This window comes from Glycomyces endophyticus, from assembly GCF_039531525.1.
GTDB lineage: Bacteria > Actinomycetota > Actinomycetes > Mycobacteriales > Micromonosporaceae > Glycomyces > Glycomyces endophyticus.
This window is the reverse complement of sequence record NZ_BAAAQF010000004.1, coordinates 57,672-115,342: the sequence shown is the minus strand read 5'-3', so window position 1 is coordinate 115,342 and position 57,671 is coordinate 57,672. Positions and strand designations below refer to the sequence as shown.

Annotated in this window: 48 protein-coding genes (1 of these 48 only partly in view); 32 read left to right on the top strand and 16 right to left on the bottom strand. The window is 71.8% G+C overall.

The genetic code is table 11. From position 1 onward, the window contains the following. Window positions 1-1,749, top strand: partial view of a leucine--tRNA ligase gene (leuS, locus tag ABD419_RS03730; RefSeq protein ID WP_344481898.1) — the 3' portion only. Its footprint begins 1,065 nt before the window's first position; only the last 1,749 of its 2,814 coding nucleotides appear in the window; the start codon falls outside the window, past its left edge; it ends in the stop codon at window positions 1,747-1,749. A gap of 208 nt (window positions 1,750-1,957) precedes the next feature. Next, entirely contained in the window at window positions 1,958-3,361 is a 1,404-nt protein-coding gene (locus ABD419_RS03725; protein ID WP_344481895.1) for an endo-1,4-beta-xylanase, read from the top strand. 96 nt (window positions 3,362-3,457) lie between these two features. On the opposite strand, the gene ABD419_RS03720 is transcribed toward ABD419_RS03725, so the two are convergent. Continuing rightward, entirely contained in the window at window positions 3,458-3,928 is a 471-nt protein-coding gene (locus ABD419_RS03720; protein WP_344481893.1) for a Dps family protein, read from the bottom strand. Between the two features lie 220 nt (window positions 3,929-4,148). Between ABD419_RS03720 and ABD419_RS03715 the strand changes: the two genes are divergently transcribed. The 5 genes from ABD419_RS03715 (at window position 4,149) to ABD419_RS03695 (ending at window position 9,815) form a co-directional block, all read left to right on the top strand. Then, window positions 4,149-6,446 (top strand): TIM-barrel domain-containing protein, encoded by a 2,298-nt coding sequence (locus ABD419_RS03715; protein ID WP_344481890.1) that lies wholly within the window; start codon window positions 4,149-4,151, stop codon window positions 6,444-6,446. Beyond that, a complete protein-coding gene (gene xylB, locus ABD419_RS03710) occupies window positions 6,447-7,838 on the top strand; it encodes a xylulokinase (protein ID WP_344481887.1) in 1,392 nt (463 codons plus the stop codon). It begins immediately after the preceding gene. 16 nt (window positions 7,839-7,854) lie between these two features. Then, a complete protein-coding gene (gene xylA, locus ABD419_RS03705) occupies window positions 7,855-9,027 on the top strand; it encodes a xylose isomerase (protein WP_344481884.1) in 1,173 nt (390 codons plus the stop codon). 171 nt (window positions 9,028-9,198) lie between these two features. After that, window positions 9,199-9,405 (top strand): type II toxin-antitoxin system VapB family antitoxin, encoded by a 207-nt coding sequence (locus ABD419_RS03700; protein WP_344481881.1) that lies wholly within the window; start codon window positions 9,199-9,201, stop codon window positions 9,403-9,405. Then, on the top strand, window positions 9,396-9,815 hold the full coding sequence (locus ABD419_RS03695) for a PIN domain nuclease (RefSeq protein WP_344481879.1): 420 nt from the start codon (window positions 9,396-9,398) through the stop codon (window positions 9,813-9,815). Before ABD419_RS03700 ends, ABD419_RS03695 begins: the two co-directional genes overlap by 10 nt. 188 nt (window positions 9,816-10,003) lie before the next feature. Here the strand turns inward: ABD419_RS03695 and ABD419_RS03690 are convergent, their stop codons facing one another. Together ABD419_RS03690 and ABD419_RS03685 are read right to left on the bottom strand one after the other, a co-directional pair. Next, window positions 10,004-10,552 carry a GNAT family N-acetyltransferase gene (locus tag ABD419_RS03690; protein WP_344481877.1) on the bottom strand — a complete coding sequence of 183 codons (549 nt, stop codon included), beginning with the start codon at window positions 10,550-10,552 and terminating at the stop codon, window positions 10,004-10,006. A gap of 89 nt (window positions 10,553-10,641) precedes the next feature. Then, window positions 10,642-11,130 carry an Imm1 family immunity protein gene (locus tag ABD419_RS03685; protein WP_344481875.1) on the bottom strand — a complete coding sequence of 163 codons (489 nt, stop codon included), beginning with the start codon at window positions 11,128-11,130 and terminating at the stop codon, window positions 10,642-10,644. A gap of 291 nt (window positions 11,131-11,421) precedes the next feature. On the opposite strand from ABD419_RS03685, the gene ABD419_RS03680 reads away from it, so the two are divergent. Beyond that, window positions 11,422-14,280 (top strand): AfsR/SARP family transcriptional regulator, encoded by a 2,859-nt coding sequence (locus tag ABD419_RS03680; RefSeq protein WP_344481874.1) that lies wholly within the window; start codon window positions 11,422-11,424, stop codon window positions 14,278-14,280. Here the strand turns inward: ABD419_RS03680 and ABD419_RS03675 are convergent. The 5 genes from ABD419_RS03675 to ABD419_RS03655 form a co-directional block, all read right to left on the bottom strand. Then, window positions 14,270-15,058: an ABC transporter permease gene (locus tag ABD419_RS03675; RefSeq protein ID WP_344481871.1), complete on the bottom strand. Its 789-nt coding sequence runs from the start codon at window positions 15,056-15,058 to the stop codon at window positions 14,270-14,272. The genes ABD419_RS03680 and ABD419_RS03675 overlap by 11 nt on opposite strands. Next, complete coding sequence (locus tag ABD419_RS03670) at window positions 15,055-16,020, bottom strand: ATP-binding cassette domain-containing protein (protein WP_344481868.1); 966 nt, start codon at window positions 16,018-16,020, stop codon at window positions 15,055-15,057. Before ABD419_RS03670 ends, ABD419_RS03675 begins: the two co-directional genes overlap by 4 nt. 147 nt (window positions 16,021-16,167) lie before the next feature. Next, entirely contained in the window at window positions 16,168-17,100 is a 933-nt protein-coding gene (locus tag ABD419_RS03665; RefSeq protein WP_344481865.1) for a carbohydrate ABC transporter permease, read from the bottom strand. Continuing rightward, complete coding sequence (locus tag ABD419_RS03660; protein ID WP_344481861.1) at window positions 17,097-18,080, bottom strand: ABC transporter permease; 984 nt, start codon at window positions 18,078-18,080, stop codon at window positions 17,097-17,099. Before ABD419_RS03660 ends, ABD419_RS03665 begins: the two co-directional genes overlap by 4 nt. Before the next feature lie 105 nt (window positions 18,081-18,185). Beyond that, the gene (locus ABD419_RS03655; protein ID WP_344481858.1) at window positions 18,186-19,874 is read right to left on the bottom strand and encodes a type 2 periplasmic-binding domain-containing protein; all 1,689 of its coding nucleotides are present in this window, start codon (window positions 19,872-19,874) and stop codon (window positions 18,186-18,188) included. Window positions 19,875-20,160: 286 nt separating this feature from the next. Here ABD419_RS03655 and ABD419_RS03650 point away from each other — a divergent pair, with 286 nt between their 5' ends. From ABD419_RS03650 to ABD419_RS03640, 3 genes are all read left to right on the top strand, one after another. After that, complete coding sequence (locus ABD419_RS03650) at window positions 20,161-21,408, top strand: ROK family transcriptional regulator (protein ID WP_344481855.1); 1,248 nt, start codon at window positions 20,161-20,163, stop codon at window positions 21,406-21,408. Between the two features lie 285 nt (window positions 21,409-21,693). Then, entirely contained in the window at window positions 21,694-24,513 is a 2,820-nt protein-coding gene (locus ABD419_RS03645) for a glycoside hydrolase family 3 C-terminal domain-containing protein (protein ID WP_344481852.1), read from the top strand. Next, window positions 24,513-25,502, top strand: coding sequence for a LacI family DNA-binding transcriptional regulator (locus ABD419_RS03640; RefSeq protein ID WP_344481850.1), 990 nt, complete (start codon window positions 24,513-24,515; stop codon window positions 25,500-25,502). Before ABD419_RS03645 ends, ABD419_RS03640 begins: the two co-directional genes overlap by 1 nt. Window positions 25,503-25,596: 94 nt before the next feature. Here ABD419_RS03640 and ABD419_RS03635 read toward each other — a convergent pair whose 3' ends face one another. Further along, entirely contained in the window at window positions 25,597-26,304 is a 708-nt protein-coding gene (locus tag ABD419_RS03635) for a M23 family metallopeptidase (protein WP_344481847.1), read from the bottom strand. A gap of 374 nt (window positions 26,305-26,678) precedes the next feature. Between ABD419_RS03635 and ABD419_RS03630 the strand changes: the two genes are divergently transcribed. After that, window positions 26,679-28,298, top strand: coding sequence for an ABC-F family ATP-binding cassette domain-containing protein (locus ABD419_RS03630; RefSeq protein ID WP_344481844.1), 1,620 nt, complete (start codon window positions 26,679-26,681; stop codon window positions 28,296-28,298). A gap of 4 nt (window positions 28,299-28,302) precedes the next feature. On the opposite strand, the gene ABD419_RS03625 is transcribed toward ABD419_RS03630, so the two are convergent. Next, window positions 28,303-29,523: a hypothetical protein gene (locus ABD419_RS03625; RefSeq protein ID WP_344481842.1), complete on the bottom strand. Its 1,221-nt coding sequence runs from the start codon at window positions 29,521-29,523 to the stop codon at window positions 28,303-28,305. 104 nt (window positions 29,524-29,627) lie between these two features. On the opposite strand from ABD419_RS03625, the gene ABD419_RS03620 reads away from it, so the two are divergent. The 8 genes from ABD419_RS03620 (at window position 29,628) to ABD419_RS03585 (ending at window position 39,821) form a co-directional block, all read left to right on the top strand. Beyond that, window positions 29,628-29,888 (top strand): helix-turn-helix domain-containing protein, encoded by a 261-nt coding sequence (locus ABD419_RS03620; protein ID WP_344481839.1) that lies wholly within the window; start codon window positions 29,628-29,630, stop codon window positions 29,886-29,888. Between the two features lie 102 nt (window positions 29,889-29,990). Further along, window positions 29,991-31,919, top strand: coding sequence for an ABC transporter ATP-binding protein (locus ABD419_RS03615; RefSeq protein WP_425555944.1), 1,929 nt, complete (start codon window positions 29,991-29,993; stop codon window positions 31,917-31,919). 267 nt (window positions 31,920-32,186) lie between these two features. Further along, a complete protein-coding gene (locus ABD419_RS03610) occupies window positions 32,187-32,390 on the top strand; it encodes a cold-shock protein (RefSeq protein WP_344481836.1) in 204 nt (67 codons plus the stop codon). Between the two features lie 134 nt (window positions 32,391-32,524). Beyond that, window positions 32,525-33,550: a GNAT family N-acetyltransferase gene (locus ABD419_RS03605; protein WP_344481833.1), complete on the top strand. Its 1,026-nt coding sequence runs from the start codon at window positions 32,525-32,527 to the stop codon at window positions 33,548-33,550. Window positions 33,551-33,625: 75 nt separating this feature from the next. Then, complete coding sequence (locus tag ABD419_RS03600; RefSeq protein ID WP_344481830.1) at window positions 33,626-34,651, top strand: GNAT family N-acetyltransferase; 1,026 nt, start codon at window positions 33,626-33,628, stop codon at window positions 34,649-34,651. A gap of 70 nt (window positions 34,652-34,721) precedes the next feature. Then, window positions 34,722-35,756 carry a GNAT family N-acetyltransferase gene (locus ABD419_RS03595; RefSeq protein ID WP_344481827.1) on the top strand — a complete coding sequence of 345 codons (1,035 nt, stop codon included), beginning with the start codon at window positions 34,722-34,724 and terminating at the stop codon, window positions 35,754-35,756. A 209-nt stretch (window positions 35,757-35,965) separates the two neighbouring features. Further along, window positions 35,966-37,882: a DEAD/DEAH box helicase gene (locus tag ABD419_RS03590; protein WP_344481824.1), complete on the top strand. Its 1,917-nt coding sequence runs from the start codon at window positions 35,966-35,968 to the stop codon at window positions 37,880-37,882. A 139-nt stretch (window positions 37,883-38,021) separates the two neighbouring features. After that, window positions 38,022-39,821 carry an Hsp70 family protein gene (locus ABD419_RS03585; protein WP_344481822.1) on the top strand — a complete coding sequence of 600 codons (1,800 nt, stop codon included), beginning with the start codon at window positions 38,022-38,024 and terminating at the stop codon, window positions 39,819-39,821. Window positions 39,822-39,859: 38 nt separating this feature from the next. Here ABD419_RS03585 and ABD419_RS03580 read toward each other — a convergent pair whose 3' ends face one another. From ABD419_RS03580 to ABD419_RS03565, 4 genes are all read right to left on the bottom strand, one after another. After that, window positions 39,860-40,303 carry a DoxX family protein gene (locus ABD419_RS03580; protein ID WP_344481820.1) on the bottom strand — a complete coding sequence of 148 codons (444 nt, stop codon included), beginning with the start codon at window positions 40,301-40,303 and terminating at the stop codon, window positions 39,860-39,862. 231 nt (window positions 40,304-40,534) lie between these two features. Beyond that, entirely contained in the window at window positions 40,535-42,376 is a 1,842-nt protein-coding gene (locus ABD419_RS03575; protein WP_344481817.1) for a M48 family metalloprotease, read from the bottom strand. A 107-nt stretch (window positions 42,377-42,483) separates the two neighbouring features. Beyond that, window positions 42,484-43,956 (bottom strand): hypothetical protein, encoded by a 1,473-nt coding sequence (locus ABD419_RS03570; protein ID WP_344481815.1) that lies wholly within the window; start codon window positions 43,954-43,956, stop codon window positions 42,484-42,486. A 24-nt stretch (window positions 43,957-43,980) separates the two neighbouring features. Next, entirely contained in the window at window positions 43,981-44,553 is a 573-nt protein-coding gene (locus ABD419_RS03565; protein WP_344481813.1) for a TetR/AcrR family transcriptional regulator, read from the bottom strand. A gap of 91 nt (window positions 44,554-44,644) precedes the next feature. On the opposite strand from ABD419_RS03565, the gene ABD419_RS03560 reads away from it, so the two are divergent. The 8 genes from ABD419_RS03560 (at window position 44,645) to ABD419_RS03525 (ending at window position 52,675) form a co-directional block, all read left to right on the top strand. Then, a complete protein-coding gene (locus ABD419_RS03560) occupies window positions 44,645-44,848 on the top strand; it encodes a DUF3046 domain-containing protein (protein ID WP_344481811.1) in 204 nt (67 codons plus the stop codon). Window positions 44,849-44,968: 120 nt separating this feature from the next. Further along, the gene (gene recA / locus ABD419_RS03555) at window positions 44,969-46,027 is read left to right on the top strand and encodes a recombinase RecA (protein ID WP_091054299.1); all 1,059 of its coding nucleotides are present in this window, start codon (window positions 44,969-44,971) and stop codon (window positions 46,025-46,027) included. Next, entirely contained in the window at window positions 45,996-46,538 is a 543-nt protein-coding gene (locus ABD419_RS03550; protein WP_344481806.1) for a regulatory protein RecX, read from the top strand. The genes recA and ABD419_RS03550 overlap by 32 nt, the downstream gene beginning before the upstream one ends. Before the next feature lie 138 nt (window positions 46,539-46,676). Further along, window positions 46,677-48,275, top strand: a complete 1,599-nt coding sequence (gene serA, locus ABD419_RS03545) for a phosphoglycerate dehydrogenase (RefSeq protein ID WP_344481804.1) — start codon at window positions 46,677-46,679, stop codon at window positions 48,273-48,275. A 178-nt stretch (window positions 48,276-48,453) separates the two neighbouring features. Further along, window positions 48,454-49,491 (top strand): 3-isopropylmalate dehydrogenase, encoded by a 1,038-nt coding sequence (locus tag ABD419_RS03540; protein WP_344481801.1) that lies wholly within the window; start codon window positions 48,454-48,456, stop codon window positions 49,489-49,491. Between the two features lie 175 nt (window positions 49,492-49,666). Continuing rightward, window positions 49,667-50,764: a branched-chain amino acid aminotransferase gene (locus tag ABD419_RS03535; RefSeq protein WP_344481798.1), complete on the top strand. Its 1,098-nt coding sequence runs from the start codon at window positions 49,667-49,669 to the stop codon at window positions 50,762-50,764. 130 nt (window positions 50,765-50,894) lie between these two features. Beyond that, the gene (locus ABD419_RS03530) at window positions 50,895-51,488 is read left to right on the top strand and encodes a hypothetical protein (RefSeq protein WP_344481796.1); all 594 of its coding nucleotides are present in this window, start codon (window positions 50,895-50,897) and stop codon (window positions 51,486-51,488) included. Beyond that, window positions 51,485-52,675: a PrsW family intramembrane metalloprotease gene (locus ABD419_RS03525; protein WP_344481793.1), complete on the top strand. Its 1,191-nt coding sequence runs from the start codon at window positions 51,485-51,487 to the stop codon at window positions 52,673-52,675. Before ABD419_RS03530 ends, ABD419_RS03525 begins: the two co-directional genes overlap by 4 nt. An 8-nt stretch (window positions 52,676-52,683) precedes the next feature. Here ABD419_RS03525 and ABD419_RS03520 read toward each other — a convergent pair whose 3' ends face one another. Both ABD419_RS03520 and ABD419_RS03515 read right to left on the bottom strand, forming a co-directional pair. Next, entirely contained in the window at window positions 52,684-53,391 is a 708-nt protein-coding gene (locus ABD419_RS03520) for a hypothetical protein (RefSeq protein WP_344481791.1), read from the bottom strand. Between the two features lie 122 nt (window positions 53,392-53,513). Continuing rightward, window positions 53,514-54,566 (bottom strand): polyprenyl synthetase family protein, encoded by a 1,053-nt coding sequence (locus ABD419_RS03515; RefSeq protein ID WP_344481789.1) that lies wholly within the window; start codon window positions 54,564-54,566, stop codon window positions 53,514-53,516. 95 nt (window positions 54,567-54,661) lie between these two features. On the opposite strand from ABD419_RS03515, the gene metF reads away from it, so the two are divergent. From metF to ABD419_RS03495, 4 genes are all read left to right on the top strand, one after another. Next, window positions 54,662-55,567, top strand: a complete 906-nt coding sequence (gene metF / locus ABD419_RS03510; RefSeq protein ID WP_344481786.1) for a methylenetetrahydrofolate reductase [NAD(P)H] — start codon at window positions 54,662-54,664, stop codon at window positions 55,565-55,567. Between the two features lie 121 nt (window positions 55,568-55,688). Continuing rightward, on the top strand, window positions 55,689-56,297 hold the full coding sequence (locus ABD419_RS03505; protein WP_344481784.1) for a hypothetical protein: 609 nt from the start codon (window positions 55,689-55,691) through the stop codon (window positions 56,295-56,297). A gap of 39 nt (window positions 56,298-56,336) precedes the next feature. Then, window positions 56,337-56,717 carry a tetratricopeptide repeat protein gene (locus tag ABD419_RS03500; protein WP_344481781.1) on the top strand — a complete coding sequence of 127 codons (381 nt, stop codon included), beginning with the start codon at window positions 56,337-56,339 and terminating at the stop codon, window positions 56,715-56,717. Between the two features lie 256 nt (window positions 56,718-56,973). After that, window positions 56,974-57,492, top strand: a complete 519-nt coding sequence (locus tag ABD419_RS03495; RefSeq protein WP_344481779.1) for an SAV_6107 family HEPN domain-containing protein — start codon at window positions 56,974-56,976, stop codon at window positions 57,490-57,492. The last annotated feature ends 179 nt before the right edge of the window (window positions 57,493-57,671 follow it).

Below are 57,671 nucleotides of genomic sequence, written 5' to 3'. Positions count from 1 at the left end.
GGGGCCGTCGCCGCCTACCGCGCCCAGGCCGCCGCCAAGACCGACGTCGAGCGCCAGGCCGACGCGAAGGAGAAGACCGGCGTCTTCACCGGCGGCCACGCCGTGAACCCGGTCAACGGCGCCACCGTGCCCGTCTTCATCGCCGACTACGTGCTGGCCGGGTACGGCACCGGCGCGATCATGGCCGTGCCCGCCCACGACGAGCGCGACTTCGACTTCGCGACCGCCTTCGACATCCCGATCGTCCAGGTCGTCGCCGGCGACGAGGAGTGGGACCGCACCAAGGCCTACACCGCCGACGGCACCGCCGTGAACTCCGACTTCCTGGACGGCCTGCGCGTCGCCGAGGCCAAGGACCGGATCATCGCCTGGCTGGCCGAGCACGGCCGCGGCGAGAAGGCCGTGACCTTCCGCCTGCGCGACTGGCTGTTCAGCCGCCAGCGCTACTGGGGCGAGCCCTTCCCGATCGTCTACGACGAGACCGGCCTGCCCGTGGCCCTGACCGAGGACCACCTGCCGGTCGAGCTGCCGCACCTGGACGACTTCTCGCCCAAGACCTTCGACCCCGAGGACGCCGACTCCGCCCCCGAGCCGCCCCTGGGCCGCGCCAAGGACTGGGTCGAGGTCGAGCTGGACCTGGGCGACGGCCCCAAGCAGTACCGCCGCGAGGTCAACACCATGCCCAACTGGGCCGGGTCCTCCTGGTACGAGCTGCGCTACACCGACCCCAAGGCCGCCGCGGTCCTGGCCGACCCCGCCAACGAGTCGTACTGGATGGGCCCGCAGGACGCCGAGGACGTCGGCGGCGTCGACCTGTACATCGGCGGCGTCGAGCACGCCGTCCTGCACCTGCTGTACGCCCGCTTCTGGCAGAAGGTCCTGTTCGACCTGGGCCACGTCTCCAGCCGCGAGCCGTTCCGCCGCCTGTTCAACCAGGGGTACATCCAGGCCTACGCCTACACCGACGACCGCGGCGTGTACGTCCCCGCCGAGGAGGTCGAGGAGCAGGCCGACGGCGTGTACACCTACAAGGGCGAGAAGGTGAACCGCGAGTACGGCAAGATGGGCAAGTCCCTGAAGAACGTCGTCACCCCGGACGAGGTCTGCGAGTCCTACGGCGCCGACACCTTCCGCGTCTACGAGATGTCGATGGGGCCCCTGGCCGAGTCCAAGCCCTGGGAGACCCGCGCCATCGTCGGCTCCCAGCGGTTCCTGCAGCGCCTGTGGCGCAACATCGTCGACGAGGAGACCGGCGAGACGACCGTCGCCGAGACCGCGCCGACCGAGGAGACGCTGCGCGAGATCCACAAGGCCGTCGCCGGGGTCCGCGAGGACTACGAGCACCTGCGCATGAACACCGCCGTCGCCAAGCTGATCACGCTGAACAACCACGTGACCGGCCTGAACCCGGTGCCGCGCGCCGCCGCCGAGGCCCTGGTCGCCATGGTCGCGCCGATCGCCCCCCACATCGCCGAGGAGCTGTGGGAGCGCCTGGGCCACACCGAGGGCATCGCCTACGTCGACTTCCCGGTCGCCGAGGAGCGGTACCTGGTCGAGGACACCGTGACCTACCCGGTCCAGATCAACGGCAAGGTCCGCGGCCGCGTCGAGGTCGCGGCCGGCGCCGCCGAGGACGTCGTCAAGGCCGCCGCGCTGGCCGAGGAGAAGGTCGCGGCGAACCTGGCCGGCAAGGACGTCAAGAAGGTCATCGTGGTGGCCGGCAAGATGGTCTCGATCGTCGCGAAGTAAAGCGGCGCAGACGAAGCGGAGGGCGCGGACCGCACGGTTCGCGCCCTCCGGCGTCGCACCTCACGGACCTGCCGCGCGATAGTATTGACCAACATCTATGTGAACGCTAAGCTGTGCTCACCTCGCTGGGAGCGCTCCGCCCCCGCGGGCCCACCCTTTCGTACAGCCTCGTTCCCTCACGGCGCGGCACCACCATGAGGAGCTATTCGTGCTGCTTAACCGCAAACGGCGCCGGGCGGTGATCGCGGGGGTCGTCACCGTCGCGACCGCCGCGCTCGGCCTCGGACTCTCGACCCAGTTCGCCAGCGCCCAGACCACCCTGCGCGGCGCTGCGGACGGGCTCAACAAGGACATCGGCGTCGCCGTCAGCTACAACCTGCTCCAGAACAACGCCCAGTACCGCAACCTCGTCGCGACCGAGTTCAACTCGCTCACCGCCGAGAACGCGATGAAGTGGGACGCGACCGAGCCCAGCGACGGGAACTACACCTTCACCCAGGCCGACGCGATCGTCGACTTCGCCGAGGACAACGGCCAGTCCGTCCACGGCCACACCTTCGTGTGGCACCAGCAGACCCCGTCGTGGGTGCAGAACCTCTCCGGCACGGCCCTGCAGACCGCGATGATCGAACACATCAACACCGTGGCCAACCGCTACGAGGGGCGCGTGGCCTCCTGGGACGTGGTCAACGAGGTCGTCAGCGACTCGAACGGCGCCATGCGCGACTCGTTCTGGCTCCGCGGCCTCGGCGAGGGGTACATCACCACCGCGTTCCAGACCGCCCGCGCGGCCGACCCGAACGCCGACCTCTACATCAACGACTACTCGATCGAGGGCGACAACGCCAAGTCCGACCGGATCTACACGATCGCGCAGGGGCTGGTCAACCAGGGCCTGCTCGACGGCGTCGGCTTCCAGGCGCACCTGATCCTCGGCCAGGTGCCGGGCGACATGGAGGCGAACCTCCAGCGCTTCGTCGACCTGGGCCTGAAGGTCCGCATCACCGAGCTCGACGTGCGCATCCAGACCCCGGCGGACGCCGGCGAGCTCCAGCAGCAGGCCAACGACTACCGGCGCGTGGCCGAGATCTGCGCCGAGCTGGCCGACTGCTCCGGCGTCACCGTGTGGGGCGTGCGCGACGGCGACTCGTGGGTGCCCGGGGTCTTCCCCGGCTACGGCGCCCCGCTGCTGTTCAACGACGACCTCTCCAAGAAGCCGGCCTACAACGCGGTGCTCGAGGCCCTCGGCGGCGGCGGCTCCGGCGAGCCGACCACCACCCCCGTCACCACCTCGCCGCCGCCCACCGGCTCCGGCTGCACCGCGACCCTCTCGGTCCAGAGCCCCTGGAACACCGGGGCGACGTACTCGGGGACGGTGCGGGCCAACCAGAACCTCACCGGCTGGACGGTGACGTGGACGTGGCCGGGCTCCGAGCGGATCTCGAACGCCTGGAGCCTCCAGGGGAACCTCACCGGGGCGACGGTGACCGGCTCGAACGCCTCCTATAACGGCACGGTCGCCTCCGGCCAGACCACGACCTTCGGCTTCAACATCACCAAGGCGAACGGGTCCACGGCCTCGGTGCCGACGGTGACCTGCACGCCCGCCTGATCCCGGATCGGGCCCCACGACTCCACTCCCTTCGCAGAAAGAGGCCGGGGCCCGGGCGCGTCAGCGCCCGGGCCCCGGCTGCGTCGCGGGCCGGCCTCAGCCGAGCTCGGCCTGGAACATCCAGCTCTGCTTCTCGAGCTCGGCGGTGATGCCGATGAGCAGGTCCTGGGAGACGGGGTCGGCCGACTCGGTGGTCTCGATGCGCTCGCGCATGTTCGCGATGACGGCCGTGTAGGCGTCGATCATCAGCGAGACGACCTCCGTGTCGGAGATGGTGCCGTCGTGGATCTTGGGGACCGACGAGGTCTCGGCGACGGTGCCCGCGCGCCCGTCGGCGCTGACGCCGATCGCTATCGCCCGCTCGGCCACGAGGTCGGCGGCGTTGCGCGCCGACAGCACGATCTCGTCGAGCTGGAGGTGGAGCGAGCGGAAGTTCTTGCCGTAGACGTTCCAGTGCGCCTGCTTGCCCACCAGGGACAGGTCGATCAGGTCCACGAGCGCGCCCTGGAGCGCCTTCGCGGTCGTGTCGCGGTTCTCGTCGGTGAGGCTGGAGCGGACGGTCGACATATCGGTGCACCTCGCAGAGTTCCGGCTGGGTCATTGGCGATCGTAGTCGTACCCGGCCCGTTCGGGGCCAAACTCGCCCGGTCGGGCCCCGGCCGGGGGAAGATGCGGAGGGTCACCTCCCCGGGTCGCAATTTGTTGGGCTAGTCGATAAACTAATGCGTACCGTGCCGCCCGCGGCCCGGCGCACGCCGTCCGCACCCTGAACGAGCAGGAGCAACGAATGCCTTACCGCCCGCCGCTGGTCGCCCGCGAGTTCTTCGTCGCCGACCCCCCGGAGCTGCCCCAGCGCGCCAACGGCGAGCAGGGCCTCTCGGCCGTCACGAGCGCCGAGGTCGTCACGACCGGTGCCGACTTCGCCCTGCTCAAGGCCCGGACGAGCGCCGGCGAGGAGCTGTACGTCGCCCTCGCGGTCGCCGGCGAGGGCGTCATCGGCGCCCGCCTCGCGGCCGACCCGGCCGCCCGCCCGGCCGCCGAGAAGATCATCGAGCTCGTCCACCCCGGCGACTTCGCCGGCGCGAAGGTCACCGTCGACGACGGCACCGTCGTCGTCGACGCCGGCGCCGTGCGCGCGGTCGCGACCCTCGACGCCTGGTCCCTGACGTACACCGACGCCGCCGGGAAGACCCTCGTCGCCCAGAACCCCGGCGAGGAGGACATCTCCGGGCGCCTGCGCACCCTCCCGTTCGGACGCTCCCTCGTCGACGGCGAGCCCGTCGCCTACCACGAGTCGTTCACCGCCGCCCCCGACGAGGCCTACGCCGGCTTCGGGGAGCGCTTCGCCCCGCTCAACGCCCGCGGCCAGCGCCCCCTGATGTGGAACTTCGACGCGTTCGGCTCCGAGTCGATCCGCGCGTACAAGAACGTGCCGATCTACGTCTCGGACCGCGGCTACGGGATCCTCGTCAACTCGGGCGCCCCCGTCGAGTTCGACATGGCCCAGCAGACCCACGCGGCCGTCGAGATCATCGTCCCCGACGAGGTCCTGGAGTACTTCGTCATCGCCGGCACCCCCGTCGAGGTCCTCGACCGCTTCGACGGCCTCACCTCCCGCCCCTCCCTGCCCCCCAAGTGGGCCTTCGGCACCTGGATCTCCTCGGGCTTCTTCGTGGACAACGAGGAGCGGGTCCTGGAGCGGGCCAAGAAGATCCGCGAGCGCGGCATCCCCTGCGACGTGCTCCACCTCGACACGTTCTGGCAGCACGAGCCGCACTGGTCGGACATGCGGTGGGACCGCGAGAACTTCCCGGACCCGGAGCGGATGCTCGCCGAGCTGGCCGAGCAGGGCTTCAAGGTCTGCCTGTGGATGAACTCCTACATCTCCCACAAGTCCCCGGTCTTCGCCGAGGGCGACGAGCGCGGCTACTTCCTGCGCGACGCCAAGGGCGAGACCTACGTCGCCGACGTCTGGCACGGCTCCCACGAGGCGTCGGGCATCGTCGACTTCACCAACCCGGACGCCGTCGAGTGGTGGAAGGAGCTGCTGCGCGGCCCCCTCCTGGCCGGCGCGGCCCTCTACAAGACCGACTTCGCCGAGGGCGTGCCCGCGGACGCCGTGGCGTTCAACGGCATGACCGGCACCGAGCTGCACAATGTCTACACCCTGCTCTACAACGACGCGGTCGTCGACGTGACCCGCGAGGTCAACGGGCACGAGCTGGTGTGGGCCCGCTCCTCGTTCCTCGGCGGGCAGCGCCACTCCGCCCAGTGGTCCGGCGACGTCCAGACCACCTGGGCCGGCCTCGGCGGCACCATCCGCGGCGGCCTCTCGCACGGCCTGTCGGGCGTCCCGTTCTGGTCCCACGACACCGGCGGCTTCAACGGCACGCCCACCGACGACCTGTACGTGCGCTGGGCCCAGTTCGGCGCGCTCTCCCCGCTGCTGCGCTACCACGGCACCACCACCCGCGAGCTGTGGGAGTTCTCCGAGGAGGCCGAGCGCCTGGCCGTGGAGTCCCTGAAGCTCCGCTACTCGCTGGCGCCGTACCTGTACACCGCCGCCGTCACGGCCTCGCGCACCGGCGAGCCGGTGCTGCGCGCCCTCAACGTCGACGACCCGGCCGACCCGGTCTCGTGGACCGCCGACCAGGAGTTCCGCCTCGGCGCCGACCTCCTCGTCGCGCCCGTCAACGACCCGTCCGGCGAGCGCCGCGTCTACCTGCCCCGGGGCCGGTGGATCGACTTCTGGACCAAGGAGGTCCACGAGGGCGGCCGCTTCATCGACACCAAGCACGACCTGGAGACCTTCCCGGTGTTCGTGCGCTACGGCGCGGTCATCCCGCGCGTCGCGCCCGGCGCGACGATCGGCGACGAGCCGTTCGCGGGCATCACCCTCGAGGTGTGGGGCGCCCCGGAGGAGGGGATCACGATCAGCGACGTCGACGGCGACACCACCGTCTCGCTCGAAAAAGTTTCTGAAACTTCGGTGACCCTGGTTTCGACCGGCCCGGCCGACATCGCTAATGTGAGCGTCATCGATGTTGCGGGGAAGCCCGCGAATGTGGAGCTGGAGCGTAAGTAGATGACCCTGGTGGCCGGAGTCGACTCATCGACGCAGTCGACGAAAGTGTTGTTGGTCGAAGCCGAGACCGGCGAGATCGTCGACTCCGGTCGCGCCTCCCACCCGGACGGCACCGAGTGCCCGCCCGAGGCGTGGTGGGAGGCCCTCCAGGAGGCCGGCGCCGGCCTCCTGGAGCGCGCCGACGCCGTGGCCGTCGCCGGGCAGCAGCACGGCATGGTCGCGCTCGACGCCGACGACCAGGTCGTCCGCCCCGCCCTGCTGTGGAACGACACCCGCTCGGCCCCCCAGGCCGAGCGCCTCACCGACGCGCACGGCGGCCCCGGCGCGTGGGCCGCCGACACCGGCCTCGTGCTCGCCGCCTCGTTCACCGCGACCAAGCTCGCCTGGCTCGCCGAGCACGAGCCCGAGCACGCGGCGAAAACCGTTTCGGTCATGCTCCCGCACGACTGGCTCACCATGCGGCTCCGCGGCGCGACCGCCGCCGAGGCCACGACCGACCGCTCCGACGCCTCCGGCACCGGCTACTGGTCCCCGCGCACCGGCGCCTACGTCCCCGAGCGCCTCGTCCAGGCCTTCGGCCGCGAACTCGCGCTCCCGCGGGTCGCGGCCCCGAACGAGACCGTCGGCCGCACCGCCTGGGGCGCCGCCGTGGCGCCCGGCACCGGCGACAACGCCGGCGCCGCGCTCGGCCTGGGCCTCGGGCCCGGCGACGTCGCCGTCTCGCTCGGCACCTCCGGCACCGTCTTCGGCGTCTCCGAGGTCCCCGCGAACGACCCCTCCGGGCTCGTGGCCGGGTTCGCCGACGCCACCGGCCGGTACCTGCCGCTGGTCTGCACCCTGAACGCGGCCCGCGTCCTCGACACGTTCCGTACGCTCCTCGGTGTGGACCACGCCGAGTTCGACGCGCTCGCCCTGTCCGCCGCGCCCGGCTCCGGGGGCCTCACCCTCCTGCCCTACCTCGACGGCGAGCGCACCCCCGCCCGCCCGAGCGCGACCGGGGTCCTCTCGGGGATCACCACCGGCGCGACCAGGGCCGACCTCGCCCGCGCCGCCGTCGAGGGGATGCTCTCGGCCCAGGCCGACGGCCTCGCCGCGATGGCCGCCCAGGGCCTGGAGGCCTCCCGGGTCCTCCTCATCGGCGGCGCCGCCGCCTCCGAAGCCGTCCGCCGGATCGCCCCCGCCGTGTTCGGCGTCGACGTGGAAATCCCTCCCGCGGCCGAGTACGTGGCCCTCGGCGCCGCCCGCCAGGCGGCGTGGGCCCTGTCCGGCCGCGAGCACCCGCCGCAGTGGCAGCACGGGGACACGGAGCGGCTCACCGGCACCGCCTCCGCCGTGACCCGGCAGTACGCGACCCTGAGGAACGAGACCGCCTCATGGGACAAGCACCAGTAGCAAAGGAACTGTGATCATGACCGACAAGTACGCACCGGTGCCCGAGGACAAGTTCTCCTTCGGCATCTGGACGGTCGGCTGGGCGGCTCAGGACGTGTTCGGCTCGGCCACCCGCGCCCCGATGGCCGCCGACCGCGCCGTGCGCGAACTCGCCGAGATCGGCGCCTACGGCGTCAACTTCCACGACAACGACGTCTTCGACTTCGACGCCTCCGAGGCCGACCGCGACGCGAAGATCGGCGCCTTCAAGAAGGCCCTCGACGAGACCGGGCTCAAGGTCACCACCGCGACCACGAACCTGTTCGGCCACCCGATCTTCAAGGACGGCGGCTTCACCCACAACGACCGCGACGTCCGCCGCTTCGCCATCAGCAAGGTCATGCGCAACATCGACCTCGCCGCCGAGCTCGGGGCCGAGATCTACGTGGCGTGGGGCGGGCGCGAAGGCGCCGAGTCCGGCGGCTCCAAGGACATCCAGTCCGCGATGGCCCGCATGAAGGAGGCCTTCGACACCCTCGGCGACTACGTCGTCGAGCAGGGCTACGACCTCCGCTTCGCCATCGAGCCCAAGCCGAACGAGCCCCGCGGCAACATCCTGCTGCCGACCCTCGGCCACGCCCTCGCGTTCATCAACGAACTCGAGCGCCCCGAGCTCACCGGCATCAACCCGGAGATCGGGCACGAGGAGATGGCCGGCCTCGACTACGCCGCCGGCATCCGCCAGGCCCTGTGGCACGGCAAGCTCTACCACATCGACCTCAACGGCCAGACCGGCCCGCGCTACGACCAGGACCTGCGCTTCGGCGCCGGGAACGTCGGCGGCGCCTTCTGGACCGTCGACGCCGTCGAGGAGGGCATCGCCAAGGGCCAGTACACCGGCCCCATCCACTTCGACTTCAAGCCCCCGCGCACCGAGGACGACAAGGGCGTGTGGGTCTCTGCCGCCGCCTGCATGCGCAACTACAAGATCCTCCAGGCCAAGGTCAAGGCGTTCCGCGCCGACCCCGAGGTCCAGGAGGCCCTCAAGGCCGCCCGCGTCGACCAGCTCGCCGTCCCCACCTTGAGCGAGGGCGAGACCTGGGCCGACCTCAAGGACGTCGAGGTCGACGTCGACGCCCTCGCCGCCAAGGGCATGGCCTTCGAGGCGCTCGACCAGCTCGCGCTGGAGCACCTCTACGGCGTGCGCTAGCGGGAGCAGTCCGCATCACGGGGCCCGGAGGCATACGCCTCCGGGCCCCGTTCATCGATATCGATCCTGCGCCCGCCGATATGTCGAGAAGTATTTCTCGCCGGTACCGACACGCCGGCGCGAAAGCTATGATCGAAGTCGGCCGACTCGTACGGTCAGGGGGTGACAACGATGACCCGGACAGTGATCAACCTCGACGACGACCTCGTGGCCAAGGCCAGCGAGATCTTCGGGACGACCACCAAGGTGGCGACCGTCAACGCCGCGCTCAAGGAAGCGGTGGACCGGCGCGGCCGGCAGGACTTCCTCGACTGGCTCGAGCAGGGCGGTCTGCCCGACCTCGGCGACGAGGAGATTCGGGCGAGCGCGTGGCAGTAGCCGGCTACCTGGTCGACAACAGCGTCTTCGCAAGGCAGCGGAAACCGGCGGTCGCCGCAAGGCTCGGCCCGCTCTCGCAGCAGGGGCAGCTCGCCCTGTGCGGGGTGGTCAAGGCGGAGATCCAGGTGAGCGTCAGAGGCGAGGAGGAGCTGGCCTTCCTGCAGTGGTCCTTCGACCGTTTCGAGCATCTCCCCATGCCCGACGACGTCTGGGATCGCGTCCTCGACGTGCAGCGGGAACTTGTGAAGCGGTCGCTCCACCGCAGTGTCAAGATCCCCGATCTGCTGGTGGCGGCCACCGCCGAGCGCCATCGTGTGCGAGTGCTCCATTACGACCGGGACTTCGACCACATCGCCGAGGTCACCGGTCAGGCGACCGAGTGGGTCGTCCCGGCGGGCGAAGCCGACTGAGCGAGGCACGGAACAGGGCCCGGAGCAGCAGCTCCGGGCCCTGTTCGCAACCCCACACCCATCAGTAGGATCTGCGCCTCGCGGCGCTGTCACCCTCAGGAGGATTCGATTTCCCCTTGGCCCGAACACTACGGACGGGCCCTCCGCGGTCCCGGTGAGAACCATGAGAGGTTCATTGGAACGGGCCGCTAGCGCCGGACCGGCAGGGTCGGGGCCGGCAGGTCGGGGGCGGCGCCCAGTTCGCGCTGCCAGATGCCCACGCCGTGCCAGGCGCCGTGCTTGAACCCGGCGTCGCGGATGCTCCCCAGGAGCGCGAACCCGAACCGCTCGTGCAGCGCCTCGCTGCCGGGGTTGGGCTGCGTGATCTGGGCCATCGCGGAGCGGAAGCCCTGCTCCTCGAGGCGCTTGAGCAGCTCGCCGTAGAGGAGCGAGCCGATGCCGAGGCCCTGGTGGGCGGGGGAGACGTAGACCGTGGACTCCGCGGTCCACGCGTACGCCTGCTTCGGGCGCCACGGCCCCGCGTACGCCACGCCCGCGACGGCGCCGCCGGCCTCCGCGACGAGGTACGGGTAGCGCTCCGCGCCGGCGTGGAGCTGCTCGGCCCACTCCTCGACCGAGTACGGCTCGGTCCGGAAGTTGCTGCTCGACTCGGCGATGTAGTGGTTCACGATCGCGCAGATCGCGGGCACGTCCTCGACCTGCGCGAACCGCACGGACACGGTGTCACTGCTGCTCATGGCCGAAGCCTATCCAGCGGCGCCGCCGGTGCCCCTGTTCGTTCCCGCAGTCCGGGCGCCCGCCACACGGGCGCTCGCCACACCCGCCGTCACCAGACGGTCGAGGGCCGCCACGCCACCATCGAGGGCCGCAGGCCGCCGGTCGCCCGGAAGTCCTCCACGGCCCGCGCCAGCGAGCTCAGGGCGATGTGCGCGTCGGGCGGGAAGACGCTCGCGGTGTCCATGTCGCGGTAGAGCCGGATCTGCGGCGCCCAGCCCGCGTCCGAGTACGACACCCACGCGCCCGGGCCGTAGTCCTCGCCGCCGGGACCGTAGTACGAGAGGGCCCCGACCTCGGTCTCGCGGTCGGCGATGATCTTCAGGCCGTGGTCGGGCCGCCCGCCGGGCTCGTAGCCGGGCCGGTCGCGCACCAGCGCCGTCGCCACCTGCACCAGGTCGGCGGCGACGATCGTCGCGACCGCGGCCGCGACCCCGTCCGGGTCGTACGCGAGGAGGATCTGCGTGCCGTGGTCCCTGGTCTGGAGCCTGAACTCGGCGCAGTGTCCGGCGACGTGCGCGCCCGCGGGGCCAGCGCTCATGGGAGGCGCTCCTTCCGGGACAGGAGAGGCAGGCGGGCGGGACTGTGAATCGTGTTGGTAGTCGACTCGGATCGCCATGGCGGACACCGGACCTCAGATTGTCGGAGTTTGTGAACGACAGTACGTGCGCCGTCAGGCGGTTTGTTCGATCAGTCGGGAAGTTGACAGAAAAGCACTGATATGCCGTGACAACCTGTCCATGCAAGAAATAGATTCCACTCAGGAGCGGCACCCCTCGCCCCGGACCGGACCGGCTCCCCGCCCCGCGCCCGCGCGCGGCAAGATAGACCCATGCGAGTCGACCTGCTGGGGCCCCTGCGGATCACCGGCGACGACGGGGACGAGATCCCCGTCCCGGCCGGCCGCCAGCGCGCCCTCCTGGCCCGACTCGCCCTCGAACCCGGCCGGCACGTCACCGCCGCCGCCCTCATCGAGTCCCTCTGGCCCGACGAGGCGCCCGCCAACGCCGCCGGCGCCCTCCACACCCAGCTCTCCCGCCTCCGCCGCGTCCTCGGCGACCGGGTCGTCCACGGCCCCGGCGGCTACCGGCTCACCCACGTCGACACCGATGTGGAGGAATTCGAAAGGATTGCGGCCCAAGCCGAAGCGGCCTCCAGAGAGGACTCGCCGAGTGCCGTCCGCGACCTCGCCGAGCAGGCCCTCGCCCTCTGGCGCGGCACCGCGCTCCCCGACCTCGAACCCGGCGCCGCGACCGTGCGCCTCGACGTGCGCCGCGAGGCCGTCGCGGCCCTCCACGTCGAGGCCCGGCTGCGCCTCGACGGCGCCGAGGCGGTCCTCGCCGACCTCGCCGCCCGCCACGCCGCCGACCCCCTCGGCGAGCCCGACGCCGCCCGCTACATGCGGGCCCTCGCCGCCTCCGGCCGCCGGGCCGAGGCGCTCGCGGTCTACGAGGCCGTCCGCGCCAAGCTCGCCGACGACCTCGGCGTCGACCCCTCGCCGGTCCTCGGCGAAGCCCACCTGGACGTGCTGCGCGGCGTCGAGCCCGTCGTGCCCGCCGCCCGCACCGACCACCTCCCGCAGCCCCTCAACCCCTGCATCGGGCGCGACGACGAGCTCGCCGAGCTGCCCGCGCTCCTCGAACGCCACCGGCTCGTGACCCTCACCGGCCCCGGCGGCACCGGCAAGACCCGCCTCGCCGTCGAGGCCGCGCACCGGCTCGCCGCCGCCGGGCAGGCCGTGCGCGTGGTCGAGCTCGCGCCCGTCGTCGACCCCGGGAAGCTCCCCGAGGTCGTCCTCGACGCCCTCGGCCACGGTGAGTCCGTCGCGGCCCGCCGCGGCGACGACCCCGCGACCCGCCTCGGCGAGGCCCTATGGGGTCGCGACCTCGTGCTCGTCGCCGACAACTGCGAGCACCTCGTGGAGGCCGCCGCCCGCCTCTTCGCCCGCCTCCTCGACCGCGTGCCCACGCTCCGGGTCATCGCCACCAGCCGCGAGGCCCTCGGCATCCCCGGCGAGACCGTCGTCGGCGTCGGCCCGCTCCCGCTGCCGGACCGCGACGCGCCCCTGGACGAGCTCCGCGCCCACGCCGCGGTCCGCCTGTTCGAGGAGCGCGCCCGCCAGAGCGATCCGGCCTTCGCCGTCCGCGCCGCCAACGCCGCCGCCGTCGTCGACGTCTGCACCGCCCTCGACGGCCTCCCGCTCGCGATCGAACTCGCCGCGGCCCGCCTGCGCGCCTTGAGCATCGACGACCTCGCCGCGCGCCTCGGCGACCGCTTCGCGCTCCTGGCGCGCGGCCCCCGCACCGCCGAGCCGCGCCAGCGGACCCTCCGCGCCGTCGTCGACTGGAGCTGGGACCTCCTCGACCCCCGCGAGCGCGCCGTCCTCGCGCGCATGTCGGTCTTCAACGGCACGGCCGACCTGGAGGCCGCGTGCGCGGTCTGCTCGGCCGACGCCGACGACATCGCGGGCCTGGTCGAGAAGTCCCTGGTGCAGCTCGTGCCCGGCGGCCGGTACCGGCTCCTGGAGACCGTCCGCGAGTACGCGGCGGCGCGCCTGGCCGAGGCGGGGGAGACCGCCGAGCGGTACGAGCGCCACGCCGAGCACTACGCCGACCTCGCCGCGGCCGCCGAGCCGCACCTGATGCGCGCCGAGCAGGTCGAGTGGCTCGAGCGCCTCGCGCTCGACCACGGCAACTTCACCGCCGCGATCCGGCGCATGATCGCCGCCGGGAACGCGCCCCTCGCGCACCGCGCGGTCTCGCCCCTGGCCTGGTACTGGTGGATGCGCGGCCACCGCATCGAGGGGCAGGAGCTCGCCGACGAGGTCCGCCTCATGCCCGGCGAGGTCTCGCCGGCGCAGCGGGCCGGCATCGTGCTGGCCGGCACCTGGGGCCTGTGGTCGGGCTGGCTCGACCCGGCCGAGGTCGACGCCCGCTTCGCGCGGGCGCAGGAGCTGTGCGAGGAGCACGACCTCTACGAGGGGGACCCGCTGCTGCACATGATCCCGATCCTCCGGGCGCTGCTCGCCGACGACGAGGCCGGGCTGCGGGCGCTGCTGGCGGCCCTCGACCCCGAGCGCGACGCGTGGATCCGCGGGATCGCGCTGCTGTTCACGTCCGAGTACTCCGAGCGGGCGCACGGCCCGGACGCCGCGCTCGCCGACCTCGCCGAGGCCAACCGGATCTTCGCGAAGCTGGGGGAGCGGTTCGGGCTCATCATCACGCTCCAGGGCCTGGCCGCGGCGCGCATGGCCGACGGCGACTACCCCGGGGCCCGCGCGCTGCTGGTGCGGGCGCTCGCCGCGGAGGCGGAGTTCGGGGCCGACCTCGCCGACTCGGTGATCGCGGAGTTCCTGTGGCGCCTGGACGCCAGGTACGGCGACGACCCGGCCGCGATCCTGGAGCGGATGCGGGAGGTCGCCGCGCGCGCCGAGCGGGTGGGGAACGCGGAGAACGTCGTCGCGGCCCGCACCTCGGCGTCGATCTGCCTGCGCCGCCTGGGACGGCAGGAGGAGGCCTTGCAGGAGCTGCTGCTCGGCGAGGCCGACCTGCCGCAGTTCCTCGAGTTCGCGGAGGTCTCGGTGCACCTGTACCGCGAGCTCGCCGACTTCGCGCGCGAGCACGGCGACCCGGACCTGGAGGCCCGGGCCGCCGCGATGCTCAAGGACTCGAACTGGCCGTTCAGCTCGTGAGGCGCCTGCGGTAGGCCCGCAGCGAGAGCGGCACGAACACCGCCAGGATCGCCGCGCACCAGCCGAGGAGCGCGAGCGTCTCGCCGCCGGGCGCCTCCCCCGCGAGGAGCACCCGCATGGTGTCGGCGAGGGCGGTGAGCGGGTTGACGCGGGCCCACCACTGGACCGGCTCGGGCAGCGTCTCGATCTCCACGAACATCGTGGAGGTGTACGCCAGCGGCATGAGGAGGCTGACCATCCAGGTCTGGATCTGCTCCTCGGACTTCGCGGTCAGGCCCACCAGGACCATCGACCACGAGCAGGCCGAGAGGAACAGCACCACGACGACCGCGGTGGCGGCGACGCCGGTCCACCCGCCGTCGGCCCGGTAGCCGATCGCGAACGCGACGGCGCCGACGATGAGCAGCGCCCACAGGTGCTTGACCATGTCGGCGGCGACCCGCCCGGCAAGGAGCGCGAACCGCGACACCGGCATGGCCGAGAGGCGGTCGAACACGCCGGTCTTCAGGTCCGCGAACAGGCTGAGCCCGGTCGAGACGATCGCGAAGAACAGGCCCATCGCGATGAGCGTCGGCCCCGCGTAGTCGAGGAACGCCTGCCAGGTCCCCATCATCTGCCCGCCCATGAAGAAGGTGATGGACAGCAGGATCATCATGGGGATCATGAGGTAGTCCACGAGCTGCGCGGGCTGGTTCCGCACGGACGCGAGCGACCGCGCGGTCATCGAGGCGGCCTGCGCGAGCGGGCCCCTCGTGGTGGTCCAGGTCGTGGTGGTCATGCCGCCACCTCCTCCTTCTGCTCGGCGCCGGACCGGGTCCGGTGCCCGGTCAGGGTCAGGAACACCTCGTCGAGGGTCGGCTCGTGGAGCCCGAACGAGGCCAGGTCGGCCCCGGCCTGCACGACCCGGGCCATGACCGCGGTGGCCTCGCCGGGGTGCGCGACCGGGACGGCGACCTCGTCGTGCTCGATGCGCGGCGCGGCCCCGACGGACCGGTCCGCGAGGTCGGCGAGCTGCGCCAGGGACTCGGGCCGCGCCGGGCGCATCCGCAGCACCAGGCCGCCGACGGCCTGCTTGAGCTGCGAGGGCGATCCCGAGGCGATGACCCGGCCCTGGTCGACGACGGCGATGGCGTCGGCGAGCTGGTCGGCCTCCTCCAGGTACTGGGTGGTCAGCAGGACCGTGGTGCCCTGGGCGACGAGCTCGCGGACGACCTCCCACAGGCCGGTCCGGCTGGTCGGATCGAGCCCGGTCGTCGGCTCGTCGAGGACGAGGACCTCGGGGCGGCGCACGATCGACGCGGCCAGGTCGAGGCGGCGGCGCATCCCGCCGGAGTACCCGCCCGCGGGCCGGGTCGCGGCGTGGGCGAGCTCGAAGCGCTCGATGAGCTCGTGCGCGCGGGCCCTGGCCTGGCGCCGCGAGGCCCCGAGGAGCCGGGCGACGAGGACGAGGTTCTGCTCGCCGGTGAGGCCGGCGTCGAGCCCCGCGTACTGGCCGGTGAGGCTCAGGCGCTCGCGCACCTGCGGGGCGTCGGCGACGACGTCGAGCCCGAGGACCCGCGCCGTCCCGGCGTCGGGGCGGGTGAGCGTCGACAGGACGCGCACGGCCGTGGTCTTCCCGGCCCCGTTGGGGCCGAGGAGCCCCAGCACGGTGCCCGGGGCCGCGCCGAGGTCGACGCCGTCGAGGGCGCGGACCTCGCCGTAGGACTTCACCAGCCCCCGGACTTCGATCGCGAATTTCATGAGAGGCGCCTTTCCAGCGTGTCGGTGGGTGTGGGACCAGCTTGGCGCCCTTGCCTTTCACGCCCCTTTCACCGCGCTTTCACGCCCCCCGGGGCACGTGAAAGGGCCGCCTCCGGAGTCCGGAGGCGGCCCTGTCGACGCGTGGTCCTAGCCCTTGATGGCGCCGGTGATGATCGCCTTCGTGAAGTGCTTCTGGATGAACGGGTACATGATGACGATCGGGACGATCGTGCAGACCACGACGGCCATCTTGAGCGCGGCGTCCGGGGCGGCCTCGGCGGCCTGGTACTGGCCGAGGTCGGCGCCGGGGATGCCCTGCGTGGACATGAGCATCCGCTGGAGCACGACCTGGATCGGCTGGGTCTCCAGGCCCGGGGTGTACAGCACCGCCGAGAAGTAGATGTTCCAGTAGCCGACGGCGTAGAACAGCGCGATGACGGCGAGGATCGCCTTCGACATCGGCAGCACGACCCGGAAGAGGATGCGGAACTCGCCCGCGCCGTCCATCTTCGCGGCGTCGATGAGCTCGTTCGGCACGCTGTTCATGAAGAACGAGCGGAGCACGATCAGGTTGAACGCGTTGAGCGCCATCGGCAGGATCAGCGACCAGTACGTGTCGAGCAGGCCGAGCTTCTGCACCACGATGTAGCTGGGGTACATGCCTGGTCCGAACAGGAACGTGAAGAGCACCAGCATGAGCAGCGGCCGGTGCAGCAGCGACCCTGGGCGCGAGAGCCCGTAGGCCGCGCCGATCGTGAGGACCATGCTGAGGAGGGTGCCGCCCGCGGTCAGGCCGAGGGTCAGCAGCAGCGACTTGGTGAGCGCGCCGCCGTTGAAGATCTCCTCGTACGCGCGGAGGCTCACCTCGGTCGGGATGAGCAGCAGGTTGCCGCCGGCGCGCGAGAGCGCCTCCTCGCTCGCGAAGCTGGTGGCGACGACCGCCCAGATCGGGACGACGATGGCCGCGGCGTAGCAGACGAGGAACAGCGCCTTGGTGGCCTTGCCGAACCAGGAGGGCTCCTCGTCCCAGACGGGGCGGGCGTTCTTGCGGCGCTTGGCCGGAGTGATGAGCGCGGTCATGACTTCTGGTAGATCCCTTGCTCTCCGAGGCGGTGCGCGACGTTGTTGGCGACGAGGACCAGGACCAGGCCGATGACGCCCTTGAACAGGCCCGCCGCGGTGCCGAAGGAGGGGCCCTCGGTGCCGATGACGCTGCGGTAGTAGACGAAGGTGTCGAGCACCTCGGTGGTCTGCGAGCCGATGGCGTCGCGCTGGAGCTGGTACTGCTCGAAGCCGACGTTGAGGATGCCGCCGATGTGGAGGATGAGCAGCAGCACGATCACGGGCCGGATGCCCGGCAGCGTGATGTGCCACATGCGCCGCCACCGGTTCGCGCCGTCCACGGCCGCGGCCTCGTAGAGGCTCGGGTTGATCGACGCGAGCGCCGCCAGGAAGATGATCATCCCCCAGCCGGCGTCCTTCCAGGACCACTGGAGCCAGGCGAGGAACGTGAACGTGTCCGGGTCGGACATGATGTCGAGCCGGTCGCCGCCGAAGCCGAGGAGCCAGTTGGAGACCAGGCCGTCGGAGCCGAGGACCTGCACGAAGACGGTGACGACGAGGACCCAGGAGAAGAAGTACGGCAGGTACACGATCGACTGGAAGACGCTGCGCAGCCTGGTGGAGACGACGCTGTGCATGATGAGCGCCAGCGCGATCGACAGCGGGAACAGGAACAGCAGGTTGGCGAACGAGAACTTCAGCGTGTTCAGCAGCGCGGGCGTGAAGTACGGGTTGGCGAACAGGCGCTCGAACCACGCGAAGCCGACGAACGGGTTCTCCCAGAACGGCCGGAACGTCTTGTAGTCCATGAACGCGATGATGTTCCAGGACGAGGGCCAGTAGAAGAACACCGCGAGCTGCGACAGCGCCGGCAGTGTCATCAGGAGCAGGGGCCAGTCGTGGCGGAGCCGCTGCCCCGCCGTGCGCTTGCGCCGCAGCGGGGGCCGGGCCGCGGACCGCCCCTCCGCCGGGGGCGCTGAGGTCTGTAGTGCTGCCATCGCTTGTGTGAATCCAGTCAGTCGGTACCGGTGCAGTGGGAACGCTGGGGGTACGGGGAAGGCCGGGCGGTCCGGTTGGGAGGCGGGACCGCCCGGCCTGGGCCGTTAGTTGCCGTGCAGCTTGTCGTACGCGGCGGTGTAGTGCTCGCGGGCGGCCTCGCCGCCGTTGTCGAGGAACGTCTGGACCATGTCGGGGATCGTCGACAGGTCCGCGCGGCCGAAGGCGATGTCGGCCTCCTGGTCCTTGAGCGTCTGCGCGGCGGACTTGAAGTCGGCCGGGCCCTCGACGCGCATGCCCTCCCAGATGTTGACCTCGGCGAAGTCCTTCACCGACGCGTTGTACTCGAACTTGCGCTGGACGAAGGCCGGGTCGCCGGTCAGGAAGGTCTGCACCTGGCCCGAGAGGGTCTTGTAGTTGACCGGGGCCTGGACGGCGGCGGTGCCCTGCTCGGTGTAGACCGGCAGGCCGTCGTCGCCGTAGTTGAAGTGGGTGCCCTCGACGCCGTAGTTGATGAGCTCGTACTCGGTGGTGCCGTAGGGGGAGGAGCAGAAGTTCATGACGTCGAGGAGCTCCTCGACCTGCTCCTTCTCGAGGTCCTTGCGGAGGAAGGTCCAGCCGTCGACGCCGGTATTGACGTAGCGGATGGGCTCGCGGCCGCCGGTGCTGATCGCGCCGATGGGCTCGATCGCGCCGGTCGCGGTGCCGGTGTTGACCTGGTTGGAGTAGTCCGACCACCAGGACATGCCGTCCTGCGACATGAGGATGGTGCCGGCGATGTGCAGGGCGTGGCCGTCGAGCGTCCCGGTCGGGGTGTCGGGGTGGATGAGCTTCTCGTCCCAGCAGGTGCGGCGGAAGGTCAGCCATTCGGTGTACTCGGGGCGCTCGGAGTTGTGGACGAGCTTGCCGTCGATGTACGCCCAGCCGTCGCCGGAGGCGAGGCCGAACCACTCGGGGGTCACGTAGTCGAGGTTGAGGAAGGCCCAGCGGCCGTTGGCGTCGTCGGACCAGGCGCGGGCGACCTCCAGGACCTCCTCGACCGTGGTCGGCATCGCGAGGCCGTCGGCCTCGAGCAGGTCGGTGCGGACGAACATGCCGTTGCCGGGGCCGCCGGAGAAGTTGGAGGGGATGCCGAAGACGCGGGCGGTCTCGGGGTCCTCGGGGTCGGTGGACCACACCGACTGGCCCCAGGAGTTGGTGGCCTCGCCGGCGAGGAGCGGCCAGCGCTCGGAGATGTCGCCCTTGACGATGTCGGTCAGGTCGTAGAAGGTGTTGACCACCGTCTCCTGGAACGTGGGGTGGGCGTACAGCATCCAGCTGAAGAGGTTGATGCCGTCGCCGAACTCGTTGGCGGCCAGCCACTGCACGGAGGTGTCGGCGAAGGTGTTGCCGTCGGCCTGGCGCAGGTTGACCTTGGTGCCGCCCCACGCCTCCTGGCAGGCGGCGAAGTACGGGTCGTCGGCCGACGGGGGCGTGCCCCACATGGCGACGGTGATCTCGTACTCCCCGGAGCCCTCGGCGGCGGTCTCGACCGCGGGGACGGGCTCGGGGTAGGAGGTGAACCCGGAGGGGTGGTTCGGCGGCTCGCCCACGAGGTCGGGCTGCACCGGAAGCGGGAACTCCTTGTACGTGGGCAGGAAGTCGAAGCCTTCCGTGGCCTGCGAGGTGCCGGCGCCCGATTCGATGTCACTGCAAGCGGCGACGACGGGGAGGCCCGCGATCCCGGCGGCGCCGAGGCCGGCCACCTTGAACAGGGAGCGACGCCGGAGGGGCGACCTGTCGGAGGGAGTAGCCACGTTGCTGTCCTTTCGGTCTGACTGTTTCGTGAGGGGGTAAGCCGGTAATTAGTTCGGCTATTCGATAAACTAAAGTAGCGCACGGTGGCAGGCCCCACAAGCGGGGGGTCAGCCGAAACGGGCGCGGATTGGTCACGATTCGGGAACGGGCCTTGTAGTTGAACGTGCACATGGACCACTGTCAGGGACTGCCCGACGACCGCTTGTCGCCATCCACGACAATGCCCAACGACACCACTGCCGGCACCGGTGAAGATGGGCCACGAGCTCGCAACAGGAGGAGAACATGGCGATGCGCATAGCGGCGAAGTCCGCCGGTCAGAGCGAGGCCGAAGAGGAGCCCGGCCGCGCCAAGCGCGCCGACTTCACCGATGTGCGGGCGAACAACCTCGGCTTCGTGCTCCGGCAGGTCAGGGCCGAGGGCCGGTGCTCCCGCGCCGACCTCGCCGCCAAGACCGGCCTGAACAAGGCCACCGTCTCCTCGCTCGTCGCCGAGCTCATCGAGCGGCGCGTCCTGCGCGAGTCCGGCTCGGTCATCGGCAACATCGGCCGCCCCGCGGTCCTCCTGTCCGTCGACACCGGCTACTACGCCTCGCTCGGCGTGGAGGTCAACGTCGACTACATGACCCTCGTGGCCGTCGACCTCGCCGGGAACCGCCTCCTCTCCTGGCGCCGCGCCCACGACGGCTCCGGCTCCACCCCCGGCAAGTCCGTCTCCGCCCTCGCCGGCCTCGCCAAGCGCGCCGTCGACCGCATGGACTCCGAGGGCCGCCAGATCCTCGGCCTCGCCGTGGCCGTCCCCGGCATGATCGACAACGACGGCGTCGTCCAGCGCGCCCCCATGCTCGGCTGGTCCGACTTCGACCTCACCGGCCGCCTGCGCCAGGCCATGCGCGACCCCAAGTACGCCGTCACCGCCGACAACGACGCCAACCTCGGCGCCGTCGCCGAGCAGCGCTTCGGCTCCTGGGCCGGCGTGTCCAACATGATCTACCTGACCGGCGAGATCGGACTCGGCGCCGGACTCATCGTCGACGGCGAACTCCGCAGGGGCGCAACGGGATTCGCGGGCGAGATCGGCAACCTCCTCATCGAGGTCGACGGCCGCGTCGGCCGCGTCGAGGACTTCGCCGGCATCCGCGCCGTCCTCAATGAACTGTCCGAATCAGAGGACGTGAACGGCACCGAAGTGGAGGCCGAGGTCGAGGACGTCGTCACCCGCGCCCGCGCCGGGGAGCCGCGCGTCGTCGAGGCCCTCGACCGCATCGGCCGCTCGCTCGGCGCCGGCATCGCGCTGGCCGTGGACCTGCTCAACCCCGAGGCCGTCGTCCTCGGCGGCCACTACCAGGCCCTGAGCACCTGGATCGGCCCCGCCGCCGAGACCGAGCTCGCCGCCCGCACCCACGCCTCCGGCGCGGGCGGGGCCGAGATCGTCGTCTCCGCGCTCGGCCACGAGGCCCCCGCGCTCGGCGCCGCCACCGGCATCCTCAACGACATCGACGCCGGCCTCATGCCGACCCCGCTCGGCCGGTAGGGCCCGCCCCGCCCCGGTTGTTTCAGAACTGTTACCACGTCCGTTTCCCCAGGTCGATCCTGACGGAAGCGGACGAAAACCACCATTCGCGCACGCTGTGGCGCCCCGTCCGCCTTGACCGGCGGGCGGGCCGGGGTGTAGAAATCTTGCATTCCTCAATCGAAGCGCTTCGACAAGCTTCTTCAATGAATCTGCCGCGACCAGGTCGAACACCCCGGTCTTCGAAGCGCTTCGATGACGCAAGACACAGCCAGTGACAGCGACGTCCAAGCAAGGAAGACCCTCATGACCGACGACCAGCGTCCCGCCTTCCGCGACCCCGACCTGCCCCGCGAGGAGCGCGTCGCCGACCTCCTCGCCCGGCTCACCCTCGACGAGAAGATCGGCCTGCTCCACCAGTACCACCGGCCGGTCGAACGGCTCGGCATGGGCCCCTTCAAGACCGGCACCGAAGCCCTCCACGGGCTGGCCTGGCTCGGCGAGGCCACCGTCTTCCCGCAGGTCGTCGCCCTCGGCGCCACCTGGAACCCCGAGCTCGTCGAGCAGGTCGGCGCCGCCGTCGCCGACGAGGTCCTGGCCTTCAACCACGAGGACCCCGTCAAGGTCGGGCGCAACGTCTGGGCCCCCACCGTCAACCCGCTGCGCGACCCCCGCTGGGGCCGCAACGAGGAGGGCTACTCCGAGGACGCCTGGATGACCGGGCTCATGGGCGGCGCCTACGCGCGCGGCCTCAAGGGCGACGACGGCGCTGTGTGGAAGACCGCGCCGACCGTCAAGCACTTCCTCGCCTACGGCAACGAGGCCGACCGCTGCACCACCTCCTCGAACATGCCCCCGCGCGTCCTGCGCGAGTACGAGTTCGCCGCCCACCGCCCGGCACTGGCGAGCGGCGACGCGGTCGCGGTCATGCTCTCGTACAACCTCGTCAACGGCCGCCCCGCGCACGTGACCCCCCTGGTCAACTCCGAGCTGCGCACCTGGACCGCCGACGAGGTCTTCATCGTCTCGGACGCCTACGCGCCCAACAACCTCGCCCAGCTCCAGGGCTACTTCGAGGACCTCCCGACCGCGTACGCCGCGGCCGTCAAGGCCGGCCTCGACTCCTTCACCCAGGACGACGACCGCGCCGAGGGCGTGCTCGCCCACCTCGTCACCGCCCTCGAGCGGGGCCTCCTCGACGAGGCCGACATCGACACCGCGGTGCGCCGCAACCTGTTCGTGCGCTTCGGCCTCGGCGAGTTCGACCCCGAGGACCCGTACGCGCGCATCGGCCGCGAGGCCGTGAACTCCCCGGCGCACCGGGCGCTCGCCCGCGAGGCCGCCGCGCAGTCGATCACCCTCCTCAAGAACGACGGCATCCTGCCCCTGCGGGCCCCGAAGACGATCGCCGTCATCGGCCCGCTCGCCGACGTCCAGATGCAGGACTGGTACTCCGGGACCCTTCCGTACGCCGTCACCGCGCGCCAGGCCCTCGCCGAGCGCGCCGAGGTCGTCCACTGCGAGGGCACCGACCGCATCCGCCTGCGCCACAAGACCGGCTACGTGACCGTCGACGGCGAGGACGTGTCGATCACCGACACCACCGCCGCCGCGGCCCAGTTCGACCTGTGCGACTGGGGCGGCTGGTCCTACCTCATCCGCAGCGCCGCCACCGGCAAGGTCCTCAACGGCGCGAAGGACGGCCGGATCGCCGCCGACTCCGACGGCCCGCACGAGTTCGACGTCACCGAGACCTTCCGCATCCACGAGATCGAGGGCGGCAAGCTCGCCTTCACCCAGATCCACAAGCCCGAGACCGACGAGTCCGGCAAGTGGGTGGCCATCGAGGACGGCCGCCTCGTCCTGCGCGACGACGCCGCCGAAGCCGCGGCCTTCGACCTGGAGTTCGTCCTCAAGGGCCACGACCAGGCCGCCGAGGCCGCCGCCTCCGCCGACGTCGCCGTCGTCGTCCTCGGGGACCACCCGCTCGTCAACGGCCGCGAGACCGAGGACCGCGCCGACCTCAACCTCGCCAGCGCCCAGGAGTGGCTCCTGCGCCGGGTCGCGGCCGCCAACCCGAATACCATTCTGGTCATGTCCTCCTCCTACCCCTACGCCGCGAACTGGGCCGCCAAGCACGTGCCCGCGGTGGTGTGGTCCGGCCACGGCGGCCAGGAGTGGGGCGGCGCGCTCGCCGACGTCCTCTACGGCGACCGCGACGCCGAGGGGCGCCTCCCGCAGACCTGGTACACCGACGCCGCCGAGCTGCCCGCGATGCTCGACTACGACATCGTGGCCTCCGACGCGACCTACCTCTACTACCTCGGCCAGCCGCTCTACCCGTTCGGGCACGGCCTCTCCTACGCCGACTTCGCGTACGCGAACCTGAAGGCCGGCAGGGACCACGTCGCCCCCGGCGACGACCTCGAGGTCACCGTCGACGTCACCAACACCGCCGACCGCGACGGCGTCGAGGTCGTGCAGCTGTACTCGCACCAGTGCGGCTCCCGCGTCAAGCAGCCGCTGCGCCAGCTCCGCGGCTTCCAGAAGGTCCGCCTCGCCGCGGGCGAGACCCGCACCGTCCGCTTCACCGTGGCCGTCGACGACCTCGCCCACTGGGACAACACCACCGGCCGCATGATCGTCGAGAAGAGCCGCCAGCGCCTCATGGTCGGCCGCTCCGCCGCGAACATCGTCCTGTCGGCCTCGGTCCGCGTCGACGGCGTCACGGTCGGCCCCCGCGACCTCTCGCGACCGCTCGCGGCCGCGTCCAACGACGCCTACGCGGGCGTCCTGTGGCGCGACGAGACCCGCGCCTCCGGCGACGTCATCGCCGCCGAGGAGGCCGGCGGCTGGATCATGCTGGGGGACTGCGACTTCGCGCCCGGCTACACCACGGTGACCGCCCGCGTCTCGGGCCACGCCGCGCAGCTCCAGCTCCGCGTCGACGACCCGCTCGACGGCGACGTGCTCGCCAAGATCGACACCCCGATGACCGCGGGCGTCTACGACTACGCGGAGGTCACCGTCGACTTCGGCGGCGCCGAAGGCGTCAAGGACCTGTACGTGACCTTCGAGTCCGGCCCGGTCCGCCTGGCGTCCCTGGCCTTCGGCGGGGCGTCCTAGTGGCCGGCCCTGGCCGCGGCACGACCATCGCCGACGTGGCCGCCCGCGCCGGGGTCGCCGCCAGCACCGTCTCCTACGTGCTCAGCGGGAAGCGGTCGATCTCCCCGGAGACCGCCGACCGCGTCATGCAGGCCGTCGCCGACCTCGGCTACCACCCGCACGCGGGGGCGCGCTCGCTCGCTTCCCGGCGGGCCGGGGTCATCGCCATGATGCTCCCGCTGCGCGACGGCATGCACCTGCCGGTGCTCATGCAGTTCGCCTCCGGCGCGGTCACCGAGGCCCGCCGCCACGACCAGGACGTGCTGCTCATGACGGCCGACGAGGGACCCGCGGGCCTGGCCCGCGTCGCCGCCTCGGCCATCGTGGACGGCCTCATCCTCATGGACGTCGAGGTGCGCGACCCGCGCGTGGAGACCCTGCGCCGCCTGGGACTCCCGAGCGTCCTCATCGGCTTCCCGGCCGACGCCGAGGGCCTCACCTGCGTGGACCTCGACTTCACCGCCGCGGGCCGGGCCTGCGCCGAGTACCTCCGCGAGCGCGGCTGCGGCGACATCGCCCTCCTCGGGGCCTCCGAGGCGGTCTACGCCCGCCGCACCGGCTTCGCCGAGCGCGTGCGCGAGGGCTTCCTCGGCCGCTCCGGGCCCGCGACCGTCCAGCCGTGCCCCGACGACCCGGTCTCGGTGCAGCGCACCGTGAAGGAGCTCCTGGCCGCGAACCCGGACCTGACCGGGCTCGCCGTCCACAACGAGCCCGCGGTCGGCCACGTCATGCACGCCCTCGCCGACGCCGGGAAGCTCGTGGGGGAGGACTTCCACGTCGTCGTCATCGGCCCCGACGAGGTCGCCGAGCGGGTCCACCCGCAGCTCCCGTCCGTCCTCGTGCCGGCCGAGACCCTCGCCGAGACCGCGGTGCGCCACCTCATGCGCAAGCTCGACGGCCTCGACGTGCCCGACTCGACCCTCATCGAACCGCAGCTCACCATCAGGTAGGCGGCGCAGCGCGACGGCCCGGGGATGGTGGTCCCCGGGCCGTCGCCGTGCCCGGGGGGCGGAGCCCCGGGCGAGGTGTGCTGCCTGTGTGCGCCTAGCCGACGTCGAGTCCCTGCTCCTGGAGCCAGGCCAGGGAGTCGGTCTTCTCGTCGTCGATGAGCACCTCGAAGTGCAGGTGCGGGCCGGTCGAGTTGCCGGTGGTGCCGGCGAGGATCAGGGCGTCGCCCTTCTCGACCTCGTCGCCGACGCTCACGAGGACCTCGGAGGCGTGGGCGTACCGGGTCTGGACGCCGTCGCCGTGGTCCACGTAGACCACGTTGCCGTAGCCGCCGGCCTCGTAGCCGACGTAGGTGACGGTGCCGGCGCCGACGGAGACGATCTCGTCGCCCTCGTTGTTGCCGAAGTCGGTGCCGCCGTGCATGGAGCCGTTGCGCATCCCGTAGTACGACGTGATCGCGGCGGTGGACGGGAGCGTCCACGGGTTCTTGGCGGCCTCGGCCGCGGCGGCCTCCTCGGCGGCCTGCGCCGCGGCGTCGGCCTCGGCCTCGGCCTGCGCCTGCGCGGCGGCCTCGGCCGCGGCCTGCTTCTCCGCCTCCGCCTGCGCGGCGGCGGCCTGCGCGGCGGCCTGCTCGGCGGCGGCCTGGGCGGCCATGTCCGCCAGGACGGCGTCGACCTTCCAGTCGGCCTGCACCACGGTGGCCTCCATGTCGACCTCGGCGTCGGCGGCCTGCGCGGCGGCCTGCCCCGAGAGGGCCGACACCACCCAGCCGGTGACGATGGCGGCCGCCAGACCCCCGCTCACGAAACGCCAGGTGTGACGTTCGCGACGGATACGGCGGCGCCGGATCACGGCGCGGAGTCGACGGCTGGTCAGTTCGCGTCCTGCGGTCTCGCAGGTGTCCTCGTGCTTGCCCATAAGACCCGGAAACGTACCGGATCCAATCCGGACAAACCCGTCTCGACCTGCGAAACAACACCCGAACTGGTCCCCTTGCGGCCGAGGTCGGCACCCGGGGGCGGCCGCACCTCCTCCGAACGGAGGAGGCCGGTCACGGAACGTGAACGCCTCCTCGCAAATGGTGTCTTCGCTTATATCGGTAGAGCCGTGACGCAGGACTCCGCCTAAACTTGAGGCTCCTGCGGCCAATCGGCCCGCCGTCTGCTGAGGAGTGCCCCATGATCACCGCCACCGGTCTCGAGCTGCGCGCCGGATCGCGCATCCTCCTGTCCGGGGCCGATCTGCGGGTCCAGCCCGGTGACAGGATCGGACTCGTGGGGCGCAACGGCGCCGGCAAGACCACCACCATGAACGTCCTCGCGGGCCTCACCCAGCCGTACACCGGCAAGATCGAGAACAACGGCCCCTTCGGCTACCTCCCGCAGGACCCGCGCTTCGCCGACCTCTCCCAGACCGCGAGCAACCGCGTCCTCTCCGCACGCGGCCTCGACCAGCTCATCGCCGACCTCGCCAAGACCGAGGTCGAACTCGCCGAGGTCGCCGACGACGCCCAGCGCGACAAGCTCGTGCGCCGCTACTCCCGCCTCGAGGAGCAGTTCTCCGCCCGCGGCGGCTACCAGGCCGAGTCCGAGGCCGCCCGCATCTGCTCCAAGCTCGGCCTCGAGGACCGCATCCTCGCCCAGCCCCTGGAGACCCTCTCCGGCGGCCAGCGCCGCCGCGTCGAGCTCGCCCGCATCCTCTTCTCCGACGACGGCGACGGCATCCTCCTCCTCGACGAGCCCACCAACCACCTCGACGCCGACTCCATCACCTGGCTCCGCGGCTTCCTCGCCGGCCACAAGGGCGGCCTCGTCCTCATCACCCACGACGTCGAGCTCCTCGACGAGGTCGTCAACACCGTCTGGTTCCTCGACCCGACCCGCTCGGTCATCGACCAGTACAACCTCGGCTGGAAGGCCTACCAGCGCCAGCGCGCCGAGGACGCCGAGCGCCGCCGCCGCGAGCGCTCCAACGCCGAGAAGAAGGCCGCCACCCTCACCCGGCAGGCCGCCAAGCTCGGCGCCAAGGCCACCAAGGCCAAGGCCGCCAAGGGCATGCTCCGCCGCGCCGAGGCCATGATCGACAACCTCGAAGAGGACCTGCTCCAGGAGAAGGTCGCCGACGTGCGCCTCCCGCAGCCGGCCCCCTGCGGCAAGGTCCCGCTCACCGCGTCCGGCCTCTCCAAGTCCTACGGCTCGCTGGAGATCTTCACCGGCGTCGACCTCGCCATCGACCGCGGCTCCCGCGTCGTCATCCTCGGCCTCAACGGCGCCGGCAAGACCACCCTGCTGCGGATGCTCGCCGGGACCCTCGAACCCGACACCGGCGAGGTCGAGCCCGGCTACGGCCTGCGCATCGGCTACTTCGCGCAGGAGCACGACACGCTCGACCACACCGGCACCGTCCTGGAGCAGATGCAGTCGGCCGCCTCCGCCAACGGCGCCGACCTGCCCGACTCCGAGCTGCGGAAGATCCTCGGCGCGTTCCTCTTCCCCGGCGACGACGTCCACAAGCCCGTGCACGTCCTCTCCGGCGGCGAGAAGACCCGGCTCGCGCTGGCGAGCCTGGTGTCCTCGGGCGCGAACGTGCTGCTGCTCGACGAGCCCACGAACAACCTCGACCCGGCCAGCCGCCAGCAGGTCCTCGACGCGGTCGACGGCTTCACCGGCGCGATCGTCATGGTCACCCACGACCCGGGCGCGGTCGAGGCCCTCCGGCCCGAGCGCGCGATCCTGCTCCCCGACGGCGACGAGGACCTGTGGTCCGACGACCTGATGGAGCTCGTCGAGCTCGCGTAGGGCCTCAGCCCGAGTACATGAGCACGATCGCGGCGCACGCGCCCGCGGCCGCGCTGATGAGCGGCGCGCGCACCGACCGCCGCCGGTCCGCGAGCGCGGTCGCGCCGACGACGAGCCACGGGCACAGCGCGATCCACCCGTACTCCGGGTGCTCGGGGTTCGCGCCGCTGAGCGGCGCGATCATGAGCGCCAGGAGCGGGCCGACCATGAGCGGCCACGCGGAGCTGGACCCGAGGCGGCGCATGCTCTCCACGACGGCCGGGCCGCACGCGACGGCCACCAGCGCGGGCATGAGCGCGACCCACCACAGCTGCCCCGGGTGCGCGGCGACCTCGCCGATCGCCGCGTTGTAGGTGTCCACCAGCCCGTACGGCCACGAGGACCCGAACGCGGCCGACACGGCCAGCACCGCGAGCGCCGCGCCCGCCGAGACGAGGATCTGCACCGGCCGCCGCCGCGCGAAGTACAGGCACAGCAGCGACACCGCGAACCAGGCCGCGCCGTAGGACAGGATCGCGGCGATGCCGAGGAGCCCGCCCGCGGCGGCCGCGCCCCAGAACGCGTCGGCGCCCTTGACGCGCCGCTCGGACACCGCGGCGCCGCACGCGAGGACCGCGGCGCACGCGGCGGCGGCGATCCCGTCGACGCCGAGCGTCGACCAGGCCGCCCACGGTCCGAGGACGAGCACCGGCGCGAGCGCCCGGGCCGCGACCGGCCCCGACACCGACTTGACCGCCACCAGCACCAGCGGCACCGTCAGGCACGAGAGCGCGATGACAGTGATCGCCAGGCCCGCGTCGGACCCGGTGTAGGACACCAGGAGTGCGACGGCGCCGCGCGCGCCCGCCGTCGAGGTCGAGGTGGTGGTCGCGTCCACGTTGGTGTGCAGCGCGGCCGACCACGCGATCGACGCGAGGTACGAGAGCACCAGCAGCGAGTGCCACGACATGCGCACCGCGGCGGGCCGGGAGGCCGCCGCCAGGACCGCCGCGGCCGCGAACGGGGCCGCGACCATGCCGGGGGTCACCTGGAACGAGAGGCGCTGCGCGGGCCACCAGGGGAGCGTCGCCGGGCCCACGACCTCGGTCGCCTCGACCGCCACCGACGCCAGGGCCAGCACCGCGACCGTCAGGCACAGCCAGATCCCGAGGTCCCTGACGTGCCGCCGCCGCGCCGGGGCGAGGGCGTCGGCCCGCTCGGTGAACGAGGGCTGCGGTGCGGTCACGTCACGAAACTATCGGGTATCCGACAGAAACATCCGCCGAGCGACAGAACTCCGGCAAACTTCACAACACACCTTCATCACCCTCCGTGTCTGGGAAAGGACTCATGACCCCCGAATCCAATCCACCGGCCGGCGGCGCCGCCGGTGCGGCGGGCGCCGCGAAGACCGACCCGAACCGCCAGGTCCGCGGCGACGAGCGCCGCGAGCTCACCGAGCACGTGACCGCCGCGTACGACCAGGGCCGCAGCATCCGCGACATCGCCTCCTCGATAGGTCGATCGTACGGTTTCGTGCACCGCCTCCTGGCCGAAGCGGGCGTGGACTTCCGCACTCGCGGCGGCGCGCGGAAGGCGGGCCGGAAATAACCGGGCCCCGGCCGGGCGTTGCACGTTCGGATACGAACGACGAGAAACGCCCAAGACCACCACCGGACTGCCGAATTCCCGGACGACGAACGCACTTGGGCTCTGCACACGGGAGGCCCGGTGTCATCGATGGGACCCGCCGGCTGGGACGCCATGCGCTCGATGCGGCGCGCGGACGACCTCAAAGGCGTCACACTCACCCGCGGCGTGAAACGCCGCATCCTGCGCTTCGCGCAGCCTTACCGGCGCGACATCGCCTGCTTCATCGGGCTCGTCACGCTGATCGCGGCCATCGGGGTCGCGACGCCCGTCCTCGCGGGCGACATCGTCAACGAGCTGACCGGCGCCGACGGCACCCAGCGGGGCGTCGTCACGATCGCCTCGATCATCGCCGGCCTCGCCCTCGTCGAGGGCCTGCTCAACCTCGCCATGCGCTGGTACGGCGCGAAGCTCGGCGAGGGGATCATCTTCGACCTGCGGCGGGCCGTGTTCGACCACGTCCAGTCCATGCCGGTCGCCTTCTTCACCCGCTCGCAGACCGGCGCGCTGGTCTCGCGGCTGAACAACGACGTCATGGGCGCGCAGCGCGCCTTCACCAGCACCCTCTCGGGACTGGTGTCCAACGGCATCGCCGTCGCGCTCATCATCGGCGTCATGTTCTTCCAGTCCTGGCAGATCACCCTGCTCTCGCTGGTCCTGGTCCCGGTGTTCCTGGTGCCCGCCAAGTGGGTCGGGCGCCGGCTCGCGGCGCTCACGAAGGAGTCCTTCGACCTGAACGCCGCCATGAACACCCAGATGGCCGAGCGGTTCAACGTCGGCGGCGCGATGCTGGTGAAGCTCTTCGGCCGCCCCGACACCGAGTCCGGCGAGTTCGCCGGCAAGGCCGACCGCGTGCGCGGCATCGGGATCACCACCGCGATGTACGCGCGCACGTTCATCGTCGCGCTCACGCTCGTCGCCGGGCTCTCCCAGGCCCTCGCCTACGGCCTCGGCGGCGCGCTCGTCTTCGCCGGGCAGCTCAGCGCCGGCACCGTGGTCACCCTCGCGCTCCTCCTCACCCGCCTCTACGGGCCCCTGACGGCGCTGTCGAACGTCCGCGTCGACGTCATGAGCGCCCTCGTCAGCTTCCAGCGCGTCTTCGAGGTCCTCGACCTCAAGCCGCTCATCGCGGAGCAGCCCGACGCCCGCGACCTGCCCGCCGGGGCCGCCTCGGTCGCCTTCCGCGACGTGGAGTTCCGCTACCCGGGCGCCGACCAGGTCTCCCTCGCGAGCCTGGAGGACCTGGCGCGGCCCGACCGCTCCGACTCGGGCCGCGACATCCTGCGCGGCGTCTCCGTCGACATCGCCCCGGGCGCGCTCGTCGCCCTCGTCGGCCACTCCGGCGCGGGCAAGACCACCATGGCGAGCCTGGTGCCGCGTCTGTACGACGTGACCTCCGGTTCGGTCGAGGTCGGCGGCGTCGACGTCCGCGACCTCACCGCCGCGTCGCTCTCGGCGCACATCGGCATGGTCACCCAGGACGCGCACCTGTTCCACGACACCGTCCGCGAGAACCTCGCGTACGCCCGGCCCGGGTCCACCGACGAGGAGATCTGGGAGGCCCTCGACCGGGCCCAGATCGGCGACACCGTGCGCCGCCTCGAGTCCGGGCTCGACACGGTCGTGGGGGAGCGCGGCTACCGGTTCTCCGGCGGCGAGAAGCAGCGCCTCGCGATCGCGCGGGTCCTGCTCAAGGCCCCGCCGATCGTCATCCTCGACGAGGCCACCGCCCACCTCGACTCCGAGTCCGAGGCCGCTGTCCAGCGCGCCCTCGACACGGCTCTGGAGGGCCGCACCTCGCTCGTCATCGCCCACCGCCTCTCGACGGTGCGCCGGGCCGACACGATCGTGGTCCTGGAGGACGGCCTGGTCGCCGAGTCCGGCACCCACGACCAGCTCGTGGCCCGCGGCGGCCTGTACGCCGAGCTGTACCGGACCCAGTTCGCCGAGGCCGGGGCCGGACCGGACGGCGCCCTCTCCACCGCGGCATAGGTGACCTGGGTCATATATGCTCTCGGCGAAACCGCGTCCGCGCAGGTCGCGGACATGGACGTGAGGCGCGCTTCAAGTTGAGGGGTTTCCTGAAAGCGGGCGTACTGTAGGGTCCAGAGGCCACTTCGGTTCAATCTTCGCCGAAGTGGTGAAGCGCCAGCAATGGCGGGCACACCTCGGGCCGCGCCGCCTCCCGGCCGGGAACGCAACACCCCCGGAACGGGTCGTCGGCAGGCCTGAACATCAACATCGCAAGGAAATACAGGCATGGCGCAAGGCACCGTTAAATGGTTCAACGCGGACAAGGGCTTCGGGTTCATCGCTCCTGACGCCGAAGGTCCGGACATCTTCGTCCACTTCACGGCCATCACCGGGAACGGCTACCGCTCCCTGGAGGAGAACCAGCGAGTGGAGTTCGAGATCGAAGCCGGCAAGAAGGGCCCGCAGGCCGCGAACCTGCGCGCCCTGTAGGACGAGCAACGAGCACGGAGCCGCTGCCCTTCACTGCGAAGGACAGCGGCTTCTCTGTCGCCCTGACCCGCCCGCCGCGGCCGGCCCGGGGAAACCCGATTGAGACCGTCGCACCCGACCGGCACACTGGGGCGGTGAAAATCATCGAGTTCCACGCCTCCGACGCCGATCTGATCGATCGGGCGTACGGCATCCTCACCGCGGCGCACCGGGCCGACACCCCCGAGAACCCCACCTACACCGAGCGCTTCTTCCGGACCCTCTTCACCCACGTCATGCCGGGCCGCGAACGACACTGGTTCGCCGCGGTCGCCGACGACGGCACCGCCGTCGGCTACGTCCGGGTCAACTTCTTCACCGAGGAGAACCGCGAGCTCGGCTTCTACGAGCTCGGCGTCCACCCCGACCACCGCGGCACCGGGGCCGACGAGCTCCTGCGCGAGCACGCCGAGCGCGTCTGCGCCGAGCACGGCCGCACCTCGGTCATCACCGCCGTCCCGATCCACTGGGAGGGCGGCCCCGCCCGCGACGAGGCGCCCGCCCGCGCCCTCGAGGCCCGCGGCTACACCCGCGCGCTCACCACCGTCAACCGCCGCAGCCCCGTCGACCCCCTCGGGGCCGACGAGGAGGAGCGCCGCCACGCCGAGGCCCTCGCCAAGGCCGGCGACGCCTACGAGGTGCGCCAGTGGATCGGTCCCGTCCCCGACGACCTCGTGGACACCATGTGCCGCATGGAGTCCATGATCATGGCCGAGGTCCCCATGGGCGAGATCGAGGCCGAGCCCGAGATCATGGACGCCGAGAAGCTCCGCGGCAAGGAGGCCGTCTACGCGGCCGAGGGCCGCACCTGGCTCAACTCCGTCGCCGTCGAGCGCGCCACCGGCGAGGTCCGCGCCTGGACCGAGATCGCCCTCGACGACGGCGACGACGTGAACGGCCTCCAGGGCATCACCATCGTCGACCCGGCGCACCGCGGCCACCGCCTCGGCCTCCTCCTCAAGCTCGCCAACCTCCGGATGCTGCGCGGGCACTCCCCGTCCACCCAGTGGATCTGGACCGACAACGCCGACGTCAACGCCCCCATGATCGCCATCAACGAGCTCATGGGATACACCACTGTGGACGCCAACGCCGAGTACCAGCTCAAGCGACGGGCCTGACCTCCGCCGGCGCCCCCGCCCGGGGCGCCCGCCGCGGGGCCACCGCCCGTGGACGGACCCCGCCATACTCGGCAGATGCAGCTGACCCCCCTGAACCCCAGCGACCACGACGCCGTCGGCGAGGTCCTCGGCCTCCTGCACGCCGTGCGCGACGCCGACGCGCCCGAGGGCCCGCGCCTGGTCGAGCAGTCGTTCCGCGCCGGGCTCCGCCAGGAGCGCCCCGGCCTGGACGTCGTCCACTTCGCCGCGACCGACGGCGGCGCCGTCGTCGGCTACCTCGGCATCGGGCTCATGGTCGACGACAACCCCCACCTCGCCATGGCCGAGCTCATGGTCCACCCCGACCACCGTCACCGCGGCCACGGCCGGGCCCTCCTCGCCCACTACACCGAGTACGCCGCCGCCCGCGGCCGCACCGACCTCACCGCCGGCACCCTCACCACCTGGGGCGACGGCCCCCGCCGCCCCGAAGCCGGCGTGGACTTCCTGGAGCGCAACGACTTCACCCTCGCCCTCGTCAACGTCCGCCGCCGCGCCCGCACCGACGCCCTCGCCCCCGACGACGAGCGCCGCCTCTGGGACGAGGCCGTCGCCGCCTCCGCGGCCGACTACGAGGTCCGCACCTGGACCGGCCCCGCCCCCGACGACCTCATCGAGTCCATCTGCCGCCTCGACGCCCAGAGCCGCGACGAGATCCCCCTCGGCGACATCCAGATGGACGCCGAGCAGGTCGACGTCGCGCGGGCCCGCGCCAAGGAGGCCGCCACCGCCGCCGTCCACCAGGTCCCCGTCAAGGCCGCCGCCGTCCACCGCGCCACCGGCGAGGTCGCCGCGATCACCGACGTCCACGCCTACGAGGACCCCGCCGCGACCCACGCCTCCCAGGGCATCACCATCGCCGACCCCGCCCACCGCGGCCACCGCCTCGGCATGCTCGTCAAGCTCGCCAACCTCCGCCGGCTCCGCGAGCGCTTCCCCCGCGTCGAGGAGATCTGGACCGAGAACGCGGACGTCAACGACCACATGATCGCGATCAACACCGAACTCGGCTACGAGGCCGTCGACGCCCTCAGCGTCTACCAGCGCCGACTCCGGCCCTGAGCCCGGGCGCGCGGCGGCCGATTCCGAAATTCGGTTGCCGCGCCCCGGCGCCACTGTCCAGACTGAGCACATGAGTGACATCCAGATCCTCGCGCTCGACCCCGCTGACGGCGACCTCGTCTCCGGCGCGTTCGAGGTGCTGCGAGCCGCCCACGCCGCAGACGCCCCGGAGGCCCCCGCGCCCCACGAGGGCAAGTTCCGGCTGGGTCTCATCCATCCCGTTCCCGACGAGGACCAGGCGATCCACCTCGCCGTCCGCGACGGCGCCGTCCTCGGCCTCGCCGACGCCGGCTACCCCAACCGCGAGAACCTGCACTTCGGCTGGGCCACGATCACCGTCCACCCCGAGCACCGCCGCCAGGGCGTCGGCTCGGCCCTCCTCGACGCCTTCATCGCCGACGCCAAGGGCCGCGGACGCACCACGCTCACGCTGGACACCCGCATGACCTGGGAAGACGGCATCGAGCGATCGGACGCCGGCCGCCGCTTCGCCGAGAAGCACGGCTTCGAGTCCGCCCTCACCTGGATCAACCGGCGCTGCGCCGTCGACGCCCTCGACGCCGCCGCCGAGCAGGAGCTCCTGGAGAAGTCCCAGGCCGCCGCCGGCGACGCCTACGAGATCATCTCGTGGATCGGGCGCACGCCCGAGCACCTCGTCGACACCATGGCCCGCATCGACTCCACCATCCTCGCCGAGGTCCCCCTCGGCGACCTGGAGCTCGAACCGGAGACCATCGACGCGGAACTCAAGCACGCCAAGGCCGACCGCAACGAGGCCATGGGCGTCATCCCGATCCAGACGATCGCCGTCGACCGCGCCACCGGCGAGGCCGTCGCCAACACCGCGGTCTTCGCCTACGACGACCCGGAGTACACCGACGCCTTCCAGGGCATCACCATCGTCAACCCCGAGCACCGCGGCCACCGCCTCGGCACGCTCCTCAAGATCCTCAACCTCCGCCTCGTGCGGGAGAACTACCCGGCCGTCCGGACCATCTGGACCGACAACGCCGACGTCAACGCCCCGATGATCGGCATCAACGTCATCCTCGGCTACGAGATCCTCGACGCCGGCGCGGAGTTCCAGCGCAAGTTCGCGGCCTGATCCGACCCCGAAAGGGTGTCTCCAGGCACAAGCCGACCGTGAGAGTGGCGACCGCTTCTCACGGTCGGCTATTGTTCTTAGCTGGCCCTAGTTCTTCATTGCAGAGGCCCGATCAGGCGCGTCCCGCCCCATCACCGTCGGCTCATGGTGAAACCGATATTCCGCGGAACGTGCGTCATTTACGAAGTCGTTCTCGCGGAAGGCGAACCATGACTCTTGACCAAACTGTGCCCGATGCTGCCGTCAACGAATCCGACACGGCGCTCGAAGTCACCGAAACCCCCGAAACCACGCAGTCCGACGCCGTCGTGAGCGAGTCCGCTCCGGCCGCCGAGGCGACCCCGGCCGAGCCCGACGAGGAGTTCACCGTCGAGGTCGACGCGGTCGACCCCGAGCCCGCGGGCCCGGCGTTCGACGAGCTCGGCCTCCCGGAGAAGATCACCGCCGCGCTGGCCGAGCAGGGCATCGTGACGCCCTTCCCGATCCAGGCCGCGACGATCCCCGACGCGATGGCCGGGCGCGACATCCTCGGTCGCGGCCAGACCGGCTCGGGCAAGACCCTGGCCTTCGGCCTGCCGACCCTGGCCCGCCTCGCGGCGGGCGGCCGCACCAAGGCCAAGCGCCCCCGTGCGATCATCCTGACCCCGACCCGCGAGCTGGCCATCCAGGTCGCCGAGTCCCTCCAGACCTTCGGCGACGCCGTCGGCATCGAGATGAAGGTCGTCTGCGGCGGCACCGCGTTCTCGCGCCAGATCGACGCGCTCCGCTCCGGTGTCGACATGCTCGTCGCCACCCCGGGCCGCCTGCGCGACCTGATCCGCCGCGGCGAGTGCTCGCTCGAGGACGTCGAGCTGGCGATCCTCGACGAGGCCGACCAGATGGCCGACATGGGCTTCCTGCCCGAGGTCGAGGAGCTGTTCGACCAGCTGCCCAAGGGCGGCCAGCGGATGCTCTTCTCGGCCACGCTGGAGCAGGAGATCGACGTCCTGGTCCGCAAGTACCTGTCGGAGCCCGTCGTCCACTCGGTCGACCCGCCGGCCGGCTCGGTCACCACCATGAGCCACCACCTGCTGCTCATCGGGCCGCGCGACAAGGCCACCATGACGGCCGCCGTCGCCGCCCGCCCGGGCCTGACGATGGTGTTCGTGCGGACCCAGCTCGCCGTCGACCGCATCGCCGAGGAGCTTCGCGACCAGGGCGTCAACGCCGAGGGCCTCCACGGCGGCATGACCCAGGCCGACCGCTCGAAGGTCCTGGAGCGCTTCAAGGAAGGGCGCCTCGACGCGCTCGTCTGCACCGACGTCGCCGCGCGCGGCATCCACGTCGACGGCGTCGACATGGTCCTCCACGTCGACCCGCCGAAGACCCACAAGGACTACCTGCACCGCGCCGGCCGCACCGCCCGCGCCGGGCAGTCGGGCCACGTGGCGACCCTGGTGCTGCCGCACCAGAACCGCACCATGTTCAGCCTCATCGAGCGCGCCGGCGTCGAGGCGACCCGCCACTACGTGAACGACAACTTCGACGCCGAGCTCACCGCGCTCATGGGCGCCCGGAACTTCACCGACCTGCGCGCGGTCTCCTCCGACCACCAGGCCAGCCGGAACGACGACGAGGTCAAGCGCCTCGAGCGCCAGATCCAGCGCCTGAAGGAGGACGCCGAGGGCCTGCGCGCCGAGGCGACCCGCCTGCGCGAGCAGGCCGAGCGCGAGATCCTCGAGGGCCCGGCCAAGCGCCGCGACGACCGCGGCCCGCGCCGCGACCGCGAGGGCGGCGACCGGGGCGGCTACCGCGGCAACCGCGAGGGCGGCAACCGGGGCGGCTACCGGGGCAACCGCGAGGGCGGCGACCGCGGCGGTTACCGAGGGAACCGCGAAGGCGGCGACCGCGGGGGCTACCGCGGCAACCGCGAAGGCGGCGGCTACCAGGGCAACCGCGAGGGCGGGAGCTACGGCGACCGCAGCCGCGGCGGCTACGGCGACCGCGACAACCGCGGCGGCGGCTACCGGGGGAACCGCGAAGGCGGCTTCCGCGGCGGCGACGACCGCGGCCGGGGCGGCTACGGCGACCGGGACCGCGGCGAGCGCCGCGGCTACGGCGACCGCGAGCGCCGCGACCGCTGGTAAGCACCGCACGCAAACGCTGAGCTGAGGCCGGCGGGGGAGGTCCCCCCGCCGGCCTCAGCCGTCTCCGCTGCGGGAACCGGAACCGACGGCGGGACAGTACCCTTGGCGGATCGCCTCCCCCCACCTCGAAGGGTCCTGAATGGACGCTCCGCGCACGGCCGCCGCCCTCGGAATCGACTTCGGCACCCACAACACGGTCGCCGCGGTCCTGCGCGGCGACGGGCGGCGGCACCAGATCCTCTTCGACGGGCATCCACTCCTGCCTTCAGGGATATACCTCGATCACGATGGTTCGATCCTGGTCGGCCGCGACGCCGCGAGCGAGGCCCGCCGGTACCCGCACCGCTACGAGCGCAACCCGAAACTCCGCCTCGACGCGCCCTCGATCCTGCTGGGGGACAAGGAGGTCCCGGTCCGAGACGCGGTCGCCGCCGTCATGCGCCGGGTCCTCGCCGAGTGCGGTGCGGTCGCGGGCCCGCCCAGGTCGGTGACGGTCACCGTGCCGGCCGCGTGGGGCCCGGCCCGCCGCCACCTCGTGAGCGACGCGGTGACCGCGGCCGGCGGCCCGGCACCGGTCCTGCTGCCCGAGCCGGTCGCCGCGGCCCGGTACTTCGCCGAGATCCTCGGCCACCGCGTCGAGCCGGGCCGGGCGGTCGTCGTCTACGACCTCGGCGCGGGCACGTTCGACGCCAGCGCGGTCGCCGCGACGCCGGAGGGCTTCGAGGTCCTCGCGGTCGACGGCTCCGACCGCGTCGGCGGCCACTACCTGGACCAGGCCCTCGTGGACCACCTCGGCGACCGCTTCGCCGGCACCGAGGAGCGCGCGGCCGCGTGGCGGTCCCTCGTGGACCCGAACGCGGGCACCGAGACGCTGCGGGCCCGCTTCGCCCTCTACGACGAGGTGCGCGAGGCGAAGGAGCGGCTGTCGCGCCGCTCGACGACCGAGGTCGTCGTCCCGGGCTTCGCGGCGGACGAGCTGCTGACGCGCGCCGAGCTCGAACTCCTGGCGCGCCCGCTCCTGGCCCGGACCGTGGCGATCACGAAGGCCGTGGTCCGCGAGGCGCGGCTCGCTCCCGAGCAGGTCGCGGGCATCTTCATGGTCGGCGGCGCGAGCCGGATGCCGCTGGCGGCCACGATGATCCACCAGGAGCTCGGGATCGCGCCGACGATGATCGAGCAGCCCGAACTCGTGGTGGGCGAGGGGGCGGTCGTCGAGCCCGCGGCCGCGGCCCGTACGCGTGTCGCACCGGTCTACGCGCCCGCGGCCGTGTCGCAGGTGCAGGCCCCGCCGCCGTCCTCCCCGCCCGCGAGGCCCGCCGCGCCGCCGCCCGCGACGCCGACCGCGGTCCTCCCGCTGCCGCCGCGCACCGCGAGGCGGCCCGCGATCCTGCCGGTCCTGCTGCTCGTGGTCGCGGTGGTGCTCCTCATCGCGTCGGGTGCGGTCCTCGCCGACCTGGTCGACCGCGGCGGCGCGGCCGCGGACGACGACCTCGCGACGACCGCGGAGGCCGTCGAGACCACCGCGGACGAGTCCGAGGCGACCGAGTCGAGCGCGGCGCCGTCTCCCTCCGACCCGCCCTCGCCAGCCGATTCGGGGCCGATCCTCGGCACCGTCTACTGGGACTGCCCCGACACCAGGGAGTACTGCCGCACACAGGGCGGCAGGCCGGGCATCCGCGGCGAGGCCGGCAGCGCCGATGCGATCGGGTACGCGGAGGTGGGCGCGGTCTACGAGCTCGTGTGCTTCACGACCGCCGAGCTCATCACGCCCCGCGGCGACGAGGAGGAGGGGTACTGGGACTACCACCCGGGCAAGGACGCCTCCGACGTCATGGTCGAGGTCGACCTCGGGGGCGGGGACTCCGGGTTCATCCCGTTCGTGTGGCTGGTGATCGACCCGGCCGACGTGAACTCCCTCGGCGGCCTGGCCGAGTGCTGAGCCCGGGCGGGCGGCTCGCGCCGCCCGCCCGGACCGCGTCACGCCGCCGCGGGCGCGGGTTCGGCGGCCTGCGGCGCCCCCTTCTTGTTCAGCCACAGGCTGTCCACTGCGAGCAGCCCGCCGCCGGAGAACCCGATGGCGATGGAGGCGGCGGCGAGCACAAGCACGTACTCGTATCCGCCGTCCCTCGAGAAGAACCCGCCGTCGAGGTGCACGAAGTACATCGCGCCGAGCATCACGCCGGCGAGGGCGAGCCCCACCAGAGGTAGGAGCGCTCCCAGTATGAGCAGCGCGCCGCCGACGAGTTCCGAGAGGACCGTGAAGTAGGCGGACAGCGTGGGTGCCGGGATACCCATGCTGGCGAAGCCCTCCGCGGTCGCGTCGATGCCGCCGGTCCACTTCTGCCAGCCGTGCGCGATGAAGACGATGCCGAGCACCACCCGCCCGATCAGCAGTCCGACGGGTTGGAGTCTTGCGATCATATTGCCTCCCATGAAAGGTCGCCGCCCGTGCCAGGCCGTCGCGGGATCCGGACGGCGGTCGGCGCGACCCGGGCGGGCATAGTTGATTTTTCAACTAACCCGGGGAGCATATCAACAAATATAGAGTTATGTAAATATTAAGCGCCTTCAGAAGACTGCGCCGATTTGCGCGCTCTATCCCCGGGCGCAATGAAGGGCGGCAGGAGTACTCTGCCGCCCTTCACGATCCGTCTACTCCCGCGAGGCGCGGCCCGCCGCGTACTCGGCGATGAGGTCGAACGGCTTCCCGATGTCGTCGCTCATGAGCTTCTGCACCAGGACGTGCTCGGTGCCGTCCTGCGTGACGATCCTCGCCTTGTAGCTCATGCCCTTGAGCTGCTCCATGTGCCGGACCTCCTCGGTCGGCAGCCACAGCGCCGCCGCCCTGACGAGCCCCTCGACGGAGCCGCACTCCTGCATGACCTGCTTCAGGCGCTGCTCGCCCTCCTTGGCCCGCGGGTCGATCGGCAGGAACGCGAAGCCCGTGGTCGCCACGAACAGGTGCCGCTTCTCGCCGTTCAGCTCGACCACGTCGGACGCGGCGATGATCTTCGCCTGCGCCGCCGCGTGCGAGGCCGCGGTCGTCCTCCCGCTGGAGACCGCCAGCGCGAGGTCGATCCCGCGCGCCGCGAGGACCCCGCGGGCCGCCTCGCCGTCGGCGTCCGCGTCGAACAGCGGCGCGGTGAGCTCGTCGAGCGCGACCGGCTCGCCGTCCTTGCCCACCTGGCGCATCGGCCCGTCCCACGACAGCTCGAACCGCAGCGCGCCGGAGTCGATCGCCGCGGTGGCGACGATCGCCTGGACGCCGTCGCGCGGGAAGTTCGCCGCCTCCAGCTCCTGCCACAGCACCTCGCCGCGGCCGTCCTTGACCTCGGCGATGAGGGCGTCGAGGCTCGCCTTGCCGGGTCCGAGCACGCGCTCGACGGCCCGGAACGCGGCGTCGGCGCGCTTGCGCTGGGCACTGCCCACCGTCCGCTGGCACAGCTCCGACCACGGGACGCGCTCGACGCCGGGGGAGATCCATTCGGCGTCGACCCGCTTGGCGACGGCGTCGAAGTCGGCGAGCAGACCGGCCGCCGGGGCCTCGTCGCCCGGCTGCGGCTCCCCTGGCGCGCCTTCGAGGGCCGCGACGCGGCTCGCGATCGACGGGTGGGTGTCGAGGCGCTGCGTCTCGCTCGGCAGCGGCTGCTCCCGGAGCTCGGCGATCTCGCCGGCGCGGCCCTCGCGGAAGGACGCGAACCCGCCGAAGAGGTCGTCGGGGACGAGCTTCTCGGACGCGCCGAGGAGCATGTACTGCTGCTGGAACCGGCTCCACGCCGCGGCCATGACCGGCAGCTCCCGGAACGCGGCCCGCGTGTTCTCGCCGCCGGTGAGCCGGGCCGCCACCTGGTCGGCCTCGAACTCCTGGGCCCGGCTGACGCCGGCCTGCACCGTGAAGAACAGCGCCGCATAGGCTTTGAACAGCCACGTCACGGGGTTGAAGCGCCGCCCGGCGAACGCGTCGAGCATCAGCCGCACGGCCACGTGCCCGCGGTAGGCGACCGCGCCGAGCCTGGTGTGCGACTGCGAGTAGTGCCCGAACTCGTGGCCGATGACGGCCCGGAACCTGCCTGTGTCGAACGACGCCAGGAGCGGCAGCCCCACGATCAGGTAGCGGCGGCCGCCGACGAGGCCGAGGGCCTTGGACTCCTCGCTGACGGCGGCGTTGAACTCCGCGTCCACGAGGATCTCGTCCGGCCCGCGCGTCCCGGCCGCCTCCGCGGAGGCCTCCGCGAGGGCCCACAGGCCCGGCGCGTCGTTCCGGCTCAGGCGCACGCCCTGGGGCGGGGACGCCTTGTGGCGCAGCGCCCGCCACAGTGCGACGAGCACGGCCACGGTGATGCCGAGGCCGATGCCGATGACCTCCACGCTGGCCCGGCTGCTGCCGAACCGCGAGACGGTGTACACGGTCCCGGCCGCGACCGCGGCGACGATGACCAGTGCGTAGAGGTAGAACCCGCCGAGCAGCGCGACCGACACGGCCGCCCGCAGCACGGGGGGCTTGCTGGAAGAGGGGCGATTATTGGTTGTATCCGAGGGACTCACCAGGAGGATGCTAGTGAATCGTCCTCAGTGCTCTCCACCGGATTCCCCTTCGGTCATCAGTCGGCCGCCGCACGGTGCAGATCCACTCCGCGCTCGGCCAGCGCCTTGCGAACCGCGTCGGGGTCGGGCACCGCCGCGAACAAGGGCGCGATGATCTCCTTGGGATCGAACGGCCGCCCGTCCCCGGTGGCGAGCCCGGTCCCCTCGCCCCATCGCACCTCGAAGCGCATCTCCTGCGAGCGCATCGCCGCGAGCGCCACCATCGAGGCCAGGCCGCCCGCGGGGAAGCCCCGCCGGTCGAGTTCCAGGAACAGCGCGTCGCGCCGCCCGCCGTCGATCTCGATGAGCAGCCCTTCGAGGCTTGCCCGCGAGGTGCCGAGGAGGTTGCCGATCACCTGGTAGGACCGGGCCGCGCGGTCGCAGTGGTGCCGGTGCTCCAGCCGCGCGGCTGCCTGTTCCCAGGAGCCGCGTACGGTGCGGGGCGCCGTCCACATGGCGTCGACCGTCGCCGCGATCGCCTGAGGATCGGCGAAAAGTCCCAGCGCGGGGGTCTCGTCGCCCGGCCAGAGGCCGCCTGGCGCATCGAGCACGGCCGCCACCCGGCGCGCGAGCGACGGCCAAGGGTCCCTCCAGCCGGTGCGGTTCGACAGCGGTTGGGCGCGCAGGGCCGCCCGCCGCTCCGGCACCGCGTCGAGGAAGCGTGAGAAGGCGTCCACGACGTCGAGCGGGAGCAGTCCGACGTGGGTCGCGGGATGCAGATGGGTCTCGTCGAACTCCCTCCCGAGCCGGTCCAGCACCGAAATCTCGGTGATCGTCGACCAGGTGTTCGCCCCGCCCGCGAATCGGGCCGCTGCCTGGTCGCCGACGAGCACCCGGGCCGCGCTGATCCGTGAACTCGCCGCGAAGCACAGCGCCGAATACGGCCACAGCAGCAGATTGAGCGGGTTGAGGTAGTACTTGGTGAACACGATGTTCAGGTAGCTGTGCCAGACCGACACCCGTATCTCGTGCGGCAGGGACAGCGAGGTCGCCCTACCCGCCAGGTGGGATGCCAGGAGCGCCCGGAACTGGCCCGTCGTGCGCGGTGTGAAGATCTGGAGTCCGATCAGGAGCGTGTAGTGCGCGCTGCCGCGCCGTCCCTCCCGCTGCGAGGAGAGCGACGGGAGATGGTCGACGAGGAGCGTGTCGGGCACCCTGCCGCCGACTGCCGTGGCGGTCTCCTCGATCAGCGCCCACAGCTCCGGGGCCTGCTCGCGGCTCACCGGTTCGCCTTTCAGCGGCTCGTAGAGATCGCGGCGCGCCGCTACCAGGGGCATCAGCAGCGCCACCGTGACGGCGGTCCCGCCCAGCAGGGCGACGGGCACCGGCAGGCCCGAGTCCCGAATGACCGGTGCGAAGAGCAGACCGAGCAGCGCGGCCGACAGGATCGCCCAGGGCACGAATCCCCATTGCAGCGCCAGGCACAGCATGCATGCGAGCTTCGAGGCGGGACGGGGCGGGCGGGGTTGCAGTTGTGTTGAGGGGCTCACGTCCGAATCGTAGACGAGCCGTCCTCAGTGGCGGCGGACCGCCTCTTCTACCAGCTGCAATATGCGGGTGATGTCCAGATCGTCCCGGCCGGTGGCGAGGTAGCGGACGAGGCCGTCGTACATGAGCTGGAGGAAGCCGGCGAGGACGTCGATGTCGATGTCGGTGCGGAGGACGCCGATGCCGCGCTGGTGCTCGAGGCGCTCGCGGCTGGCCTCGGCGATGGCCTCGCGGCGGCGGCCCCAGGCCTCGGCGAACTCGGGGTCGGTGCGCAGGCGGCGGGCCACTTCGAGCTGGGTGCCGAGCCAGCCGGAGATCTCGGGTTTGTCGGCGCCGGCCGTCAGGTCCTGCATGACGCCGACGAGGCCGCGCTCGGCCACGGTCGCGGCCATCTCGGCGGCGTCGACCGAGGCGACGGCGAGGAACAGGGCGTCCTTGTCCCGGAAGTGGTGGAAGATCGCGCCGCGGGAGAGGCCGGTGGCCTCTTCGAGCCGCCGCACCGTCGCGCCCTCGTAGCCGTATTTGGCGAAGCACGAGCGGGCGCCGTCCAGGATCTGCTGGCGGCGCGAGTCGAGGTGTTCTTGGCTGACGCGAGGCACCCGGCAATCTTGCCACCTGGGATTGGCCGCGGGCCATGCAGTCGCCTACGGTTGTCCCCATGGACAGGCGCGGACGGCGGGGGAGCGGCGCATGAAGCTCAGTGACTTCTGGGACCGGATGGACGAGACGTTCGGCGCGGGGTACGCCAGGTCGGTCGCGGCCGACCTCAGCCTGGGGCAGCTCGGCGGGCGGACCATCGACCAGGCGCTCGCCGACGGCGAGAACGCCAAGGCCGTGTGGATGGCGGTGTGCCGGGCGTGGCCCGAGCGGATACCGGCGCGGCTGGTGCGGTAACCGGCGGATCCCTCGTCTTGCGAGATGCGCCGTGTTCGAACAAGCCGTTGTCCTACGTTGTCGGTGGGTGCGGCTACCGTATTCGACATGGCTAAGCAGACAGGATCCAAGGGAGGCGGGATGAATTCCGCTCAGGACAAGGCCAAGGCGCTCGATCTCGCGCTGGCCCAGATCGACAAGCAGTTCGGCAAGGGCTCGGTCATGCGGCTGGGCGAGAAGCCGAAGCAGAATGTCAAGACCATCTCGACCGGATCCATCGCGCTCGACGTGGCCCTCGGGGTCGGCGGTCTGCCGCAGGGCCGCATCATCGAGATCTACGGCCCGGAGTCGAGCGGTAAGACCACGATCGCGCTCCACGCGATGGCGAACGTGCAGGCCGAGGGCGGCGTGGCCGCGATGATCGACGCCGAGCACGCGCTCGACCCGATCTACGCCGAGAAGCTGGGCGTGAACGTCGACGACCTCCTGGTCAGCCAGCCGGACACCGGCGAGCAGGCCCTGGAGATCGCCGACATGCTGGTCCGCTCCGGCGCGGTCGACCTCATCGTCATCGACTCGGTGGCCGCGCTCGTGCCGCGCGCCGAGATCGAGGGCGAGATGGGCGACTCCCACGTGGGCCTCCAGGCCCGGCTCATGAGCCAGGCGCTGCGGAAGATCACCGGCGGTCTGAACACCACCGGCACCACGATGATCTTCATCAACCAGCTGCGCGAGAAGATCGGCGTCATGTTCGGCTCGCCCGAGACCACCGCCGGTGGTAAAGCGCTCAAGTTCTACGCCTCGGTGCGCCTGGACATCCGCCGGATCGAGACGCTGAAGGACGGCGGCGAGGCCGTCGGCAACCGCACCCGCGTCAAGGTCGTCAAGAACAAGGTCGGCTCCCCGTTCCGCCAGGCCGAGTTCGACATCCTCTACGGCATCGGCGTCTCCAAGGAGGGCTCGCTCATCGACATGGGCGTCGAGCACGGCATCGTCAAGAAGTCGGGCGCCTGGTACACGTACGAGGGCGACCAGCTCGGACAGGGCAAGGAGAAGGCCCGGGCGAACCTCAAGGAGAACCCGGACCTGGCCCTGGAGATCGAGAAGCGGATCAAGGAGAAGCTCGGCGTCGACGCCGCGGCCGCCGACGCCCCCGCCACGATCGAGGATGAGATTGCAGAAGCCCCGGTCGACTTCTAAGCCGAACGACCCGGAAGCGGCCCGGCAGTACTGTCTCGATCTGCTGTCGGGCCGGCCCCGGACGCGCACCGAACTCGGTGACGCGATGCGCCGCAAGGGCTTCGAGGAGCACATCGTCTCCGAGATCCTCGAGCGGTACGCCGAGGTCGGCCTGATCGACGACGCGGTCTTCGCCCGCGCCTGGGTCGAGTCCCGCCACCGCTCCCGCGGCCTGTCGAAGCGCTCGCTGGTCGGCGAGCTCCGCCGCAAGGGCGTCGACCCGGACTTCATCGACGCCGCCGTCGAGCAGGTCAGCGACGAGGACGAGCGCGAGGCCGCCCTGGAGCTGGCCCGCCGCCGGTACCGGTCCCTCGCGGGCCAGAGCGACGACGCCGTGCTCCGCAAGCTCGTCGGCATGCTCGCCCGCAAGGGCTACAACTCCGGCATCGCGATCCCGGTGGTCAAGCAGGTCCTCGCCGAGGCCGAGAGCGACGCCGCCGAGCTGCTGGACGAGGACGCCCACTTCGAGTAGCGGGCGGGGCCGGAGTGTTCCATCATCCGGAACGCGGCAGGTCGGTAAGGAGCCGTTAACGCGATCGACATACCATTGCCGCTGACGACGCAGCGCCGCGCCCGGTCCTCCGTTGCTCCTTACCTTTGCGAGGTACCCATGACCGAACCGAAACCCGTCGTGGTCATTGCCGACCCGCTCGCCCCCGCCGCGATCGAGGTCCTCTCCGGCGACTTCGACGTCCGGGAGATCGACGGTACGAACGTGGACTCCCTCCACGCCGCACTGGTCGAGGCCGATGCCGTGATCGTCCGCTCCGCCACCACCATCGACGCCGCCGCGCTCGAGCACGCGCCCAAGCTCAAGGTCGTCGCCCGCGCGGGCGTGGGCCTCGACAACGTCGACCTGCCCGCCGCCACCGAGCGCGGCGTCATGGTCGTCAACGCGCCCACCTCGAACATCGTGTCCGCCGCCGAGCAGGCCATCACGCTGCTGCTCGCCAGCGCCCGCCACATCGCGCGCGCCGACGCGTCGCTGCGCGCCGGCCGGTGGGACCGCAAGAAGTTCACCGGCGTCGAGATCCAGGGCAAGACCCTCGGCGTGGTCGGCTTCGGCAAGATCGGGCAGCTCGTCACCACCCGCATGCAGTCCTTCGACATGGACGTCGTCGCCTACGACCCGTACGCCCAGCCCGCGCTCGCCGCGAAGCTCGGCGTCCGCCTGGTCGACCTCGACACGCTCCTGTCGGTCGCGGACTTCATCACCATCCACCTCCCGAAGACCCCCGAGACCGTGGGGATCATCGGCGAGGACGCGCTGAACAAGGTCAAGCCCGGCGTGCGGATCGTCAACGCCGCCCGCGGCGGCCTCATCGACGAGGACGCGCTCGCCGCGGCGCTCCAGGACGGCCGCGTCGCCGCCGCCGGCCTCGACGTGTTCGTCAAGGAGCCCTGCACCGACTCGCCGCTGTTCGCGCTCGACAACGTCGTCGCCGCCCCGCACCTCGGCGCCTCCACCCGCGAGGCCCAGGACAACGCGGGCCTGGCCGTCGCCAAGAGCGTCAAGCTCGCCCTCTCGGGCGAGTTCGTGCCCGACGCCGCGAACGTGCAGGCCGGCGGCGTGATCAACGAAGAGGTCCGCCCGCTGCTGCCGCTCGCCGAGCGCCTGGGCCGCACGTTCAACGCGCTGGCCGGCTCGGCCGTCCAGTCGGTGACCGTGGAGGTCCGCGGCGACGTCGTCGCGCACGACGTGTCCGTGCTCCAGCTCGCCGCCTCGAAGGGCCTGTTCGTGGACGTGGCCGACTCGGTCACCTACGTGAACGCGCCGCTCGTGGCCGAGCAGCGCGGCGTCGAGGTCGGGCTGTACACCTCGCAGGAGTCGCCGGAGTACCAGACGCTGGTGACCCTGCGCGGCGCGATGGTCGACGGCCGGGGCCTCCAGGTCTCGGGCACCATCAGCTCCGGCCCGCACGGCGGCCCGCGGCTGACCGACATCGACGGGTTCGAGCTCGACATCGACCTGGACGGGTCGCTGCTGTTCCTGCGCTACGCCGACCGGCCCGGCGTCGTCGGCCTCATCGGCGGCGCGATCGGCGAGCTGAACATCAACATCGCCGCGATGCAGGTGGCCCGCAAGGCCGCCGGCGGCGAGGCCGTCATGGCGATGGCCCTCGACGCGCCGGTGCCGCACGAGGTGCTCGGCCGCGTCAAGGACTCCGTCGGCGCCACGGGCGCGAAGGCCGTGACCCTGCAGGACTGATCCGGGGCCCCGGAACAGGGGATCTCAGGACCGGTTCCATCTGCTGAGAGCCGTTCGTCGGAATGCGGGACGGGTGCGTTATGGTGAACGCACCCGCCCCGCATTCCCCGTCTCCGGACCGTGTACCGGACGGGTCCGAGTGCGCGGAGCAGCGGGGACACGACACCAGAGAGGCACCATGAGCAGGATCGCGGTCATCGCAGGCGACGGCATCGGGCAAGAGGTCATCGCCGAGGCGCAGAAGGTGCTCGCCGTGGCGCTCCCCGGCTACGAGTCGACCGAGTACGACCTCGGCGCGCGCCTCTACAACCGCACCGGCGAGGTCCTCCCCGACAGCGTGCTGTCCGAACTGGACGAGCACGACGGGATCCTCCTGGGCGCGATCGGCGACCCGTCGGTCCCGCCGGGAGTCCTCGAGCGCGGCCTGCTCCTGAAGCTCCGCTTCGAGTTCGACCAGTACGTGAACCTGCGCCCGAGCCGCCTGTACCCGGGCGCGACCTCGCCGCTGGCCGACGTCAAGCCCGGCGACATCGACTTCGTGGTCGTCCGCGAGGGCACCGAGGGCCTGTACACCGGCGCCGGCGGCAACCTCCACACCGGCTCGCCGGCGGAGATCGCCACCGAGGAGTCCCTGAACACCCGCTACGGCACCGAGCGGGTCATCCGCGACGCGTTCGAGCGCGCCCGCCGCCGCCGCGGCCACCTCACGCTCGTCCACAAGACGAACGTGCTCGTCCACGCCGGCGGCCTGTGGAAGCGGGCCTTCGACGACGTCGCCGCCGAGTACCAGGACGTGACGACCGAGTACCAGCATGTGGACGCGGCCGCGATGTTCCTGGTGAACCGCCCGCACACCTTCGACGTCATCGTGACCGACAACCTGTTCGGCGACATCCTCACCGACATCGCCGCGGCCGTCACCGGCGGCATCGGCCTGGCCGCGACCGGCTCGATCAACCCCGACCACACGCACCCGTCGACGTTCGAGCCCGTGCACGGCTCGGCCCCGGACATCGCCGGGCAGGGGATCGCCGACCCGGTCGCCGCGATCTCCTCCACCGCGCTCCTGCTGGAGCACCTCGGCCGCGCCGACGCCGCCGTCGCCGTCAGCGCCGCCGTCGAGCGCGAGCTCGCCTCCCGCGACAGCGGGACCCAGATCCGCACCGGCGAGGTGGGCGACCGAGTAGCCGCCGACGTCGCCGGACAGCTCAGCTAGACCCAAGCAACAGCTTCAGCGCCCGGCGGGCCCGCGCTCAACAAGCGCCTCGCCGGGCGTTTCTCCATGTCGTCTCCCTGATCCGAGCCTCCTGCCCGACCACCTGAACGAGCGGTAAGTTAGGCATCAGGACCAGTAGCGCCAAGCACACACTTGTGAATCCGAAGGACAGATCATGACCACCGACGGTCTTCCCGACCTGCGGCGCGAGCCGCACCCGAACCCGACCCCGGACGCCGAACGCGAGGCCATCCTCGCCGACCCCGTCTTCGGCACCGTGTTCACCGACCACATGTTCTCCCTGACCTGGACCGAGGGCCGCGGCTGGCACAGCGCCACCCTCAAGCCCTACGGCCCGATCACGATCTCCCCGGCGGCGGCGGTCCTCCACTACGCCCAGGAGATCTTCGAGGGCCTCAAGGCCTACCGCCACGAGGACGGCTCCCTCGGCCTGTTCCGCGCCGAGGCCAACGCCCGCCGCCTCAACATCTCCGCCACCCGCATGGCGATGCCGCACCTCCCCGAGGAGTGGTTCCTGGCGTCCATCCGCGAGCTCCTCGCCGTGGACGGCGCCTGGGTCCCCAGCCAGGACGAGGCCACGCTCTACCTGCGGCCGTACATGATCGCCTCCGAGGCGTTCCTCGGCGTGCGGCCCGCGAAGGAGTACACCTACCTCCTCATCGCGTCCCCCGCCGCCGCCTACTTCAAGGGCGGCCCCAAGCCGCTCACGCTGTGGGTCTCCGAGGAGTACAACCGGGCCGGACCGGGCGGCACCGGCGCCGCGAAGGCCGGCGGCAACTACGCCGCGAGCCTCCTGCCGCAGTCCGAGGCCATCGACCACGGCTGCGACCAGGTCATCTTCCTGGACGCCGTGGAGTTCAAGTACGTCGACGAACTCGGCGGCATGAACCTCTTCTTCGCGTACGAGAACGAGCGGGTGCTCTACACCCCCGAACTGGGCACCATCCTCCCCGGCATCACCCGCGACGCGATCCTCACCCTCGCCACCGAGGCCGGGTGGGAGGTCCGCGAGACGAAGTACTCGATCGACCGCTGGCGCGAGGACGCCGAGTCCGGCGTGCTCACCGAGGCGTTCGCCTGCGGCACCGCCGCCGTCATCACCCCCGTCGGCACCGTCAAGGGACGCAAGGGCAGCTTCACGATCAACGGCGGCGAGGCCGGCAAGTTCACCATGCAGCTGCGCCAGACCCTCCTCGACCTCCAGTACGGCCGCGCCGAGGACACCCACGACTGGATCACGAAGATCGACTGACCCGCCGCCGGATCGCGCGTCAGTCGCCTAGGCGACAGCAATCCCCGCATCCGGCAGAAAACCGGACAGACAACGGTCCCCTTCCCGTACCTTTGAGACCACGTGCGTCGAGGCTCGGGGAGGGGACGCGTTGGCAGAGGTCACCATTCGCCTGAACCGGCTCGGACTGGAGCGCGGCCGCATGTGGCAGGCCCTCCTCGCGGCCGTCGCCATCGCGCTCCCCGTCGCGGTGTGGCTCGGACTCGAACGCGCCCTTGGCGAATCGGTCCAGAACATCGGCGACGGCGACACCCTCTTCCTCCAGTCCTATCCCGTCGCCGGCGCCAGCCTCGAATACGAGCTGCCCGGCAGCGGCTGGACCAGCCCCGGCGTCCACTTCGCCGACCAGCGCCAGAACTTCGTGCTCGACCACCTCACCGCGTCCGTCGAGGTCGACTCCGGCGTCGACAGCCTCGAACGGCTCCTCGACCGCCGCGTGCAGCCCGTCATCGCCCAGAACGGCTACATCTACAACAACGTCCGGAAGTACGCCGACGAGGCCTCGGGCCTGTCCGGCTACCGCGCCGACATCATCGGCATCGACAGCGCCGGCTCGATCACCGTGGTCGGCAACGACAAGGGCGCCGCCGCCATCCTCGTCCTCATCGCCCCCGGCGCCGACCCCGCCGCGCAGGACGTCGACCCCGGACCGTACGTCGCCACGTTCGCACTGGAGGGCAAGTGACCGTCCGCACCGAGCGCATCGTCGTCGAGAGCCAGGGCGCGTTCATCCGCATCCGCCGGCCCGCGTACTGGCTGTTCGTCGCCTGCCTCGTCTACGGCCTCCTCGAGCTCGGCCGCGTCTTCTCGCCCGACTACGACGACATCGCGACCGCCCTGTGGGCCTCCATCGCCGTCAACGCCGTCCTCGCGGTCGTGTTCCTCCAGATCCTCTCCCGCCTGGACCTGTTCGAACGCGAACCGCCCACGGTTCGCGCCGCCGCGATGGCCTGGGGCGGCATCGTCGCCGTCGCGCTCTCGATGCTCTCCAACAACGCCGCGCTCGTCGTCCTCGCCGAACTCGCCGACGCCAAATGGGCCCGCACCTGGGGGCCCGCGATCATCGGCCCGGTCAACGAGGAGTGGCTCAAGGCCCTCGGCGTGGTCATGCTCGTCCTCATCGTCCGCGAGCACTTCGACCGCTCCATCGACGGCCTCATCTACGGCGCGCTCGTCGGCCTCGGCTTCCAGATCGTCGAGAACCTCACCTACGCCGTGAACTTCGCGGCCCTGAACCCCAACTCCGACATGGCCGGGGCCCTCACCGTCACCTTCACCCGCGTGCTCGTGGCCGGGCCGTTCTCGCACCCGCTCTACACCGGCGCGGCCGGCCTCGGCATCGCGTTCTTCGTGACCCAGACGCGGCGCCGCTTCGGCACCCGCCTCGGCGTCATGATCGGCCTGTTCGCGCTCGCGCTGGCCATGCACGGGCTGTGGAACCTGCCGATGCCCGACGCGTTCCCCGCCGGGCTCGCGATCCCGCTGACCTACGGCAAGGGCCTCATCATCCTGGGCCTGTTCTTCATGCTGTACCGGTTCGCGGCCCGCGCCGAGTGGCGCTGGTTCGTGACCACGATGTCCGACGAGGACGAAGCGGTCATCACCACCGACGACCTCACCGAGATGCGATCGCTCCGGTCGCGCCGCAAGGCCCGCAAGCGGGCCGAGAAGCGCTGGGGCAAGCACGCCTCGCAGCTGCTGCGCCAGCTCCAGCGCGAACTCGTCAACCTCGCCACGCTCGTCGCCCGCGACCAGCGCCGCGGCGAGCAGCGGCCCGACAGCCCCGACGTGGCCGCCGTCAAACGCAACATCACCGCCATCAGGACCGAACTGGACCAGGCGAAGGGCGCCGTCGGCGCCAAGCGGCGCTAGGACCGGCCCTAGCCCCCGAGGGGGGCCTTGCGCGGCTGCGGCACCCCGCCGGACCGCGGGGCCTGCTCGGCGGCCTGGCCGCTGGCGGACTCGCTCGGGGCCTCGGTCGGGGCCTCCGTCGGCGCCGCGCTCGTCGACACCGACTCGCTCGCGCTCGGCTCCTCCGTGGTGGGGGCCTCCGTGGTCGGCTCCTGCGTCGGCTCCCCGGTGGTGGGCTCCTCAGTGGGCTCCTGGGTCGGCTCCTCCGTGGTCGGCGGGTCCGTGGGGGAGCTCTCCTCCTCGGTGGGCCCGGGCGTGTCGCCCCCGCCGCCGATCGGCACCAGGTCGGGCGAGCGCCCGCCCGTGCCGCTGCCGGACCCGTGGCCGCCCTGCGGGGCCGATCCCGCAGGCGACCCGCTCGCGTCCGGCTCGGCCGCGTCGCCGCCGCGCGGCGCCTCCGCGGACGCGGCCTCCGTCGACTCGGCGTCCTGCCCGGTCGTGTCCGCGCCCAGGCCGAACCAGCCCTCGATGATGTCCGCGTCGTCGCCCCCGCCCATGCCGGGCAGGCCCGGGACGGGCTCGCCGCGCACCAGGGCGCCCGTGACCATCACCCCGCCCGCGACCGTCGCCACCGCGATCACCCCGATGCGCCGGAACCGTTTCGAGCGGCGCAGGTCGTACCCGAACGAGCGCACCGCGCCCCTGGTCTCGCGCCCGATGGCGCCGAAGAGTCCCACCTGTCCCCACCGTCCGTTCGTAAGCCGTCACGGGACTAACGAGGGACGCGACATCGGGTAACCGTCAGGTCACCCGTGCGGGGGTCATGCGAAAAGCCGAACCCGTTCGGGTCGGCGGCCGCTCAGAAGTCGCGCTTGACGGCCTTGACCAGCAGCCCCGCGAAGACCTCCAGGGCCGCGGGGTCCACGTCGGCCCGCGACGCCTCCAGCGCCGCCTCGGCCTCCGACGCCAGCGCCTCGATCCGGTGCTCGGTGTCGGCGAGCGCCCCGGTGTCCATGAGGATCGCCCGCAGCCGCGCCACGCCCTCGGCGTCCAGGTCCGGGTCCCCGAGGCTCGCGTCCAGGACCGCCCGCTGGTCGGCCCCGGCGGCCGCCGAGGCCCGCGCGACCAGGAACGTGTGCTTGCCTTCGCGCAGGTCGTCCCCGGCGGGCTTGCCGGTCTGCGCCGGGTCGCCGAACACGCCGAGCACGTCGTCGCGCAGCTGGAACGCCTCGCCGAGCGGCAGCCCGATCGCCGAGTAGTGCGACCGCACGCGCTCGCTGGCGCCCGCGAGCGACGCGCCGATGAGCAGCGGCCGCTCGATCGTGTACTTCGCGGACTTGTACCGGGCGACCTTCGCGGCCGTGGCCTCCGAGACGTCGCGGCGCACCTCGGACAGGACGTCCAGGTACTGGCCGGCGCTCACCTCGGTGCGCATCAGGTCGAAGTCGCCCCGGGCCGCGGCGACCTTCTCGAACGGCATCCCGGCCGAGCAGAACAGCTCGTCCGACCAGGCCAGGCACAGGTCGCCCAGGAGGATCGCGGCCGCGGCACCGAACTCGCCGGGCCGGCCCGACCAGGCCTCGGACTCGTGGAGGGTCGCGAACCGGCGGTGCACCGAGGGCGCGCCGCGGCGCGTGTCGGAGCCGTCGATGAGGTCGTCGTGCATGAGCGCCGACGCCTGGAGCAGCTCCAGGGACGACACGCAGGCCACGAGCGCGTCGGAGTCCGCCAGGCCCGCGCCGCGCGCGCCCCAGTACGCGAACGCCGGGCGCAGCCGCTTGCCGCCGCCGAGCACGAAGTCCCGGACCGCGTCGGCGTAGTCGCCGAGCCGTTCGTCGATGCCGCAGATGACCGCGGCCTGCCGGTCCAGGAAGGCCGCGAGGGCCGCGTCGACGCGCTCGTTGAGCTCCACGGGTCGAACGCTAGACGAGCACCGGCGCGTCCCACCTGTTGGGTGTCCTGGAATGCAGGTCAGGACACGTGTGTCAGAACGGTTACCGTTGGGTCATGACACTCGGGACGCCCAGCGTGATGCCGGTCAAGGCCGCCAAGATCGGCGACCTGCTGCGGTCGGGCGACCCCAAGTTCTCGTTCGAGCTGTTCCCCCCGCGCGACGAGCAGGCCGAGGGCGTCCTCTGGCGCACCATCCGCGACCTGGAGCGGCTCGGCGCCGACTACGTGTCCGTGACCTACGGCGCGGGCGGCTCCACCCGCCTCAAGACCGTCGACACGACGAACCAGGTCAACGCCGAGACGACCCTGCTGACCATGGCGCACTGCACTGCCGTCGACCACTCGGTCGCGGAGCTGCGGAACCTGATCGGCCACTTCGCGAACGTCGGGGTCCGCAACATCCTCGCCGTTCGCGGCGACCCGCCGGGCAACCCGCGCGCCGACTGGGTCCGTCACCCCGAGGGCATCCTCCACGCCCGCGAGCTCGTCGAGCTCATCAAGGAGTCCGGCGACTTCAGCGTCGGCGTGGCCGCGTTCCCCGACGGGCACCCGCGCGACGTCGACTGGGACACCGGCGTGCGGTACTTCGTGGAGAAGTGCCGCGCCGGGGCCGACTTCGCGATCACGCAGATCTTCTACGACGTCGAGGACTACCTGCGCCTGCGCGACGCCGTCGCCGCGGCCGGGTGCGACATCCCGATCGTCCCCGGCATCATGCCGATCACGAACATCAAGCAGATCGAGCGGTTCGCCGTCCTCACCGGCATGGTCTTCCCCGCGGCCCTCGCCGAGCGGCTGCGCGCCGTCGCCGACGACCGCGACGCCGTGCGCGACATCGGCGTCGAGGTCGCCACCGACATGGGCTCCCGGCTCCTCGCCGAAGGCGCCCCCGGACTGCACTTCACCACCCTCAACCACTCCCGCTCCACCCGCCGCGTCTGGCAGCACCTGCGCCCCTGACCTCAGGAGCACTGTCGGCCACCCGACCGAGGGATTGCGGTCACCGCGTCAACACGTAGAGTCCTCTTCTATGTTCGATGCTGCGAATGGGCGCCTGATGCCATCTGCTACAACAACACCCATGCGCACCCGAGTGCCCGCCGACTCCCTTGTAGGCCGGGTCATCCTCTCCACGCGGTTCAAGCCCGGCGCGGTCGTCGGCGTCGGACTCACCGCCAGCCTCTTCGTGCCCTTCTGCGTCCTCGCCGGCGGGCCGGTCGTCCTCATCGCCCTGCCGCTCATCGCGGTCACCGCGATGGCCGACGCCTCCTACACCCTCCTCGCGGCCCGCTCCACCAGCCTCTCGCGCCGCGTCCTCGTCCTCGAACCCCTCGCCGCCCGCCTCTCCGAGGCCTCCTGGCTCCTCGCCCTGTGGTTCCTCGGCGCGCCCGGCTGGGCCGTCGCCGTCACCGGCGCGCTCTGCTGGATGTACGTCCTCACCCGCCTGCGCGCCCGCCAGGTCGGCCTCAACGACCTCGGCATGACCACCCTCGGCGAGCGCTCGGTCCGCGAGGTCGTGGTCGCCCTCGGCCTCGGCGCCTGCGGCGTCATCGCCGTCGCGGGCGGCGGCCAGTACGCCACCTGGACCGAGGGCGTCGTCACGATCACCATCACCGCCTGGATGCTCCTGGCCGCCCTCGGGCTCCTCCAGCTCGTCATCGTCGTCTCGGCCGCCCTCCGCAACGACTGACGCGGGAATACCTCGCCTCAGGGCGGCGTTGACGGTCGAATGCGCTACGAGGACATCACCGACGACCAGATCGCCGCCTTCATCGAATCCGACGCCCGCGAGCGCCGGGTCCCCGAGGAGACCCAGCGCCTGCGCGACGCCGAGGAGATGCTCGCCAAGAAGGATCCGCACGCGGCCCTGAAGTTCCTGGAGCCGCTCCTGCGCGACCACGCCGACCACCCCGACGTCATGCTGCTCGCCGCGCGGGCCTACTTCAAGTCCGCGCAGCTGAACCGGGCGCTGGCGCTCACCGAGAAGCTGGTCGAGGCCAACCCGGCGGACTTCTACGCCCGCCTGCTCCTGGGCCGTACGCTCCAGCGCCTCGGCCGCAACGACGAGGCCCGCGGGCACCTGCGCCTGGTCGACGAGATCACCGAGTAGCCGCCCCCGCGGGCGGCGAGGCGCCGCCGCCCGTGCCGTGCGCATTCGAACACCGCATGACGCGGCGGCGAGGACTCCGGGTCGCGAACCGACAGGTTCGCGACCCTTTCTCATTGCTGCGCAAGGATTCCGCTGTCGGATGGGCGACAGTCGGCGGTGAATGGCCGATGTTGCGCGAAGTTGGGGGTTGGAAATGTCGTACCCCTGTGGTTCCATGTTTCTCGAACGCAAGTTCGAACAGGTTTAGGAGGCCACCATGGCTGCTTCCCGACCCGGAGCCACCCGATCAGCTTCGACAGTGTCGACCGCCGGCACCGGCTCGCCCCGACTCGTGCAGGCCGGCACCGTCTCGAACTCCCGGCTGCGCATCCCCGCCGACCAACTACCCAACCGGTCCCCGCTGCAACTGCTCGCGACGGCCCGCGCCGACCTCGACGACGCCGCCGAGCGCGCCCGTCCCGGCGAGCGGTACGCCGAGGCCCACATGGCCGCCCTGCGGGTCGCCGTCGCGGTCCTCGCGGTCCGCGCCGGAGACGCCACCGGCAGACGCCGCCCCGGCCGACCGTCGAGCACCTGGGAGCTCCTGCGCAACGTCGCGCCGGAACTGGAGGAGTGGGCCTCCCACTTCGCCCGCACCGCCCGCAAGCGGGTGCTCGCCCAAGCCGGCATCCCCGACATCGTCACCCCGGAGGAGGCCGACTCCATCGTCGCCGACGCCCGGCGCTTCCTCGACGTGGTGGTGAGGCTGCTCGGCTTCAGCGCGCTTGCGCGCTGAAGTAGAAGTGCAGTAGCGCGCTTGCGCGCTGAAGTAGAAGCACAGCAGTGCGCTCGCGCGCTGAATCGGAGGCGCAGCAGCGCGCTTTCGCGCCGAAGCAGCAGCGCGCTCGCGCGTCGCAGAAGACGCGCAGCAGCTCGCGCACCGAAGCGACACACGCCGACCGAACGGCTCAGTCC

Excerpts from the sequence above, each read along its gene's own strand:
- ABD419_RS03600 (WP_344481830.1), top strand. The coding sequence starts at position 33,626 with ATGCAGCTGACCCCCCTGAACCCCAGCGACCACGACGCCGTCGGCGAG.
- ABD419_RS03590 (WP_344481824.1), top strand. The coding sequence starts at position 35,966 with ATGACTCTTGACCAAACTGTGCCCGATGCTGCCGTCAACGAATCCGAC.
- ABD419_RS03700 (WP_344481881.1), top strand. The coding sequence starts at position 9,199 with ATGACCCGGACAGTGATCAACCTCGACGACGACCTCGTGGCCAAGGCC.
- ABD419_RS03540 (WP_344481801.1), top strand. The coding sequence starts at position 48,454 with ATGAGCAGGATCGCGGTCATCGCAGGCGACGGCATCGGGCAAGAGGTC.
- ABD419_RS03685 (WP_344481875.1), bottom strand. The coding sequence starts at position 11,130 with ATGAGCGCTGGCCCCGCGGGCGCGCACGTCGCCGGACACTGCGCCGAG.
- ABD419_RS03560 (WP_344481811.1), top strand. The coding sequence starts at position 44,645 with ATGAAGCTCAGTGACTTCTGGGACCGGATGGACGAGACGTTCGGCGCG.
- ABD419_RS03585 (WP_344481822.1), top strand. The coding sequence starts at position 38,022 with ATGGACGCTCCGCGCACGGCCGCCGCCCTCGGAATCGACTTCGGCACC.
- ABD419_RS03675 (WP_344481871.1), bottom strand. The coding sequence starts at position 15,058 with ATGACCACCACGACCTGGACCACCACGAGGGGCCCGCTCGCGCAGGCC.
- ABD419_RS03660 (WP_344481861.1), bottom strand. The coding sequence starts at position 18,080 with ATGGCAGCACTACAGACCTCAGCGCCCCCGGCGGAGGGGCGGTCCGCG.
- ABD419_RS03550 (WP_344481806.1), top strand. The coding sequence starts at position 45,996 with ATGAGATTGCAGAAGCCCCGGTCGACTTCTAAGCCGAACGACCCGGAA.
- xylA (WP_344481884.1), top strand. The coding sequence starts at position 7,855 with ATGACCGACAAGTACGCACCGGTGCCCGAGGACAAGTTCTCCTTCGGC.
- ABD419_RS03720 (WP_344481893.1), bottom strand. The coding sequence starts at position 3,928 with ATGTCGACCGTCCGCTCCAGCCTCACCGACGAGAACCGCGACACGACC.
- ABD419_RS03670 (WP_344481868.1), bottom strand. The coding sequence starts at position 16,020 with ATGAAATTCGCGATCGAAGTCCGGGGGCTGGTGAAGTCCTACGGCGAG.
- ABD419_RS03645 (WP_344481852.1), top strand. The coding sequence starts at position 21,694 with ATGACCGACGACCAGCGTCCCGCCTTCCGCGACCCCGACCTGCCCCGC.
- ABD419_RS03690 (WP_344481877.1), bottom strand. The coding sequence starts at position 10,552 with ATGAGCAGCAGTGACACCGTGTCCGTGCGGTTCGCGCAGGTCGAGGAC.
- ABD419_RS03535 (WP_344481798.1), top strand. The coding sequence starts at position 49,667 with ATGACCACCGACGGTCTTCCCGACCTGCGGCGCGAGCCGCACCCGAAC.
- ABD419_RS03680 (WP_344481874.1), top strand. The coding sequence starts at position 11,422 with ATGCGAGTCGACCTGCTGGGGCCCCTGCGGATCACCGGCGACGACGGG.
- metF (WP_344481786.1), top strand. The coding sequence starts at position 54,662 with ATGACACTCGGGACGCCCAGCGTGATGCCGGTCAAGGCCGCCAAGATC.
- ABD419_RS03665 (WP_344481865.1), bottom strand. The coding sequence starts at position 17,100 with ATGACCGCGCTCATCACTCCGGCCAAGCGCCGCAAGAACGCCCGCCCC.
- ABD419_RS03610 (WP_344481836.1), top strand. The coding sequence starts at position 32,187 with ATGGCGCAAGGCACCGTTAAATGGTTCAACGCGGACAAGGGCTTCGGG.
- ABD419_RS03505 (WP_344481784.1), top strand. The coding sequence starts at position 55,689 with ATGCGCACCCGAGTGCCCGCCGACTCCCTTGTAGGCCGGGTCATCCTC.
- ABD419_RS03495 (WP_344481779.1), top strand. The coding sequence starts at position 56,974 with ATGGCTGCTTCCCGACCCGGAGCCACCCGATCAGCTTCGACAGTGTCG.
- ABD419_RS03595 (WP_344481827.1), top strand. The coding sequence starts at position 34,722 with ATGAGTGACATCCAGATCCTCGCGCTCGACCCCGCTGACGGCGACCTC.
- ABD419_RS03620 (WP_344481839.1), top strand. The coding sequence starts at position 29,628 with ATGACCCCCGAATCCAATCCACCGGCCGGCGGCGCCGCCGGTGCGGCG.
- recA (WP_091054299.1), top strand. The coding sequence starts at position 44,969 with ATGAATTCCGCTCAGGACAAGGCCAAGGCGCTCGATCTCGCGCTGGCC.
- ABD419_RS03630 (WP_344481844.1), top strand. The coding sequence starts at position 26,679 with ATGATCACCGCCACCGGTCTCGAGCTGCGCGCCGGATCGCGCATCCTC.
- ABD419_RS03650 (WP_344481855.1), top strand. The coding sequence starts at position 20,161 with ATGGCGATGCGCATAGCGGCGAAGTCCGCCGGTCAGAGCGAGGCCGAA.
- ABD419_RS03715 (WP_344481890.1), top strand. The coding sequence starts at position 4,149 with ATGCCTTACCGCCCGCCGCTGGTCGCCCGCGAGTTCTTCGTCGCCGAC.
- serA (WP_344481804.1), top strand. The coding sequence starts at position 46,677 with ATGACCGAACCGAAACCCGTCGTGGTCATTGCCGACCCGCTCGCCCCC.
- xylB (WP_344481887.1), top strand. The coding sequence starts at position 6,447 with ATGACCCTGGTGGCCGGAGTCGACTCATCGACGCAGTCGACGAAAGTG.
- ABD419_RS03580 (WP_344481820.1), bottom strand. The coding sequence starts at position 40,303 with ATGATCGCAAGACTCCAACCCGTCGGACTGCTGATCGGGCGGGTGGTG.
- ABD419_RS03500 (WP_344481781.1), top strand. The coding sequence starts at position 56,337 with ATGCGCTACGAGGACATCACCGACGACCAGATCGCCGCCTTCATCGAA.